At 34.9% G+C, this 40,733-nt stretch carries 31 protein-coding genes (1 of these 31 cut by a window edge); 11 read left to right on the top strand and 20 right to left on the bottom strand.

The genetic code is table 11. The features are described from left to right. From ABI657_RS00725 to ABI657_RS00700, 6 genes are all read left to right on the top strand, one after another. On the top strand, nucleotides 1–1,632 hold a 1,632-nt coding region (locus tag ABI657_RS00725), incomplete at its 5' end, for a beta-L-arabinofuranosidase domain-containing protein (RefSeq protein WP_348095314.1). A gap of 4 nt (nucleotides 1,633–1,636) precedes the next feature. Next, nucleotides 1,637–3,184, top strand: coding sequence for a carboxylesterase family protein (locus ABI657_RS00720; RefSeq protein WP_348095313.1), 1,548 nt, complete (start codon nucleotides 1,637–1,639; stop codon nucleotides 3,182–3,184). 30 nt (nucleotides 3,185–3,214) lie between these two features. After that, entirely contained in the window at nucleotides 3,215–4,567 is a 1,353-nt protein-coding gene (locus ABI657_RS00715) for a family 43 glycosylhydrolase (RefSeq protein WP_348095312.1), read from the top strand. A gap of 30 nt (nucleotides 4,568–4,597) precedes the next feature. Beyond that, nucleotides 4,598–7,174: a glycosyl hydrolase 115 family protein gene (locus ABI657_RS00710; protein WP_348095311.1), complete on the top strand. Its 2,577-nt coding sequence runs from the start codon at nucleotides 4,598–4,600 to the stop codon at nucleotides 7,172–7,174. 17 nt (nucleotides 7,175–7,191) lie between these two features. Then, the gene (locus ABI657_RS00705) at nucleotides 7,192–8,319 is read left to right on the top strand and encodes a family 43 glycosylhydrolase (RefSeq protein WP_348095310.1); all 1,128 of its coding nucleotides are present in this window, start codon (nucleotides 7,192–7,194) and stop codon (nucleotides 8,317–8,319) included. 84 nt (nucleotides 8,320–8,403) lie between these two features. Continuing rightward, nucleotides 8,404–10,797, top strand: a complete 2,394-nt coding sequence (locus ABI657_RS00700) for a TIM-barrel domain-containing protein (protein ID WP_348095309.1) — start codon at nucleotides 8,404–8,406, stop codon at nucleotides 10,795–10,797. Nucleotides 10,798–10,976: 179 nt separating this feature from the next. On the opposite strand, the gene ABI657_RS00695 is transcribed toward ABI657_RS00700, so the two are convergent. The 6 genes from ABI657_RS00695 to ABI657_RS00670 all read right to left on the bottom strand — a co-directional run bounded on the left by ABI657_RS00695 (nucleotide 10,977) and on the right by ABI657_RS00670 (nucleotide 16,595). Then, nucleotides 10,977–11,609: an NmrA family transcriptional regulator gene (locus ABI657_RS00695; protein WP_348095308.1), complete on the bottom strand. Its 633-nt coding sequence runs from the start codon at nucleotides 11,607–11,609 to the stop codon at nucleotides 10,977–10,979. After that, the gene (locus tag ABI657_RS00690; protein WP_348095307.1) at nucleotides 11,575–11,808 is read right to left on the bottom strand and encodes a hypothetical protein; all 234 of its coding nucleotides are present in this window, start codon (nucleotides 11,806–11,808) and stop codon (nucleotides 11,575–11,577) included. Before ABI657_RS00690 ends, ABI657_RS00695 begins: the two co-directional genes overlap by 35 nt. Nucleotides 11,809–11,819: 11 nt before the next feature. Further along, entirely contained in the window at nucleotides 11,820–12,047 is a 228-nt protein-coding gene (locus ABI657_RS00685; RefSeq protein ID WP_348095306.1) for a hypothetical protein, read from the bottom strand. An 84-nt stretch (nucleotides 12,048–12,131) separates the two neighbouring features. After that, nucleotides 12,132–15,530, bottom strand: a complete 3,399-nt coding sequence (locus ABI657_RS00680; protein ID WP_348095305.1) for a PAS domain S-box protein — start codon at nucleotides 15,528–15,530, stop codon at nucleotides 12,132–12,134. Then, nucleotides 15,467–16,135: a hypothetical protein gene (locus ABI657_RS00675; protein ID WP_348095304.1), complete on the bottom strand. Its 669-nt coding sequence runs from the start codon at nucleotides 16,133–16,135 to the stop codon at nucleotides 15,467–15,469. The genes ABI657_RS00680 and ABI657_RS00675 overlap by 64 nt, the downstream gene beginning before the upstream one ends. A gap of 10 nt (nucleotides 16,136–16,145) precedes the next feature. Then, nucleotides 16,146–16,595: a response regulator gene (locus ABI657_RS00670; RefSeq protein ID WP_348095303.1), complete on the bottom strand. Its 450-nt coding sequence runs from the start codon at nucleotides 16,593–16,595 to the stop codon at nucleotides 16,146–16,148. Between the two features lie 307 nt (nucleotides 16,596–16,902). Here ABI657_RS00670 and ABI657_RS00665 point away from each other — a divergent pair, with 307 nt between their 5' ends. The 3 genes from ABI657_RS00665 (at nucleotide 16,903) to ABI657_RS00655 (ending at nucleotide 22,062) form a co-directional block, all read left to right on the top strand. Further along, nucleotides 16,903–18,708: a hypothetical protein gene (locus tag ABI657_RS00665; RefSeq protein ID WP_348095302.1), complete on the top strand. Its 1,806-nt coding sequence runs from the start codon at nucleotides 16,903–16,905 to the stop codon at nucleotides 18,706–18,708. 24 nt (nucleotides 18,709–18,732) lie between these two features. Next, a complete protein-coding gene (gene hemN, locus ABI657_RS00660; protein WP_348095301.1) occupies nucleotides 18,733–20,097 on the top strand; it encodes an oxygen-independent coproporphyrinogen III oxidase in 1,365 nt (454 codons plus the stop codon). A 225-nt stretch (nucleotides 20,098–20,322) separates the two neighbouring features. Next, complete coding sequence (locus ABI657_RS00655; protein WP_348095300.1) at nucleotides 20,323–22,062, top strand: NACHT domain-containing protein; 1,740 nt, start codon at nucleotides 20,323–20,325, stop codon at nucleotides 22,060–22,062. A gap of 386 nt (nucleotides 22,063–22,448) precedes the next feature. Here the strand turns inward: ABI657_RS00655 and ABI657_RS00650 are convergent, their stop codons facing one another. The 8 genes from ABI657_RS00650 to ABI657_RS00615 form a co-directional block, all read right to left on the bottom strand. Beyond that, nucleotides 22,449–23,150, bottom strand: coding sequence for a sulfite exporter TauE/SafE family protein (locus tag ABI657_RS00650; protein WP_348095299.1), 702 nt, complete (start codon nucleotides 23,148–23,150; stop codon nucleotides 22,449–22,451). Nucleotides 23,151–23,309: 159 nt separating this feature from the next. Then, nucleotides 23,310–23,759 (bottom strand): FixH family protein, encoded by a 450-nt coding sequence (locus ABI657_RS00645; protein WP_348095298.1) that lies wholly within the window; start codon nucleotides 23,757–23,759, stop codon nucleotides 23,310–23,312. Between the two features lie 13 nt (nucleotides 23,760–23,772). After that, nucleotides 23,773–25,191 carry a cytochrome c oxidase accessory protein CcoG gene (gene ccoG, locus ABI657_RS00640; protein ID WP_348095297.1) on the bottom strand — a complete coding sequence of 473 codons (1,419 nt, stop codon included), beginning with the start codon at nucleotides 25,189–25,191 and terminating at the stop codon, nucleotides 23,773–23,775. A gap of 5 nt (nucleotides 25,192–25,196) precedes the next feature. Beyond that, nucleotides 25,197–26,141 carry a cbb3-type cytochrome c oxidase N-terminal domain-containing protein gene (locus ABI657_RS00635; protein ID WP_348095296.1) on the bottom strand — a complete coding sequence of 315 codons (945 nt, stop codon included), beginning with the start codon at nucleotides 26,139–26,141 and terminating at the stop codon, nucleotides 25,197–25,199. A gap of 18 nt (nucleotides 26,142–26,159) precedes the next feature. Then, nucleotides 26,160–26,339 (bottom strand): CcoQ/FixQ family Cbb3-type cytochrome c oxidase assembly chaperone, encoded by a 180-nt coding sequence (locus ABI657_RS00630; protein WP_348095295.1) that lies wholly within the window; start codon nucleotides 26,337–26,339, stop codon nucleotides 26,160–26,162. A 7-nt stretch (nucleotides 26,340–26,346) separates the two neighbouring features. Next, complete coding sequence (gene ccoN / locus ABI657_RS00625; protein ID WP_348095294.1) at nucleotides 26,347–28,533, bottom strand: cytochrome-c oxidase, cbb3-type subunit I; 2,187 nt, start codon at nucleotides 28,531–28,533, stop codon at nucleotides 26,347–26,349. A gap of 2 nt (nucleotides 28,534–28,535) precedes the next feature. Beyond that, the gene (ccoS, locus tag ABI657_RS00620; protein ID WP_348095293.1) at nucleotides 28,536–28,727 is read right to left on the bottom strand and encodes a cbb3-type cytochrome oxidase assembly protein CcoS; all 192 of its coding nucleotides are present in this window, start codon (nucleotides 28,725–28,727) and stop codon (nucleotides 28,536–28,538) included. An 80-nt stretch (nucleotides 28,728–28,807) separates the two neighbouring features. Next, nucleotides 28,808–31,222: a heavy metal translocating P-type ATPase metal-binding domain-containing protein gene (locus tag ABI657_RS00615; protein WP_348095292.1), complete on the bottom strand. Its 2,415-nt coding sequence runs from the start codon at nucleotides 31,220–31,222 to the stop codon at nucleotides 28,808–28,810. A gap of 207 nt (nucleotides 31,223–31,429) precedes the next feature. Between ABI657_RS00615 and ABI657_RS00610 the strand changes: the two genes are divergently transcribed. Beyond that, nucleotides 31,430–32,110 carry a Crp/Fnr family transcriptional regulator gene (locus ABI657_RS00610; protein ID WP_348095291.1) on the top strand — a complete coding sequence of 227 codons (681 nt, stop codon included), beginning with the start codon at nucleotides 31,430–31,432 and terminating at the stop codon, nucleotides 32,108–32,110. 271 nt (nucleotides 32,111–32,381) lie between these two features. Next, nucleotides 32,382–33,611, top strand: coding sequence for a PQQ-dependent sugar dehydrogenase (locus ABI657_RS00605; protein ID WP_348095290.1), 1,230 nt, complete (start codon nucleotides 32,382–32,384; stop codon nucleotides 33,609–33,611). 99 nt (nucleotides 33,612–33,710) lie between these two features. On the opposite strand, the gene ABI657_RS00600 is transcribed toward ABI657_RS00605, so the two are convergent. The 6 genes from ABI657_RS00600 to ABI657_RS00575 form a co-directional block, all read right to left on the bottom strand. Beyond that, nucleotides 33,711–34,205 carry a DNA-deoxyinosine glycosylase gene (locus tag ABI657_RS00600; protein ID WP_348095289.1) on the bottom strand — a complete coding sequence of 165 codons (495 nt, stop codon included), beginning with the start codon at nucleotides 34,203–34,205 and terminating at the stop codon, nucleotides 33,711–33,713. A gap of 113 nt (nucleotides 34,206–34,318) precedes the next feature. Further along, a complete protein-coding gene (locus ABI657_RS00595) occupies nucleotides 34,319–34,891 on the bottom strand; it encodes a ferritin-like domain-containing protein (protein WP_348095288.1) in 573 nt (190 codons plus the stop codon). An 18-nt stretch (nucleotides 34,892–34,909) separates the two neighbouring features. Continuing rightward, entirely contained in the window at nucleotides 34,910–37,051 is a 2,142-nt protein-coding gene (locus ABI657_RS00590) for a catalase (protein ID WP_348095287.1), read from the bottom strand. Nucleotides 37,052–37,285: 234 nt separating this feature from the next. Then, on the bottom strand, nucleotides 37,286–37,942 hold the full coding sequence (locus ABI657_RS00585) for a DUF6766 family protein (RefSeq protein ID WP_348095286.1): 657 nt from the start codon (nucleotides 37,940–37,942) through the stop codon (nucleotides 37,286–37,288). A 170-nt stretch (nucleotides 37,943–38,112) separates the two neighbouring features. Continuing rightward, nucleotides 38,113–39,336, bottom strand: a complete 1,224-nt coding sequence (locus ABI657_RS00580) for a response regulator (protein WP_348095285.1) — start codon at nucleotides 39,334–39,336, stop codon at nucleotides 38,113–38,115. Nucleotides 39,337–39,357: 21 nt separating this feature from the next. Continuing rightward, nucleotides 39,358–40,733: the final stretch of a HAMP domain-containing protein gene (locus ABI657_RS00575; RefSeq protein WP_348095284.1), read on the bottom strand. Its footprint extends 4,993 nt past the window's final position; 1,376 of the gene's 6,369 nt are visible here — the last part of the coding sequence; its start codon lies off the right edge, out of view; it ends in the stop codon at nucleotides 39,358–39,360.

The following is a 40,733-nucleotide window of genomic DNA, read 5'->3' as shown; positions in this document are numbered from 1 at the left end:
GAAACTTTTGCCGATTTGTATATCATTACAAAAGATAAAAAATACCTTGAAGCTGCAGAGAAACTATCACATCTTAGACTATTAAACCCTTTGCTTAAAAAAGAAGATAAACTTACGGGACTTCACGCCAATACACAAATACCCAAAGTAATTGGCTACGAGAAAATTGGACATTTAACACATAATGCCGATTGGGAAAATGCAGCAGAATATTTTTGGCATAATGTGACTGAAAAACGCAGCGTAGCCTTTGGTGGAAACAGCTATCGTGAACATTTTAATCCTACAGACGATTTTAAAAAAATGTTAGAATCCAATCAAGGTCCTGAAACGTGTAACAGTTATAATATGCTTCGTTTGTCAATGGCTTTGTTTTTAAATAATAATGATGTGAGTTACCTTGATTTTTACGAACGTGCCTTATACAATCATATTTTATCTACTCAACAGCCTGAAAAAGGAGGTTTCGTCTATTTTACACCAATTCGTCCCAATCATTACAGAGTATATTCACAACCTGAAACGAGTATGTGGTGTTGTGTGGGTTCTGGCTTAGAAAATCATTCAAAATATGGCGAATTGATTTATAGCCATTCTGAAAATGATGTTTATGTGAATCTTTTTATTCCTTCTGAATTAAATTGGAAAGAAAAAGGAATAGCATTAATACAAACAAATAATTTCCCTGATGAGAATGCCACTGAATTAAAATTGAAATTAAAAAAGAGCAAGACTTTTTCTGTAAATATCCGTTATCCAGAATGGGCAAAAAACATCAAAATTTTGGTTAATGGAAAAGCTGAAACATTCAAAGGGAATCCATCACAATATATAAATTTGAATAGAAAATGGAAAGATGGAGATAAAATTTCATTTCAATTTACTGTAGAAACTAAATTAGAATACCTTCCTGATGGTTCTAATTGGGCTGCTTTTGTTCGGGGACCAATTGTTTTAGCTGCAGAAACTTCGACAAAGGATCAAACTGGTCTGTATGCGGATAATAGCAGGATGGGACATGAAACAAGAGGGAAATTGTATCCAATTAATGAAGCTTATGCTTTGGTTGATGAATCGAAAGATTATATATCAAAGCTGCAAACTATTGATAATATGAATTTTAAATTGGATTCATTGACTCTACAACCTTTCTACCAAATTCATGATGCACGATATCAAATGTACTTCCAGACATTTACCCAAAAGGAATACGAAAATCAAAAAGAAATTCAAAAACAACAAGAAGCAAAAATGATTGCTCTTGAAGCAATAACGGTTGATAAAATCAATTGCGGCGAGCAACAACCCGAAGTCGATCATGAATACAAAGGAGAGCAAAGCAATTCTGGTTATGATGATGATAAATTTTGGAGAAGTACCCGTTCTTACATTTCGTATAAATTGCAAAATAAAAATAATGCAGGTAAGTATATTGAAATTAGTACAATTGATGCCATTGATACTAAAAAATTTGAAGTCCTAATTAATGATTTTGCAGTAGAAATAGACAGTGTTGTAAAAAATGCAATAAGAATTAAAACTCCAAAAAGTGAGAGTATAAACTTGAAAATTGTTGCAAAAGAAAAAACACCAACACCAAGATTCTATCAAATCAGAATTTTAAAACAATAGAAAAATGATAAAGCCATTCTTATTTATTATTGCATTACTTTCTTTTACAATTAGTTATTCCCAATTGCCGACTACTATAAAAGTAAGCGAAGGAAAATTACAGGGTACGGCAGAAAATGGTTTAACCGTTTTTAAAGGAGTTCCTTTTGCAGCTCCTCCAATAGGTGATTTACGTTGGCATGCACCAATGCCGCCAGCCAAATGGGAAGGTATTCGCCTGGCTAATTCATTTGCTCCTGCACCCATGCAAGGTGGAAATCCGCCATCTGGTAAAAGCGAGGATTGTTTGTATTTGAATATTTGGTCTCCGGCAAAATCAGCGAAGGAAAAAGTACCTGTTTTAGTATGGATTTATGGGGGTGGATTCAATTTTGGAGCAACTTCTGAAGCAACTTATAATGGAGAAAAGCTGGCCAAAAAAGGAGTGATTTTAGTAAGTATAGCCTATCGTGTTGGGCAGTTAGGTTTTATGGCCCATCCTGAATTGAGTAAGGAAAATCCCCAAAATGTTTCCGGGAACTATGGAATATTGGATATGATTGCGGGTTTAAAATGGGTTAAAGAAAATATTAAATCTTTTGGAGGGGACCCCGATAAAGTAACTATTTTTGGAGAATCCGCAGGCGGCATTGCTGTCAGTATGCTGTGTGCATCACCAAAAGCTAAAGGATTATTTCAGGGCGCAATCTCTCAAAGCGGAGGTTCTTTCGGTCCTTCACGTATTACAACATATCCGGGAGAAAATATGAAACGCCTTTCAGTAGCCGAAAAAGCAGGAGAGGAATATATGAAAAACTCAGGTTTTACCTCAATTGCAGAGATGAGAAAATTACCTGTTGATAAATTACCGGCCGTAAAAGGACTTGCCTGGCCAATTGTCGACGGAATTGTGATTCCTGATGACCAATATAAATTGTATGAAGCAGGAAAATTTAATGATACACCTATTCTGGTTGGTTATAATTCTGACGAAGGAGCTAGCTTTTCTCCGCCAAAAACACCTGAAGAATACATAAAAGGGGTAGAAAACAGATATGGAAAATTTTCGAAAGTACTTATCGAAGCTTATCCTGCAGGTGAAACTTATGTGCCTAAAACGGCCAGGGATTTAGCTCGTGATGCTGCATTTGGATGGCAAACCTGGAGTTGGGCGAGGCTACATTCCAAAATAGGAAAATCAAAAGTGTTTTATTATTATTTTGACCAGCATCCTGAAAATCCAGTGGGTTCTCCAAATGCCGGACATGGTTCGCATCATGGTCAGGAAGTGGCTTATGTATTTGAACAACTCAATTCTAAAAATCCACAGACGACACAAACGGATCTCGCAATTTCTGATGCAATGGGAACCTATTGGACAAATTTTGCAAAGTATGGCGATCCTAACGGAAATAATTTACCAAAATGGCCTGCTTTTAATAATGATGGAAAAGTCATGTATTTTGAACAAAAACCGTATGTGGGAACTGTACCAAGCTTGGATTCCATGAAAGTTTTGGATCAGTATTTTACCTGGAGAAGAACTCCTGAAGGAGAACTTTGGGCTCAATAAATCTGTTTAATAATACTAATTTTAAAAAAGATGAAAAAACAAACAAATTTTCTGATCATTCAACTTGTATTTGTATTTAGCAGTTTTTTAGCAATCGCTCAAAATCCCATCATAAGGAATCAATATTCTGCCGACCCGTCTGCAAGGGTATTTGGAGACAGGATATATGTTTATCCTTCTCATGATATATTAGCTACTGAAGGAAAAGGCAGGAAAGACTGGTTTTGTATGGAAGATTATCATGTGTTTTCATCTGAAAACCTTACTGATTGGACAGACCACGGTATGATTGTGCAACAAAATAAAGTGCCTTGGGTAAAGCCGGACAGTTATAGTATGTGGGCTCCGGATTGTATTGAACGAAATGGAAAATACTATTTTTATTTTCCATCTGTTCCTAAAGATACTACATCAATTGGCAGAGGATTTACAATTGGTGTAGCAGTTGCAGAAAAGCCTACCGGACCTTTTGTGCCGGAAGTTAACCCAATCAAAGGAGTAAAAGGTATTGACCCAAATGTTTTCATGGATAAGGACGGACAAGCTTATTTATATTGGTCAGCAGGAAATATTTTTGCAGCAAAGCTGAAAAGCAATATGCTGGAACTGGATTCTGAAGTTAAGACCTTAGGAGATTTACCAACTAAAGGACTTAAGGAAGGTCCTTATATGTTTGAAAGAAATGGAATTTATTATCTGACTTATCCACATGTTGAAAACAAAATTGAAAGGTTAGAATATGCAATGAGTGATAATCCGTTGGGACCATTCAAAGTTACCGGTGTAATTATGGACGAATCCCCAACTGGCTGCTGGACAAATCATCATTCGATTTTAGAATTCAAAAAGCAATGGTATTTATTCTACCACCACAATGATTATTCTCCTGCATTTGATAAGGCCAGATCGGTTAGGGCGGATGCTTTATCATTTAATCCGGATGGAACAATCATAAAAGTAATTCCAACTTTAAGAGGAATTGGTGTTAGCAATGCTGCAAAAGAAATTCAAATTGACAGATATAGCAATATAAGTGATAAAGGAACATCTATCGCTTTTTTAGATGAACTTGATCATTTTAAGGGGTGGAAAACAATATTGAATAACTCAGGTGCCTGGGTGCAATATAATGCTGTCGATTTTGGCAAGAAATCTTTAAAATGGGTTATAGTAAGAGCCATGTCTGCTAATGGAGGAACTTTGCAAATACGGACCAAAGGATTTGAAGGACCTCTAATTGCAGAAGTCAAAATTCCTGCAGGCACAAATTGGAGTGATATAAAAATTCCTGTAAAAAAGTTTGAAGGCGGAATTCAAAATCTTGTTGTTGTATTGAATGAAAATAATAAAAATGTTGAAGTTGACTGGATAAGCTTTAAATAAAGTTGGATATTAATTGATTTAGAATTATATATGAAAAAAAGTTGTAAGGCTTGTATAAGCTTAATGTGGATAGCAGTTTTTTTTAGTAATGCCAATGCACAGCAAACTACAGGTTTACTAGCAAATATTATTACAGAAAACGATAAAGAAATAAGTAGTTTTCCAATTGTAAATTCAGAAAAGAAAGCCACCCCGATTCGATATGATGTTTCCGATTTTAAAGGAGTAATTCGTGCAATTGTTGATTTACAAAATGACATCAATAGCGTAACAGGACTGAAACCTGCGATGCTTACCGATAATTCAGCAGAAGATTACGAAATTGTAGTTGGAACACTTGGTAATAGCAAGCTCGTCGATAATTTAGCTCAATCAGGTAAGTTAAATACAAAAGATCTGAAAGGAAAATGGGAAAGTTTTGTTATTACTACAATAGATGATTCCAAAAAACCAGGAAGAAAAATACTGGTTATAGCTGGCAGTGATAAACGTGGTACCATTTATGGGATTTATGAATTATCCAGACAATTAGGAGTTTCACCATGGTATTGGTGGGGTGATGTACCTGCTAAAAAGCGTACAGTGGCTTATGTATTGCCGGGTCGTTATGCGTCGGGTGAACCTAAAGTCAAATATAGAGGAATCTTTATAAATGATGAAGCACCTTGTTTTTCAGGCTGGGCAAAAGAAAAATTTGGAGGCCCAAACAGCAAATTATATTCACATATGTTTGAATTATTGCTCCGATTAAGAGGTAACTATCTATGGCCTGCCATGTGGGGTAATGCATTCAATGAAGATGATCCGGAAAGTCCTCGTATTGCTGATGAATATGGAATTGTAATGGGAACTTCCCACCATGAGCCAATGATGCGGGCTCAAAAAGAATGGGGAAATCATCGTAAAGAATATGGCAATGGCGAATGGAATTACAAATCAAATAAAGCAGGTTTGCAGAAATTCTGGGAAGATGGTCTGGAAAGAAATAAGAAGTATGAAAACATTGTAACAATGGGAATGCGTGGTGACGGAGACTTGCCAATGCAGGATTTAGGCAGCGCCGAAGCCAATTTTAAGGAGCTGGAAAGAATTATGGAAGACCAGCGGGAAATTATTAAAAAACTTACCCAAAAACCAATCAATCAAACGCCACAAGTATGGGCTTTATACAGCGAAGTTCTGGAATATTTTGATCAGGGTATGAAGGTACCTGATGATATGACTATATTGCTTTGTGATGATAACTGGGGTAATGTAAGAAGGCTTCCTGAACTTGGAGCTAAAAAACATAAGGGCGGATATGGTATCTATTACCATGTTGATTTGCATGGTGCACCCAGAGCATACCAATGGCTGAATATGACTCAGATTCCTCATATGTGGGAGCAATTGCAATTAACTTACAGCTACGGAGTTGATAAGATTTGGATACTGAATGTTGGAGATTTAAAGCCAAATGAATATCCCATGGATTTCTTTTTAACAATGGCATGGAATCCCACTTCTTTCAATGAAAATAATTTGCAGGAATACGCCAGAAAATTTTGTGAAGAGCAATTTGGTGCAAATCAAGCCACTGAGGCAGCAGAGATCATAAGTACTTATTGTAAATTCAATAGCCGCATTACGGCAGAAATGATGAATCATAAAACGTATAATCTTGAAAGTGGTGAATTTTTGCAAGTAAAAGATGCTTATTTGGCATTAGAAACAAAAGCACTAAGACAATTTACTTCACTCCCTGAAAATTATAAGGATGCTTACAAGCAATTTATATTGCATCCGGTTCGGGCAATGGCTAATCTTTATGATATGTATTATGCTGTAGCTATGAATGAAAAACTGGCGGCTGAAAAAGATATAAAAGCTAATTATTGGGCTGATTATGTTGATGCTTGTTTTAAAAGAGATGCTGATTATTCCTATGATTATAACCACAATATTTCAGGAGGAAAATGGAATCATATTATGGATCAAACACATATTGGTTATAAATCCTGGGATGAACCAAAAGGAGGAAATATAAAGCCAAAAGTGACAAGAATAACTCGGGAGGAAGAAAAAAAAGGTGGATATATTTTTGATGAGAAAAATCGTGTAGTTGTCATGGAAGGGGAACATTATTTTGAGAATAAAAGCGCTCCAAAAACAAATTGGACAGTGATTCCTGATCTCGGACGAACATTGTCAGGAATAGCCTTAATGCCTTACACTGTAAACACTACAGGATCTCAAATTCAGTATAAAATGAATTTGGAATCAAAAAAAGACAGTATAAAACTAAGAGTATTTTTTGACTGCACACTGCCATTTAAAAAAGGAGGTCACAAGGTAGCCGCTTCATTTAATGGAGCAACCGAAACTAAATGGAATATCAATGATGAGTTAACATGGGCAAATAATTATACCAAGATGTATCCGGCCGGTGCAGCCCGAATGATTGAAACAACTATAACATTGCCTTTGTCAAAAAGTACGGATGGTTTGTATACTTTAACCATAAAACCATTAGATCCCGGTATTGTGATTTACAAAGTTATTGTTGATTGTGATGGTTACGAACCTACACATTTAAAAATGGATGAAAGTCCATACAAAAGAAAATAATTCTACAAAATAAATAAATGAAAAATAATATAAAATTTAGCTGGATTTTACTGTTGATTGCTTCATTATGCATTGCCCAAAAGCCTAAAGATCTTAAAGGAAATGTAGGTAAAGCAGAAAAAAAAGTTTTTACCTATACTAATCCTATCACCAGGGATTTCAATATTTCCATGCGTGATCATTTCATTATAAAAGTAGAGAATAAATGGTATTGTGTAGGGACTTCGAATCCAGTTTGGACAGGTCCTAATCCAGGAGTTCGTATGTTAGTGTCCGATGACCTTATCAACTGGAAACAACATTCCTTTATAATAGATGCGAGTAAATTGCCGGCAGATTGTCCTTATAATGGCCGTTTTTGGGCACGTGAAATCCATTTCATTCAAAATAAATATTATTTAACGGTCAACAGTGGTAAAGTAACTGCAGAAGATCCAAAAGGCATGAGCACTCATAGTGTCTGGTTATTTTCATCAGATAAGGTTACAGGCCCTTATGCTTTGGTTAATGGGCCATTAACACCTCAGTACAATAATGATAGTACTTTGTTTGAAGATGAAGATGGTCAAACCTATATGTACTGTAGTGGTAATGGTCTTTTTCAGGCTAAAATTGATTTAAAATCCGGTAAATTAACAACGCCAATCGAGAAATTTTTAGATAAAAAACAATCAGGTTACCCGGAATGGATGGTGGGTGGTATTGAAGGTCCATTTGTTATTAAAAGAGAAGGAACCTATTTTATGTTTTTTTCGACATGGACTCGTGGATATGAAGTAGGACTTTTAAAATCAAAATCACCATTAGGACCTTGGGAGTTAGTATCTGATCAGCCTATTTTTGGTACCCGAAAAAAACATTACCGACCAGAATTAGCGAAAGAAGGAGGATATGATCATTTAAAATACCAGGATACACCAGATCCTTATCAGGAAACAGGACATAATGCTCTTTTTATTGGCCCTGACAATCAGCTTTGGAGTTCATGTCATTATTTCATGGATGAAAAAAGACCTTATCCATACAGCCAGACCTTTGAGGAATGGGAAAAAGGACCACAAATGGGAATTGAACCTGTATATTATAAAGATGGAAGATTCTTCATAAAAGAAGCAACGTGGACAAAACAAACAATCGAATATTAATTTTGAATTTTACATATAAATCTAAGGGTGCAATTTTTTTGTCTTAAACTTAGTGTAACCTGAATAAAATATAAAACTGATATCATGAAAAATATTTATTGGATAGCTATTATATCTTTAGCTTTTATTGACAGTTTCGGCCAAAATAAGGTCAATACTGATACGGGAATAAAAACAGAAATACTGTCAAACAGTATAGAAATTCAATTTCTGTCACCTACAATTGTAAGGGTTTTAAAATATCCTAAAAGTATTGTATTAGATAAAAAGAGTCTGGCAGTTATTAAAAAACCAGAAAAATTAAACTTAAAAACTGTCGAAAGTGAAAGCTTTTACATTGTAAGCAGTAATAAGTTAAAAGTAAAAGTCAACAAAAAAAATGCGGATGTAAGTTTCTTTGATCCGAATGAAAAACCATTTTTTGCAGAAAAAAGTGAGAGTTCTGAGTTTTTGCCTGCTAATGACGCTGGTGAGAATACATTTAAAGTAAGTCAGTCTTTTCAATTGGAATCTGATGAAGCAATCTACGGTCTCGGAATTATTCAAAACAGAAAAATGTCCCAACGTAATCAAAAACTTAAAATGATTCAGGGCAATACAGACGACTATGTGCCTTTTTTCCAATCGGTAAAAGGTTATGGTCTTTATTGGGATAATTATTCTCCCACTAATTTTATAGATGATAGTAATGAAACTACTTTTCGTTCTGATGTTGGTAATTGTATCGATTATTATTTTATGCTTGGCGGCAGCGCGGACGGTGTTGTTGCCCAGATGAGAGATCTTACAGGACAAGCGCCTATGTTTCCATTATGGACCTATGGTTTTTGGCAGAGTAAAGAACGTTACAAAAGCCAGGAAGAAGTAGTGAATGTTGTTAAAAAATATCGTGAATTAGGAGTTCCGCTTGATGGGATAATTCAGGATTGGCAATATTGGGGAGATAATTATCATTGGAATGCAATGGAATTTTTAAACCCCGAATTTCCTAATCCCCAAAAATTTGTAGAGGATGTGCACCAACTAAATGCACATTTAATAATCTCTATTTGGTCTTCATTCGGACCTCAAACGAAACCATTTCAGGAACTTAAGTCCAAAGGAATGCTAATGGATTTTGCGACCTGGCCTTTATCAGGAAAAGATGTTTGGCCGCCAGATATGAATTTCCCTTCGGGAGTTGTGGTATATGATGCTTATAATCCTGAAGCAAGAGATATTTACTGGAAATACCTCAAAAATGGTCTTTATTCTCTTGGAATTGACGGGTGGTGGATGGATTCTACTGAACCAGATCACTTAAATCACCAAGATAAAGATTTTGATAATAAAACGTTTTTGGGTTCTTTTAGAAAAGTGCGTAATGCATATCCATTAATGACAGTTGGAGGTGTTTACGATCATCAGCGCAGTACGTCTTCAGACAAAAGAGTATTTATTCTAACCCGTTCTGCTTTTGCAGGACAACAAAGTAAAGGGGCAAATACATGGTCAGGTGATGTTACAGCTTCCTGGGATGCCCTTAAAAATCAGATTCCCGCAGGACTTAATTTTTCAATGACCGGTATTCCATATTGGAATAGTGACATAGGAGGTTTCTTTTTGAATAAATTCCCTAAGAAATTACAAGATCCTAACTATACTGAGCTTTACACCAGATGGTTACAATTTGGAACATTTTGCCCAATGATGCGTTCTCACGGAGCCGATGCACCTCGTGAAATTTATCAATTTGGTAAAAAAGGAGAAGTTGTGTATGACGCCATTGAGAAATTTATTAACCTGAGATATAGTTTGTTGCCATACATTTATTCGAACTCTTATGAAGTGACTGCAAATCAGTCAAGTATGATGAGAGCTTTGGTGATGGACTTTCCTTTGGACAAACGCACACATGATATCAATAATCAATACATGTTCGGAAAATCATTATTGGTAATTCCGGTTACAGATCCAATGTACACCAAAGATGTTGTTGAAAACGGTACTGCTTCGAAATTACAGGATTTTAGCAGCATAAAATCTACTCAGGTATATTTACCGGCCAACACAGCATGGTATGATTTCTGGACCAGCAAAAAGATTGAAGGAGGTCAGACAATAAGTAAGGAAACACCACTTGACATTATACCACTATATGTAAAAGCAGGTGCTATAATTCCGATTGGCCCTAAAGTTCAATTTGCTGAAGAAAAAAAATGGGATGATTTAGAAATCCGTGTATATACAGGAAAAGATGGGGCTTTTGAGTTTTATGAAGATGAAAATGATAATTATAACTATGAAAAAGGAGCGTATTCTTTAATCAAATTCAAATGGAATGAGGCTACTAAAAAGCTAACCATAGACAAAAGAAAAGGAACATTTAAAGGAATGCTAAAAAGCCGAAACTTTAAAATTGTTTTTATTGATTCAGAAAATAACCCAAAAATTAAAACAATTAATTACAAGGGAGAAGCTATAAAGTTAGGGTTATAGAAGTGAATAATTTATTAATTAACAGGATATTTAAATGTATCTCAGTACTTAATAATATTAAATAAAAAAACAGAAAGTAACGCTACGTTACTTTCTGTTTTTTTATTTCGAGTCCTTAACAATTCATCATTATAAGCAAACATCTCATTTAGGAGGTGTTGTTAATTGCATTTCATGTTCTATGGGTTTAAATTCCAGACCCCTGATTTTGCAGTTTGCTGTGCGTAAGTGGTAAAGTCTTTTGGTTTTCTCCCCAAAACTTTTTCTATGTCAGAAGTTATGTTCGCATTTCTTCCATCCAGCACTTCTTCAAAAAGATAGTTGATTAACCAGATATGATCTTCCGGAATCTGATAGTCTTTCAGCATTTGTATATATTCTTTTAAAGTTAATCCCTGAAAAGTAATATTTCTGTTTGATGCCTTTGCGATCACAGTTATAGCTTTCTCAAAAGTCAGCAATTCCGGACCAGTTAATTCATACGTTTTACCATTATGATGATCATTTAAAAGCGATTCTGCAACGACATCGGCAATATCGTCTGCATCAGTAAAAGGCTCCAGGGCTTCAGTTCTTGGTAAGGCAACAATCCCTGCAAGTAAGGGTTCTAAAAAAAAGCTTTCACTGAAGTTTTGGCTTAACCAGCTGGCTCTTATAATTGTCCAGTTTTTAGTATTTCTTTTTACAATTTCCTCACAAACCTGAGCTTCTTTTTCTCCTCTTCCTGAGAGAAGAACCATTTTTTGAATACCTTGATTATTAGCAGGAGTTGTGAATTTAGTAATTGTTTCTGCAGCTGAAGGAATTGCCAATCAGGCTGAAAAGTAATATAAACGGTATCGATACCCTTAAGTAATGGTTCCCAGGTTTCAGGATTTTCCCAATCAAAGGTACTTTTTCATTTCGTGAACCTTTACGGATTTGAATACCTGATATTTTTTCTAATCGCTCGATTACTCTGCTTCCGGTTTTGCCATTGGCACCCAGAACTAAAATTGTCTTTTTTTCCATGTGAATATTTCTTAAAATGAATACTGATACAAAGATGACTCGTTTAGCAGGCAATCATTTGTCGCAAAAGAATAAAGGGATTGTTGTTTTACTTCATTAGGTCTGGTGCCAAATTTTTTATAAAAAGCATTAGAAAAAGAACTTAAACTTTCATACCGTAAAAAGGCAAATCCCACAGCATCTCCTTCTATTTCATATTTCTGAACTACGGTTTTCGATGTGTCAGATTGTTCAATCAAAACAATAAAATATTTAATTCTATTATATCTGTAGTCATGCTGAATATCAATGGTTATAAAAAGATGAAAAGTTACTCTTTATTTTTAATCAATTATTGGAATATAAATATCAAAGGTTGCCCCTTTATTTAATTCCCCACTTGCAGTAATTATACCATTATGGTTTTCAACAATTTTCTTTACAATGGCAAGTCCGATTCCGGTTCCCTGATATTCATTTTTTCCATGCAAACGCTGAAAAACTTCAAATATTTTGTTATTATACTCAGGACTAAAACCAATACCATTATCTAAAATTTGAATATGGCAGTAATTCATATTTTTAGATAATAATTTGTTATTAAGTGTTTTATCATTTCCTATGACACTTTTTATTTCTATATGTGGAGAGATTTCTGGAATAGAAAATTTCAACGAGTTGCTTAACAGATTATAAAGTAACTGCCGAAACTGAAAAGGAATAATATTAACCTCGCAGGTCTCATTGTTTTCAATAATTGCATGTTTTTGTAACAGTTCTTCTTTCAAATCTTCCTTTACTTCATTGATAATGTTGGCAAGATCAGTTTTTTCAAAGACTCTTTCCTGAACGTTTGTTCTTGAATAGGTCAGTAAATCATTAATAAGCGCCTGCATTCGCTGCGCTGCATTTTGGATTCTTTGAAATTTATCTTTTCCAAGATCAGATAAGTTATCTGATTCTCTCTCAATAATCTGCGAAGCAAAAGTTTGTATTTTTCTTAAAGGCTCTTGTAAATCATGGCTTGAAATATAAGTAAAGGACTGTAACTCCTTGTTCATATTTTCAAGCTCTACATTTTTTTGTTCAAGCTCAACGGCATTTAATTTTATTTTATCATCCGCTTTCTTTTTTTCTGTCAGGTCATGTGTTACTTTTGAAAAACCGATAACTTCATTTTTTTTGTTGTGAATGGCAGTAATTACAACATTTGCCCAAAAAAGACTTCCGTTTTTTCGTACGCGCCATCCTTCATGTACTGCTTTTCCTTTTTCTTTTGCAATGGATAATAAATTTTGCGGAAGATTATTTTTCTGATCAGTTTCAGTATAAAAAACAGAGAAACTCTTCCCTATGATTTCTTCTGCTTTATATCCTTTTATATTTTCAGCACCAATATTCCAATTCTCGACTATTCCTATATTGTTTAAATATAGGATAGCATAGTCCTGTACTTCTTCGATCATTAAATGATAACGTTCTTCACTTTTTCTTAAGGACTCATTTATCTGACTCAGTTGTTTCGTTCGGCTGACTACCTGATTTTCCAATTCCTGAGTAAAGGCTTTCTCCGTCTGGATATCAGTAAAAGCACCAACCCATTTTATAATTTTATTGTTTTTATCAAATATGGGTTCTCCAATAGCCGTATGCCATCTGTATTCTCCATCTTTTCTCTTAACCCTTACATCACATCGGTACACTTCTCCGCTAGCTAAACAGTGAGTCCACGAAGCTGCGTTCTGTTCATAATCATCCGGATGAATAACCGTTTTCCATTCTTCTTCTCCGGTAGGTTGGATCCCGGTATATTCCAGCCATTTTCCTGAAGAGAACAGAGCATCACCTTTTTCATCTGTTTCCCAGATTAACTGCGGAATACTTTCTGTTAAGGAACGGAACCTTTTTTCGCTTTCTTCAATTTTTTTTCTGGCTTCAACTTTTTCGGTTACATCAATTATAGTAATTCTTACTCCTGAAATGTTGTTGTAAGAGTCAGTAACAGGGGCATATTCAAAATCGACATATAATTTATAATCGATGTCACCATCTTTTAAGTATAAAGAAGATTCAGATTCAGAATGTACTTTTCCGGTGTTGTAAACTTCATGTAATAGTGCTGCATATTTTTGTTCCTGAAGTTCCGGGAAAACTTCAAAAATCTTTTTGCCGTGCACATCAGTTTCTTTTTTTCTCCAGATCTTTTTAAGAAGCGTATCATTGGCCAATTCAATTACCATATCCCTACCCTTAAGAATAGCTATAGGTATTGGGGACTGCATGACAAGATTCCGGAACCTTTTTTCACTTTCTTCTAATTCCTGCTGGTAATTTTTAATGGCTGTAATATCCCTGGCGGTACCAATTAATTTTTCTGGCTTATTCTCAGAATCATAGAAGACTTTTCCTTTTGCTTCTACCCAATGAATAGATTGGTCATCCCATATTAATCTTGCCTCATAGTATAAATTTCCTGAAATTAAAGCATGTTTCAATGCTTTTTCCCTGAGGTATAAATCTTCTGGATGTATATATTTTACTAATTCGTGATGCCTTAAATCCTCATATTCTTTAAACCCTCCAATAATTTCAAGGTATCTTTTTGAATAGTGCAGTTGTTCTGTTTTTAGGTTCCATTCCCAAGTACCCAGTTCACTTGATTCTACAATAATACTAAGTCGCTGTTCATTTTCTTCGGTTTTTTTTCGTGCTTCCACTTTCTCTGTAACTTCTGTAGCTGTAACAATTATACCTGAAATTTCCCCATCTCCTTCTCTTAAAGGATGATATAGAAAATCAAAGTAGAAAATATTAAGTTCTCCGTTTCGGTTTAGCGGAATAGGTACTTCATTTCCGTGAAAAGGAATTCCGGTAAGCAATACATTATCTAACAGGGAACTTACCGCTTCTTTTACTTCAGGCAATGAATCAAATAAAGGTTTGCCAACAAACGAAGTTTCTTCTCTGCCGACCAATTTAAGATACGATTCATTGGCCATTTCAACAACATGTTCAGGCCCACGTAAAATTGTGATACCAACAGGAGCATGCTTAACTGTATTTCTAAAGCGTTTATCACTTTCTTCTGTTTTTTTCTTGGCTAAATTTAATTCTGTCAGGTCAACACCTGTATTCATTACGCCATATATTTCACCTTTTATATCATACAACGGGGTAAAACTGTAGTTAAAATAATAGGTACCTAATTTTCCATCAACTATTAAATCTAAAGGGGTATTCTCTGTATGAAAAGATTCTCCGGTTTTATAAACACTTTTAATCTGCTCAAAAACCAGCTGATTATTCAATTCCGGAACTACATCCTTAAATGATTTCCCGATTACATCATTTCCCTTCCCCCATATATTGATGATCGATTCATTTGCGAGTTCGACAATCATTTCTTCTCCGGTATATACTGCAATAGCAAAAGGGGCATTTTGTATAACCGCCCTTACTTTATGCTCACTTTCCTCTATTTTCGTACGGGAATTTACCTGTGCTGTTACTTCTATTGCTATAGCCCTAATGCCGGATATCGTACCATCTGATTCTTTTAGAGCCTCATAAACAAAATTGATATAAGTAGTTTCAATTTTTCCGTTACGGGGGAGCTCAATAGGTCTTTCATTGGCTGTAAATTTCTGCCCTGTTGTATATACTTCGTTAAGTAGTATTTCTAATCCCTGATTTTTAGCCTCCGGCAGTCCCTCAAAAATGGGTTTGTTAAGTACATCGTCCATAATTCAAGCATGTGTTGATTAGCAATTTCTACTGTAAAATTCCCACCTCTGAAAATACACATGGCCACCGGGGCCTGCATGATATTATTGACAAAACTTGCATTGCTTTCTTTTAAAGCTTCTGAAGTCCTTTTCTTTTCTGTTGTTTCAATAACAGTAACCAGCACACCGCCAACTTCTCCATTTTCTATTCTTATTGGACTGTAGGAAAAATCAAAATAGCAGTCTTCTGTAAAACCATTTCTGTTTAAAGGAAGCAATAAATCTGAAAACCGCACTGATTTACCTTTCATGGTTTCATCCATCATTGGACCAATGGTATCCCAAATTTCAGAAAATGTTTCTTTAGAGCTGATTCCCAGAGCTTCAGGATGTTTGTTTGCACCCAGGATAGGACGGTATCCATCATTGTATATTTGTGTATAATCACTTCCCCATGCAATGTACATACTAAAAGGATTTTCCAGCATTACCGCCACCATAGTACGAAGACTTTGTGGCCAGGTGTCTGGATTTCCCAACGAAGTTTTGCTCCAGTCTTTAGAGCGTATTAATTCACCCATTTCACCACCGCCAGCGAGAAAATAATGTTCGTTATTCGTCATCAAATATTTTTTAGGGTTGAAGAATAAATTGTTCTCTTTCAGGCTGTTTCATTTTTTTTCCGGAAATTAAGGCAAGTGCATTTCCTATGACTTTTTTCAATTTACTATAATCACCGGGTTTTCGAATGTAATAAATTGCGCCATTTTCGTACATGGTATCAACAATATTCACATCAAGGGAAGTTGAAAAAATAATTACAGAAAGAGGTTGTAATTTTTTATTCTGCTTTATTTCGGTAAGGCATTCAAAGCCATTTTTACGGGGCATGTTCAGGTCAAGAAAAAGAATATCAGGAAGACTGTTTTCTGATTTATCAGACAGAAAACTCATAAGTTCAACACCATCATTTACTGTAATAAGAGAATAAGTAATAGGAAGTTCATTGAGTGCTTCCCTGAAAAAATCACAATCATCTTCATCATCATCCGCCAGTAAAAGATTATATTCTTTTGTATTCATTTGTACTATTATAAATTTAACATCGACCCGATTTTTAGCTCTCACGACCTCTCCCGATAACCTGAGAAGCCAATATTTTAGTTTTAAAAAATTGTCAGGAATAAATATAGAATAATTATTATAAAAATTAATGGTTCAGACGTACAAAAATATTCATAAAATACTTCTTCATTATTTTGTAAGAATGTATTTACTATGGTTGGATTATGGATTATTGTATAATTTCAGTTTTATGTGAGTCATGATATTTATCATATTATTAAAGCCCATTGTTTTTAATATTTGCTACATAAATTTTTTATTACAAATGAAACATCAGCTTCAAAATTTTTATATTCCTGTAATGGGATTAGCCTATACGATTGATAGTCCCATTCGGGTGGCACATTTAGGCGTAAACTCTGTAATTTCTATCATTGATGATGAACTTATGGAAAAAATGAATTCTTTCTACAGTAAAAAGTTTCATTTTCCCTATACGGAGATTACAACTAAAATACAGGACTATCGTGCAGAGCGAACTAAATCCTATCTGAACCTTGTCAGTAAAATTGTCGAACAGAAGTACCATGATTTTTGCGCTGAAATTGCCGAAAACAAAGAGCATCTCCTAATTTTTTTAGAAACATTGCCTCAGGCTTCCACTATAAAAAATGGCATTAAAGAAATTATTTCGAAAAACTCGGATTCATTTGATCAGGTAAAAAATTACATCAGCCAGTATTTCAATCCTGGAAGCATCGATGTAAATATTATGACTAAAGTTGATAAGACGAATTATAAAAAAGGGGAGGCTTTAGCTCCTGTTTTTAATGATGCCCATGCTGCCTTGCGTGGTTTTGCAGAAAGTGAATTGAACTCGTCGCTGGTACTTTCAGCGGGAATGAATCCGTCTCTTTATAATTACATTTCAGAATTCAAAGATTTTTTTCCGGATAAAAATGGCCTGCTAAAAAAGAAAATAATCCTCAAAGTAAGTGATTTTCGTTCGGCTCTTATTCAGGGAAATTATCTCGCCAAAAAAGGAATCTGGGTTTCTGAATACCGAATAGAATCCGGATTGAATTGCGGCGGTCATGCTTTTGCGACTGATGGGCTTTTATTAGGACCTATTATGGAAGAGTTCAAAATCAGAAAAGAAGAACTTATAACATCCATGCATCAATTAATGATTACTGCTTTTTCTCAAAAGGGAATTCCGGTTCCCAATCAGCCATTGGATTTGAAAATTACGGTTCAGGGTGGTGTTGGAACTGCTGAAGAACATCAATTTCTATTGCAAAACTATACTGTTGATGCAGTAGGTTGGGGTTCTCCTTTTTTATTGGTTCCTGAAGCAACTTCTACAGATGAAACTACCCGAAAATTACTGATGAAAGCCTCCGAAAAAGATTTTTACAGAAGTGCGATTTCACCATTGGGGGTTCCGTTTAATACTGTAAAAGGAACAACAAACGAAGAAATTAAAAAGCATCGCATCGCAAAAAATAAAGCCGGAAGTTCCTGCCCGAAAAAGCTTTTAGCCTTGAATACTGATTACGCAAAAGAAGGGATTTGCACCGCTTCCAGAAAACACCAACAGCTCAAATTACAGGAATTAGAAAACCAAAAAGGAACTATTTCTTTAGCAAAATGGAAAGAAAAAGAAGCAGAAATTACCGTAAAATCCTGTTTGTGCGTAGGGCTGGCCAACACCGCTTATCTTGAAAATGATATTGAGATAAAAGGCGAAAAACAAGGTGTGGTAATCTGCCCCGGACCCAATTTGGCTTATTTTGACAAAGAAGTTTCATTAAGGGAAATGACCAGGCATATCAACGGGTATGAATCTGTTTTGGCTAAAGTTTATCGTCCCAATATGTTTATCAACGAACTTCAGCTGTATGTCGATTATCTGAAAGAAGAAATCGAAAAAACAATGGAAGTCACCAAAAAGAATATTAAAAAATGGCAGTCTTTCAAAGCCAATATGTTAGATGGTATCGCTTATTATAATTCCACTTTTGATCAAACTGCTTTTTTTAAATCGGAAAAGAATATTTTAAACAGGGAACTTTTTTATTATCAGGAACAGATTGAACGCATTGAAATACCTGTTGAATCAAATAATTAGTTTCTAAATTCTAAAATTACGATTATGTCACAGTCTTTGATTCAAAAATACAATGTTCCGGGACCCAGATACACCAGTTATCCAACGGTGCCTTATTGGAAAGATACTGATTTTACAGAACAAAAATGGATAGCATCTTTTCAGCAATCATTCGAAGAAAGCAATTCAAAAAACGGAATCAGTCTGTACATTCATTTGCCTTTTTGCGAAAGTATGTGCACATTTTGCGGATGTAACAAACGGATAACCAAAAACCATTCGGTTGAAGAAACTTACATTCAGGCACTTTTAAAAGAATGGAGTTTGTATTGTAATTTGTTTTCTGAAAGACCCAATATCAAAGAAATTCATTTAGGCGGAGGAACACCTACATTTTTTTCAAAAAACAATCTGGAGCAACTTATCAACGGCATTTTTTCGTATGCCAATAAAGCCAAAAACTACGAATTTAGTTTTGAAGGGCATCCCAATAATACTACGTACGAACAGCTTCAAAAACTATATGATTTAGGCTTTCGCCGGGTCAGTTTTGGTGTTCAGGATTATGCCGAAAAAGTGCAGAAAGCCATTCACAGGATTCAGCCTTTTCATAATGTGGCTAAAGTGACTTTTTGGGCAAAAGAAATTGGATACACTTCTATTGGACACGATATTATTTTTGGATTGCCTTTTCAAACTATTGAAGATGTTGTGGATACTATCGAAAAAACAAATTCCTTAAAACCTGACCGACTGGCGTTTTACAGCTATGCCCATACGCCCTGGATAAAAGGAAACGGACAGCGTGGATTTAATGACGAAGATCTTCCAAAAGATGCTGAAAAAAGAAAACTCTATGAAGTTGGAAAACAATTGCTTTCTAAAAACGGCTATCACGAAATTGGTATGGATCATTTTGCTTTAGAATCTGACAGTTTGTATACCGCAAGACAAAATCAGGAATTGCACAGAAATTTTATGGGTTATAGTGCTTCAAAAACACAATTGATGATTGGATTGGGCGTTTCATCGATCAGTGATAGTTGGTACGGTTTTGCCCAGAACACAAAAAATCTGGAAGATTATTATCAGCTATTGGAATGGGATAAATTGCCTGTTGTAAAAGGACATATTCTGGATGAGGAAGATTTAATCATCCGAAAACATATCTTGAATTTAACCTGTAATTTTGAAACTTCCTGGAACGACAAAGCTTTTTATTTTGACGAAATTGAAAGTATTTTATCTGAATTAAAAGAAATGGAAAACGATAACCTGATTGTGATCGAAGAAAATAAAATCACAATCACAGAAGCAGGAAGACCATTTGTACGTAATATTTGTATGGCTTTTGATCTGCATCTGAAAAGAAAATCTCCGGAAACCAATCTGTTTTCGATGACGGTTTAAGACTGTCAAAAATCTCCTGAAATTTCCTTTTGTGTCAATTCAACGTGCATAATGTCTTTTGATAATTTTGTAAATAAATCTTTATATATTAGCTGAATTATAAAATCTAAAGTTGTCAGATTTATATACACGAATCAGCGTAGATAAATCTGATTTTTTCAGGCTTATTACAAGATATATGCAATGCTACGGAAAATTCAAACACTAAGAAAACATAAAATAACTATGGACATAAGCATTACTGACTTCAAAAAGCTGGCAGAAGGCCCAATTTCTACAATTATTAAAAAGGTTGGCATCGAATTACAGCAAATCACTCAGAATAGGCTGCTCGAATATCAGACAATTGAATACAGAAAAAATTATTTTACCAAAACATTACTTCATAGAACTGAGCCTGTGAGGCTTATGGATTTTTACCAACCTTTGTTCATCACTCCTCAAACTTCAATAAATTCGTTGAAAAAGTCTAAAAAACTTAGTACTGCGAATGTTTCTAATCTATTCGAAAAAACAAAATATATTACATTAATTGGAAGTGCAGGTAGTGGTAAAAGCACAATTGTAAAATATCTATTTATTAATAGTGTTGAGATATCGTTTAAGATTCCAATAAAGATTGAGTTAAGATATTTAAACGAATATAAAGGAGGAATCGTAAATTATATTTTTAATGAAATATTCTTATTTCAAAAGCTAGGCTTAACTCAAGAGATTATCGAACGCCTTCTTAATAGTGACAGTTTTATTTTCTTTTTTGACGGTTATGACGAAATTAACTCGACCATAAAAGAGTCCGTTACCCGCGATATTGATGGATTTATTAGCCGTTTTCCAGAAAATAATTATTTGATTACTTCTAGACCATATACGAATATTGATACTTTACCACTTTTTTCCAATTATGAAGTCTGTGATTTAGATGATAATGAAATCAGAACATTTGTAAAAAAACAAGTTTCCGTAGAATTAGAATTAGCCGATAAAATTAATAAGGCAATTTCAAATATGGGTAATGGTTCGTATAAGCAGTTTCTAAGTAACCCGCTACTTCTATCAATGTTTATATTAACTTTCCAATCCTATTCTGAAGTTCCTCAAAAGAAAAGTGATTTTTATGGTCAAGTATTCGATACACTTTATTCATTACATGACAGTGTTTCTAAATTATCTTATGTAAGAGAAAAATTATCTGGTTTGTCTAAGGAGAATTATGAAGATGTTCTAAGTTTGTTTTCTTGCATATCGTACTTCGATGGAAAATTTATTTTTAATCTTGAATATTTAGAAAACACTTTAAATACAATTAAATCAACGAAAAACATTCATTTCGCAAATGACAAGTTGATTGAAGATTTGCAGGTTGCAATTGGTATTTTAAATAAGGAAGGACTAGACTATACTTTTCCGCATCGATCATTACAAGAGTATTTCGCAGCAAAATATATTACTAGTTTAAGTGAAAAAAATAAAAATGTGATGTACTCGCAAATTAAGTCCTCAATAATAGGCGATTGGTTTTACGCTTTAAATAACTACAACTTTTTGACCCTACTCGCAGAATTAGATCACAATACAATGATTTTAAATTTATCGTTACCGCTAATTGAAGCTGAAATAAAATTTATTGTTGAACATCCAAAAGCTAGATTACAAGAAAAATATAATTCTTTAGCTAAATTGTATTTATGCAAAAACAATCTGCTTAATATGTCAATCCGTGAAGAGCTCATTCATTTAGAATTTTGCAAAGGTGCGGATATACCAATATATTATGATGCAATCGTCAACAATTTTCAAAGCAAAGTAAAGGATCTTATTAGTGATAAAAAGCAGTTAGATTATCAGTATAGTAATGTATTGAAAAACGGTATGAAATGGATTGAATCTATTAAGAAAAATGTAGAAGATCAAGAACTTAGTGATACTGCAATTATTAAACTTATTTCGAAATCTAAAGAATAAAAGAAAGCACTGCATATAAAAGCTATTACAACGGATTTGGGCAATGGTCTTAATGGAAAGTTGGTTTTGTACTTGGAAAATTTATGTATAATGGAAAAAACTCGCATCTTTAATCCAAAACCTCGTTTTGAGTCAGATTGTTACTAGAGCAACTTGCGTAAAATCAAAGAAAGCTAATTTGACACCAATTTTTGGTACATTGAATAAAAAATCATGACACGAAATAATCAATTTATTAGGGAATTTTTTTTAAATTTCATTAACGAACAAATTGCTAAAGGAAGATACAGTTCTAAACTGAAGTTGTAGGATTTAATGAAAGAATGGATATTGAAAATAGAGTAAGCTAATAAATAAAAAAGCTACTGCAAAAGCAGAACTCTAATTTAATGGCAATTAGAAGTACCCTGAACAAATAAACTCATAGTAGAAGGAGAAACGTAAGGAATTCCAAGACCTAAACCTCTTAGAATAAATAAAATCCCAATAATTACCGCTACATATGGAATTGCCTTTTGAATTTTATTTCTCAAAGGCAGTTGTAGCATCGAATTAACATAAACAACTGCAGTCATTAAAGGCACAGTTCCCAATCCGAATAAAATCATATACAAAATACCTAAGCTTGCACTTTGCATAGCGATGGCGCCAAACAAAGCGACATACACCATACCGCAAGGCAAAAAACCATTGAGCAGACCAATGGTAAAAAGTGATTTGTAGTTTTTGTTCCTGAACTGTTTTCCTAAACTCGATTTGAGGTGTGAAATGATTTTGTAAACGGGTTGGGAGAAATTGTATTTCGAAAATGTTTTTTCAGGAATCAGCACAATTACAATCATCAGGATTCCAATAAATATGGACATTTTCTGTTGCATTCCTGCGAGAAAAAATCCTTTTCCCAGCAACCCAAAAACCAAACCGATGGAAGCATAAGCTGTCAATCGGCCTAAATGATAGGTTATGATTTGTGTCGCTTTTTTGGTTTCGTTCTGACGATCAACGGGCAACATCATAGCGATTGGCCCGCACATTCCGATGCAGTGAAAACTACTGATTAAACCCAATATAAAAGCAGTGTACAGCATTTTATTTTAATTTTTTAACAACAGATTTATTGACTAAAAGGATTTAAAAATCTGCTGAATCTGCTAAATCTGCGTGAAAATTTAGGCTCGCAGATTTTGCTGATTATGCAGATTCAAAAACTAAAAATAACTTTGAAATCAGTTTAACTGCATCTATTTTTAATTTACATAAATAACCTCTTTGGTCAAGTATTTTTTTCCTTCGTATTGCCATTCAATATCGACTTTCCATTGTCCTTTGATTAATTTGTTTTTTGGAATTAACAAACCCCAATTATTCAAAGCAATTGGCGTGTTAAAATCAAACTTTTTATTGGATGCCCTATACAACAATACATTTCCTTTTATTTTATCAGCATCGAAAGTAGCAGGAAAAACAATTTTTACCCCTTGCTCAATAAATTGAACAGTTGGTTTTTGTTGTAAATCGTGTGCATCCTGAATGCGTTTCATCTCCTCCTGGAAATGCGAATCGTGTTTGTAATATTCTTCTACAACCAAATCGTTATCATATTTGCTGTTGGATTGTACTTCAAAAACAAAATATAAAATAAAGGTCATAAACAACCCAAAAGCAATGACTATTCCTGTTCCCCAGTTGATTTTCATATTTGTGAATTTTTTAATTGAAACTTCTTGGTCCTAAAAAGTTGGTGGTAGTAGTTTCGAGCAGTTCTTTTCCATTATAGACCCCAATTTTGACTTTGGTTTTATCACTTTCCAACAGCACTTCATCAATTTCTATAAACAAAGTTCCCTGTGATATTCCTTCTTTGATTATTTTAAAATGTCTGTTGCCAACATTGCTGATTTTGCCTTTCTGATCCATCAGTTCAAAATGAATATTACTGTACTCTTTCATTGTTTTATTGACGATTTTATAGGTATAAACATTACTGATTTTATCCCCTTTGTGTTGAAAAAGTTGTCCGGGCAAGCGTAAAATAGTAGCTTCAACATCGGTTCTTAAAAATAACATCCCAATAAAAACACTCATCAAAATCAATAGAACAGTAGTGTAACCTTTCATTCTTGCCGTGAATTTAAAAGGCGCTTTTTTCTCTATTTCATCCTCAGTGGCATATCGGATAAGACCTTTTGGCAAACCAACGGATTCCATTATGGTATCACATTCATCGATACAGGCCGTACAATTGGTACATTCCAGTTGTGTTCCGTTTCTGATGTCGATTCCCATTGGGCAAACATGTACGCATTGATGGCAATCGATACAATCTCCTTTTCCCGTTATCGTTCTGTCTTCCTTTTTATTGAATTTAGCACGGCCCATTTCTTTTTCGCCACGAACAAAATCGTACGCAACATTGATCGACTTATTGTCCAGAAGCACGCCTTGTAATCTTCCGTAAGGACAGGCGATAATACAAACCTGTTCCCGAAAAGATACAAAAACAAAATAAAAAACGGCTGTAAAAATGAGAAGTGCAATAAAATTACTGGCCTGCAATATTGGACCTTGTTCCATCATTAAAATCAGGGTATCGCTTCCTACCAAATAGGCCAGAAAAACATTCGCAATTCCAAAAGAAATCAGAAAAAAGACAAACCATTTCGTTACTCTTTTTCTGATTTTTTCCGCATTCCATTCCTGTTTCGCTAATCGTGTTTGTGCTCCGCGATCGCCGTCAATCCAATATTCTATTCTGCGGAAAACCATTTCCAGAAAAATCGTCTGCGGACAAATCCATCCACAAAAAATTCTTCCGAAAATGACAGTAAATAAAATAATGAATACAACTCCAACCAGCATGGATATCACAAACAGATACAAATCCTGTGGCCAGAATGGGAAACCGAAAATATTAAATCGACGCTCCAGAATATTGAACATCATAAACTGGTTTCCGTTAACTTTGATAAACGGGTTCGCAATTAAAATAGCCAGTAGAAAATAGCTGACCCATTTTCGGTATTCATAAAATTTACCAGACGGTTTTTTGGGAAAAATAAATTTTCGTTTACCACGTTCATCAATGGTTCCAATCGTATCTCTAAAAGCTTCGTCTGTTAAATTTAACATGATAATTATTTTTTAATCTCGGTGCTGGCTGTTGTTTCAGTTTTGAGGATTTCTTTCTTCGTTGCAGTTTCATCTTTCCAGATTTCACCATCTGGTGCTTTAGGATCTTTAGGATTGCTTCCTTGTAATGACAAAATATAACTGGCTACTTTTTGAATTTCTTTAGGTTTTAAAGTTCCTTTCCAGGAAATCATTCCTTTACCATCGCGCCCTCCGTTCGTTATGGTGTGAAATAAATTTTTGATTCCGCCTCCTAAAATCCAATGGTTGTCGGTTAGGTTAGGACCAATCTGACCTCCTGCGTCTGCTCTGTGACAGGCTGCACAATTGGTCGTGAAAATTTCTTTTCCGGCATCCAGGTCCGGAGCTTCAGTCAGTAGAACAACTGTTTTTTCATCCATTAAATCGGGAGCAGTTTTCAGGTATTCTTCGACCTCGTTTTTTGCCTGTGCCATTTCTATTTTAAGCTCCATCTCCTGATTATCCGCTCCAAATACCTCATATCTTAAAAAATAAATTACACCGAAAATGATAGAGATGTAAAATAAATACAGCCACCATGGGGGTAAATTATTATCTAATTCCTTAATGCCATCATAATCATGATCCATCAGCAAATCGCCTTCTTTTTCAATAGGCTGTGTTCTGGTCAGCTTTTGCATCAGGTTTTTATACCAATCCTTTTCTTTTAAAGCCAGACTGTCATCATATTCTTTTTTGGCTTTTTCTTCAGGAGTCATTAATTGGTACATTACCTGATTAACGGCTTTGAGCGTAATTTCGATTGCAATCAAAACAAACAGAAATACTACTAAAAATAAGAATACCATTGGAAACTTGATAAACGCAGGTCGATCGCCTGAATCGATACAATATTCTACCAAACCAAAAACAGTAAGGAAAACCAGCGGTACTCTTAGATATACAAATACTGGAAGTAATTTTTTCATTCTATTTATCTTTTGAAATTATAAAATTGAATTATCGTTTAATGGAATCTCGCTCATTTCCTGAATTTTATCTTTCTTGTAAGAGAAAACCCAAAAACCTAATCCTACGAAAAAGAAAAAGAAAATCAAGAGTGAAAGAATCGGGTAAATTTCTACACCTGCAATCGTCTCCATATTGTGTTTTATTTGTTCGAACATACTACTGTTATTTAGAAGTTTCTTTTACTTTAATATCTGTTCCAAGCCTTTGTATGTAAGCAATAAGAGCGACAATTTCCCTTTCGTTCATTGGAACAAATTTTTCTCCTTTGGCTAACGCTCTTTTTTTGCTTTCCTCATAACTTTTTACAAAATCAGGATCATTTTTCAGATTGTTTTCTATCGAAATCGCTTGTTTTCTCAAGTCCTTCAACCCATTGGAAACTTCAGCATCCGAATAGGGAACTCCTAATGAAACCATAGCTTCCATCTTCTTTTGCGTCAATGAAATATTCATTGGTTCATTATCAAAAAGCCATTTATAACCTGGCATAATAGATCCTGCAGAAGTACTTTGTGGATTCCAGAAATGGTTGAAATGCCAGTTGTCGTTGTATTTTCCACCAACCCTTTGCAAATCAGGTCCTGTACGTTTTGATCCCCAAAGAAATGGGTGATCGTACACAAATTCCCCAGCTTTTGCCTGTGGTCCGTAACGCTCGACTTCACTTCTAAATGGTCGTACAGATTGTGAATGGCATCCCACACAACCTTCACGAATGTATAAATCACGACCTTCCAATTCTAAAGGCGTATATGGTTTCACGCTGGAAATGGTAGGAATATTTGATTTCACCATAATAGTTGGTACAATCTGTATAATTCCACCAATCAAAATCGCCACTGTGGCCAAAATGGTCAGCTGAATTGGTTTTCTTTCCAACCAGCTATGAAATTTTTCTCCATTAATTCTACTGCTTTTAATCGTTTGCAAAGCGGGAGCCTGAGCCAGTTCGTCTTCGATTTTATTCCCTGATCGAATGGTCATAATGATGTTGTAAACTAAAACCAGCATTCCGATCAGGTACATTGTTCCGCCAATCGCTCTCATCCAGTACATTGGCATAATCTGCGTAACGGTTTCCAGAAAATTACCATAAGTTAAAGTTCCGTCCGGATTGAATTGTTTCCACATTGAAGCCTGAAGAAAACCTGCGACATACATCGGTACGGTATATAAAATAATTCCTAAAGTCCCGATCCAGAAATGGAAATTGGCTAATTTATTCGAGAATAATTTGCTTTTTGTCATTCGTGGAATCAGCCAGTAAATGATACCAAAAGACATAAATCCGTTCCAGGCCAAAGCACCTACGTGTACGTGAGCAACGATCCAGTCCGTATAATGCGCTATGGCGTTTACGTTTTTCAACGAAAGCATCGGACCTTCAAAAGTCGCCATTCCGTAACCTGTAATCGCTACTACAAAAAACTTCAAAACCGGTTCTTCACGAACTTTATCCCAGGCACCTCTTAAAGTTAACAGTCCGTTTATCATTCCACCCCAGGAAGGAGCAAGCAGCATTATTGAGAATGCGACACCTAAGTTCTGAGCCCAGTTGGGCAAAGCCGAATACAATAAATGGTGAGGTCCTGCCCAGATGTAAATAAATATCAAAGACCAAAAATGAATAATTGACAAACGATAAGAATACACGGGACGATTTGCTACTTTGGGAACAAAATAATACATCAGTCCTAGAAATGGAGTCGTCAGGAAAAATGCTACTGCATTATGGCCGTACCACCATTGTACCAAAGCATCCTGAACCCCTGCGTAAACCGAGTAACTTTTCCAAAATGAAACCGGAATTTCGATATTGTTGAAAATATGCAGAACGGCAACGGTAACAAATGTGGCAAGGTAAAACCAAATGGCGACGTACAAATGGCGCTCTCTTCGACGCAGTATGGTACCAATCATATTGATTCCCATTACGACCCAAATCAATGCAATTGCAATATCAATAGGCCATTCTAATTCTGCATATTCTTTTGAAGAGGTATATCCCAAAGGAAGCGTAATGGCAGCTGCCAAGATAATAAGCTGCCAGCCCCAAAAGTGTACATTGCTTAAAAAATCACTGAACATTCTGGCTTTCAGCAAGCGTTGTAAGGAATAATACATTCCGGCAAAAAAGGCATTCCCGACAAAGGCAAAAATTACCGCATTGGTATGTAAAGGTCTTAGTCGCCCGTAACTTAGCCATGATATTCCGTCAGTGATGTTGGGAAAAAGGTACATAACCGCTAAGGTTAGCCCTACTAACATTCCGACTACCCCAAAAAGAATGGTAGCGTAAATGAATTTCTTTACAATTTTGTTATCATAATAAAACTGTTCCATTTCCATAATTATACTTGTTTTTCTTTGGTTGTTGATTGATTATTTTGGGAAGTTATTTTGGTTTCGTCATCAAAAAGCATTCTGACGGATGGCGTGTAATCATCATCGTATTGTCCCGACTTTACTGCAATTATGAAAGCAATGAAGAAACAGATGGCAACGAAAATACTGACTGAAATCAACAGGTAAATGACACTCATATCCTTTAATTATTTTGACAAAATTAGTGTGGTCTATTTTCTTAAAATATGATAAATATCATACTATGATGTGATCCTTATTATTTTTGATTTGCATAAAAATTACTCATAAGAGTAACAAAACTTACAATTGTAATAGTGCTTAAGGGCATAATGATTGCGGCAACCAACGGCAATAAATTTCCAGTAATGGCAAAGCCCAAACCGATAATATTATACAGCAATGAAAGCACAAAGCTCATCTTGATGATGTTGATGGATTTTTGAGATAATTTCAAAAAATAATCCAAATGTGAAAATTCACTGGCATCTAAAATAGCATCACAGGCAGGAGAAAACACATTGACATTTTCTGAAATTGAAATCCCTACATTACTTTGTGCCAAGGCTCCGGCATCATTTAATCCATCGCCAACCATCATTACATTGAATCCTTTTTCCTGTAATTGTTTGATGTAATGGAGTTTTTGCTCGGGTTTTTGATTGAAAATTAATTCGGTGTTTGTAGGCAAAATGGTTGCAAGAGCGGCTCTTTCACCATCATTATCTCCCGAAAGAATTTTTATCTGATAGTTTTTACTTAAATCAAAAAACAGTTTTTCAAGCCCGTTTCTGTATTGGTTTTCAAAAATGAATTTGCCGTAATATGTTCCGTCAATTTTAATGTGAATAGCTGTTTTTTCCCTTTCTGTAATTTCTAAAATTGGTACGTTAACAAATTTTGCAGAACCCAGCTGAACCATTTGATTGTTGATGAGACACTGAATTCCTTTACCGGTTATTTCCTGAAAATCATCAATCTTACTCTTTTTGGTTTCAGGTAAAAAATCATACAACATTCGGCTTAACGGATGATTGGAAGCTCGTAATGCATTTTTTATAAGAATATTGTTTTCATCAGAAAGTGCTGATTCTGGCTTCTCTCCTTTGGAGAGGTTTGGAGAGGATTCATAGAGAATATTCGATTTTTTATTGGTGGTAATAGTTCCCGTTTTATCAAAAACAATAGTATCAACTTTTGCCAATTGCTCAATGACCAAGGCATTTTTAAGATACAATTTCTGTTTGCCCAAGATTCTTAAAATATTTCCGAAAGTAAACGGAGCGGTCAATGCCAATGCGCAAGGACAAGCCACAATCAATACCGCAGTAAAAACATTAAAAGCAATATTGGCATCTATAAAAATCCAATATCCAAAACCGGCAAATGCAATCAGCAGTAAAATTGGGGTAAAATACCGACTTATTGCATCTGTTATGGTTTTGTGTTTTTGATTGACTTTTTTCTGAAAAATTTCATTGCTCCAGAGTTGTGTGAGATAACTTTGGGAAACTGAATGAAGGACTTCCATTTCAATGATTTTACCTATATGTTTGCCTCCTGCGAAGATTTTATTACCTGAATTTTTGGTAACAGGAATGGCTTCTCCCGTTACAAAACTATAATCGATTTCGGCTTTTTCGCTTATTAAAATACCATCAACGGGAATCAATTCCTGATTGCGGATCAACAGTCGGTTTCCTTTAATAATATCATAAACCGGAACGCTTTCTTCGGATGAATCGGTATTGATTCGGGTGACTGCAATAGGAAAATAGGATTTGAAATCTCTTTCGAAACTTAGAAAACTATAGGTTTTGGTCTGAAACATTTTTCCTAGTAACATAAAGAAAATCAGGCCGGTGAGGCTGTCAAAAAATCCGGGGCCATAATCCATCAGAATGTCAAAGGTACTTCTTACAAACATGACGATAATCCCTAATGCAATCGGAATATCAATGTTTAACATTCTGGTTTTAATGCTATGATAAGCAGAAATGTAATAACCTCTTGCCGAATAAAGAAAACTGGGCAATGCCAGAACAAAAATCAAAAACCTGAAAAACGGTTTGTAATTGTCCAGCCAGAATTCCCTGATTTCAAAATATTCCGGAAACGAAAGCAGCATAATATTTCCAAAACAGAAAAAAGCAACACCGAGTCTATAAGTAAGCGTTCTGTCGATATTTTTTTTACCCGTTTCGTAATTTTCCAGACTGATGTAAGGTTCATAACCGATAGAACTCAATAAACAGGCAACTTCCTTAAGTGAAATAGTATCAGAATTAAATGTGATTCGGACTCTCTTCTCAGGAAAATTAACTTGTGAAGTACTGATTCCGCTTTGTATTTTATTCAGGTTTTCTAAAATCCAGATGCAGGAACTACAATGAATATGTGGAATATTTAACGAAACAATAGCAGTGTTTTCTTCCTGAAACTCCAGCAACTTTGAAAGAATGGATTCATTATCCAGAAAATCATATTTTCCCTGAATATCCTGTGGACTGGCTCCGGGAGATTTTTCAAAATCGTAATAAGAAGTTAAATCGTGAAGGCTGAAAATTTCATAAACCGTTTTACAGCCGTTACAGCAGAACTCTTTTTGATCAAAATAAATGATTTCGTTTTCAGGAATGGTCAATCCGCAATGAAAACAACTTTGCCCGCTCATAACTTTGCTTTTTTACCCTACAAAGGTTGTAATAGCAAAAGGTTATAAATATGATATTTATCATAAGGAACTTAAAAGTTTGAAACTTGTAAATCAAAAGAGTTTAATGAGTTTTACTATTCAGAAAGATTATTTTCTATGAATTTTCAGTTGGTAGTAGAGTTATCAACTCGAATTATCCTTAATTTTGGAGCAAAGAATTTTACTATGAACAAATGTGACCAATGTATTGTAAGGCAGCTTAGTTCGCTAAAAGCGCTTAATAAAGAGGAAGTTGTGCAATTGGCGAATAGTAAAACGACACACACTATAAAAAAAGGTGAAGCCATTTTTGAAGAAGGCGAAGTAACCAATGGCGTTTTTTGTGTAAAAGACGGGATTGGAAAACTTTCTAAATTAAGTTCCAACGGTAAAGACCAGATCATAAAATTGGTTAAATCAGGAGAGCTTTTAGGTCAGCGCTCAATGATCAGTAACGAGCCTGCAAATTTATCAGCAAAAGCTGTTGCAGATATGGAAGTTTGTTTTATTCCTAAAAGTGAAATCATACATTTTTTTAACACTAACAATCAGTTTTCGATGAATTTGATGCAATCGGTTTGTGAAGATCTGAAAAAATCTGATGATCACATGGTTGATATGGCTCAAAAAACAGTAAAAGAAAGACTGGCAGAAACATTGTTGTATTTAAAAGATACTTTCGGTATCAGTGATGAAGGAGCTTTAAATGCGCAGCTTTCAAGAGAAGAATTAGCCGGAATAATTGGAACCGCTACCGAAAGCTGTATACGTCTTTTATCTGATTTTAATAAATCAGGACTCATTGAATTAAAAGGGAAAAAGATTTTTCTGAAAGATATCAAAAAACTCAGGCTGGAGGCAAATTAATTTATCAAAATTAACTTATGATATCCATATGTAATTGATATTTAAATAATTGTGTTGCTGTTTAACGTTTAATTGTATAAATTTAAGTTAAAATTATGTAAATTTTTTCTACCGTTTTTTTATGAAATTTGCTATTAAAATAAGACAACACTGTTTTTATAAAGTATTGTTATTGGATCAGAACCAAATTATAATACAATAAAAAAACATTGATGGTGTTTTAAATAAGGCGATAGTAATTTTATAAAATTATAATTTAATTCCCAAAACGATGAAAAACATAACCTACATTTCAATTTTCTGCAGTATACTGTTTATTTTGTCCAGTTGCTCTAATGATAAAGATCCAATCGGAAATCCAGATCCGGGAACAGTTACTGATCCAGTAGAAACAAACACACCTAATACAAGTTATCCGCCAGCATTTGAGGGGCAAACACGTATAAGTGGCCTACAAACTAACACCAGTTACGAAGGAAAAGTTATTACTACCGGTTTAAGCAAACCCTGGGGAGTAAAAACACTTCCTGATGGGAGACTTTTAGTAACTGAAAAAGCAGGACAATTACGTATTGTAACACCTTCAGGCGAAATCAGTGCTGCTATTACAGGCGTTCTTCCCGTTAATGCTTCGGGTCAGGGAGGATTATTAGGTTTATGCCTTGATCCGGACTTTGCCACTAACAGAATGATTTACTGGGTTTTTTCGCAAGCAGTAGCAGGTGGAAACATTACGGCGGTTGCCAAGGGGAAATTATCTACGGATGAGAAAAAGTTGGAAACAGTTACAGTAATTTTTAGCAGTACTCCGGCAAATTCCAGCGATCTTCATTATGGAGGACGTATCCTTTTTGATAAAAATAATAATCTGATGATCAGTACCGGGGAACGTTCTGTATTAGAGACAAGACCATTGGCTCAATCTCTTACTGCAAGCCTTGGTAAAGTTGTCAGAATTACTAAAGATGGACAGCCTGCAAGCGGTAATCCTGTTTTTAGCCAAACAGCTTTACCTGAATTATATACGTATGGACATAGAAATCCACAAGGTTTAGCTTTGCATCCGGTAACCGGAGAAGTTTGGCAGAGCGAGCATGGGCCAAGAGGAGGTGATGAGTTAAATCGTTTAAAAGCAGGTAGTAATTATGGATGGCCAACTATCACTTACGGAATCGAATATAGCGGAGAAGTTATAGGCGCAGGAATTCAAAAACAGGAAGGTATGGAACAGCCTGTTTATTATTGGGATCCGGTAATATCGCCAAGCGGAATGACATTTTATTCTGGTAACCGAGTTCCTGAATGGGAAAACAACCTTTTTATTGGAGCTTTAAGCGGTAAGCATATTGCCCGTCTTGCGATTGAAAATAATGTTGTTATAGGAGAAGAAAGACTCCTTGCTTCAGAAAATCAAAGGTTTAGAGATGTTACGCAAGGAAGTGACGGAGCATTATACGCTGTTACTGATGAAGGAAGACTTTATAAAATCGATAAAAAATAAATAATTGTCAATACTATTGACAGTAATTTTTGATAAAATTTAAAAATGATGGCGCTGTGTGGCGCCATCATTTCTTTTTAATAGCATGCCTTTAATGTTTTATAATTTTTTGGCTGTTTCTGCCAATTCTCTCCACATTTCTATTTTCTGTACAAGACTCAATCCGGCATTTAAACCGCTTGTCGAAGGCAGGATATGATAGTTTATTGTAATATAAGGTTTTGTGTATTTATAGAAAAACTTTGCAGCACTTTTACTTTCAAAAAAAACATGTCTGATATTGGGATATTTAATATGTAGGTTCTCAAAATCATTTACAATTTCGTTTTTAATTTTAGAATCACTACTGCCCTCACGCATACAGGAAGCCAGTACATTCCATAATGCAATGCCATTTGCTTTTAGTAATTCCTTACGGTCATCATAAGATTCACTATACTTTTTATCAAAAATCATAAATATTATTTTCCAGAAATGGTTTCCCTTATTTCCATAATATTGTTGCCTGGCAATTGACTGTTCTCCCGGCATTGTTCCCAGAACCAATATTTTGCTGGAGGTATGTATTAATGGGGGTAAAGCAAATTTGTGCATAGTAAATTTGATAAAATAGAAAAACATCTGCACAAAGTACAGATGTTTTCAAGTCAAAAAAAATTGAAATAAGATTTATTCTGGATGCTATTGGCGTCCAAATCATAAAATATTTATTCAGCAGCTACAGTATTGACACTATTTAAAGCGACATCATTTAATATACAGTCGGCTTCTTTTTCTTCTGCCAGTGTTTGTGTTAATAGTTTTGCAGCATCATTTTCACCAAGTGATTTGGCAAAAGCACATAAGGTACCGTAAGTTGCAATTTCATAGTGTTCAATTTTTTGCGATGCTGCTATAATACCAGCATCCCTAACTGCCCCGGGACTAGTTTCTTCCAGTATACTATCACCTTCTTTCAGCAGTCCTGCCATGGCTTCACATTTTTTTCCTTCGGCTTTCTCTCCAAGCAAATCAAAAACTTTTTCAAGTCTTGCAACCTGATTTTTTGTAATTGCAAGATGTTCTAATATAGCTCCTGACAGACCTGGATCTGTAGCGTTTTCAGCCATTTTAGGCAAAGCACCAACCAATGCATTTTCTGCCCAGTAAATGTCTTTAAGGCTGTCAATAAAAAAAGCTCTTAAATCTGTAGCGGCATCAGAAGCTGGTGCTACAAAATTATCTTTATTACTTTTAGCTCCTGCAATTTTATTTTCAGTAGGTTTCTCTGAATTTTTCATATTTTTTAATTTTAAGTGTTAAAGGTATAAGTTGGTTTCGCGTTCCCAAAAACGGTGTTCGCCCATAGCTCCGATAAAATCTTTTGCAAAAGAATCAGTTGCCGGTTCGCCGGATAAAATAATTCCTGCATCATCATTACTTATTTTAGAAGCAAATGCTGTCCCGCTTAGAATTCCTGTAGCTTCACCATCAGCTCCGATGACTTTACAGTGTTTATATGCATCGTTCAGGAATTCCAATACATCATCATTTTCTGCTAAAGTATTGACATCCAATCCATGTGGAAGATATACAGCATCAAATAAAACAGATGATGCAGTCAATAAACTGAAGTCGGCAGCAATCGCTCCGTCAGTATCAGTAAGAACTGAACCTAAATGAGGTGCAATTACCAGACCTTTTGCATCTTGTTTTAAAAGAGCACTTTTGATATTCATAACTGCGGCTTCAGAAACACCATCTGAACATATTATAGCTACTTTTCTTGAAGCAATTATAGGGGAATTGGTTGGACTTTTTAGCATTGAAAGGGCATCAGAATTGGCAACTGAAGATTCAACAGTCTGAGATTCCTGATTTCCCATTTCATTCTCAGGTGATACACCATGATTTACAGGAGTTTCAAGAACCGATGGAACTTTTGCACCCAGTCCAACTGCAACTTTTTCAGCCAGTTGGGTATCTACTTGCGAAAGAAGTCCCAACATCCTGATTCGGATTGCAGTTGTTTCTACTTTTCCAAGTTCAAAGCGTAATGCTTTTACGATATGGCTTTTTTCTACATCAGTCTGGCTGTTGAAAAATAATTTTGCCTGACCAAAATGGTCCGCAAAACTTTCGCTTCTTTCCCTTACTTTATGAGCATCAACGCGTTCATTAAAACTTGAAAAACCACCTTCAGCAATTTTTGCCTGATACGGGCAGCCTCCTCCAAGCGAATTAGGATGATAGCTTACACGGCCAACATTAATTTCCTGACGCATGTGTCCGTCACGCTGGTTGTTATGAACTGGTGCTACACTTCTGTTAATTGGAATTTCATGAAAATTAGGTCCTCCTAATCTTGAAAGTTGTGTATCTGTATAGGAAAATAATCTTCCCTGAAGCAACGGATCGTTTGAAAAATCAATTCCGGGAACAACATGTCCGGGATGAAAAGCGATTTGTTCTGTTTCAGCAAAGAAGTTATCCGGATTTTTGTTCAATACCATTCTTCCGATAATAGTTACCGGAACTAATTCTTCCGGAACCAATTTAGTTGGATCAAGTAAATCAAATTCATATTTATGTTCATCTTCTGCAGGAATTATCTGGATTCCTAATTCCCATTCCGGAAAATTACCAGTTTCAATAGCTTCCCATAAATCTTCTCTGTGAAAGTCTGAATTTTTACCTGAAATTTTTTGTGCTTCATCCCAGACTACGGCGTGCGTTCCTAATTTGGGTTTCCAATGGAATTTGACAAAAGTGGATTCATTTGCTTCATTGATCAATCGGAAAGTATGAACCCCAAAACCTTCCATCATGCGATAACTTCTTGGAATCGCACGGTCAGACATTGTCCACATAATCATGTGCATAGATTCCGGCATTAGCGAAATAAAATCCCAAAAAGTATCATGAGCTGATCCAGCCTGTGGCATTTCATGGTGTGGTTCTGGTTTTACAGCATGCACAAGATCAGGAAATTTTGAAGCATCCTGAATGAAGAATATCGGAATGTTGTTTCCAACTAAATCATAAATGCCTTCCTGAGTATAAAATTTAACAGCAAAACCTCTTACATCTCTGGCAAGGTCGGTAGAACCCTTTGATCCTGCAACTGTCGAAAATCTTGTAAAAACAGGAGTTTTTAATCCCACTTGCTGTAAAAAACCTGCTTTTGTCAATTCTGGTATAGCTTTGGTTACTTCAAAGAAACCGTGGGCTCCTGATCCTCGGGCATGTACGATTCTTTCCGGAATACGTTCGTGATCAAAATGAGTGATTTTTTCCCTTAAGATAAAATCCTCGAGCAGGGAAGGTCCGCGTTCACCTGCTTTAAGCGAATTATTATCATCATTGATACGCACCCCCTGATCAGTAGTGAGAAACTTATTTGTTCCATCTGATTTGTTGATTGACAAATCACGCTGTTTTTCGTCTTGAAAATTTTCCATATAAATGTTTTTGATTAGATTGTAGTTTTTTATTTCTGCTTGATATTTTATTTAGATTATCCGTCACATTATTAAGTGTTTATGACCGGAATTATTCAGAGTATCAAATTTAACTTTTGTATAAAAGTCAATTTTATAAGATTCACTTACAGTTTTGTACAATTACCATTTAATACAAATAAGTATTGAAATTTTAACTATGTACGTTTTTTTGCTATATGATTCGCTGATTCTTTATTCTCCTGTTTCCCTATCAGGTGCATCAACAGGTTTTGATTGTGAAGAACCAAATTGACGTAAATAAACTGAAAGAATCACAATGGCAAAAACGGAGAGGAATTCACTTTGCCAGTTCTGAAAAGATTCAAACCAAAATCGCGAATCTCCCAAATAGTCAGCTGCAGATTCGAACGGCAATCCTTTTAATGATAATTGCTCATTTTCATCTTTAAGACTTCCAAAAAAATGTGCAATAAATGATAATAAGAAGAGTACAAATAATACTATAGATAATGAATGTTTGTAAAGCAAAAGTATGAAACCTCCTTTTTTAACGGGCCAGGGCACATCTTTACGGGTAGGAGAGGGTTCTCTGTCTACTTGTTCCTCTTTGTCAAGATCTTTTGATTCTGAGGAACCTTTCTGCATTAAAAAAATGGTAGAGACAACAAATAATGCCATTTGTAAAAATTCGCTTTCCCAATTTTCAAAAGTAGCCTGAATAAAATGTCCCGAAAGCAGGTAAGAAGATAGATTTATGGCAGTGCTTCCATCTTGTATGATTTCTTTATTATGTTCCTGAAAGCCGAAATAGGTTTGCCCAATCATTGCTCCTGCGAATAATAGTAAAAAGCAGATTGATAAGCCGTTATTGCGTATAAATGTTTTCATTGTACGAAATTTTCAATCAAATTTGGTAAACAAAAATCATTTTGATTTATATAATTTAACCTATACTTTATATTTTTTTAGCTGAAATATCTCTTATAAAAAAAAACCTTTTCACTTGTGTAAAAAGGATTTTCAAACTTATTATATTTTTAATAATTTAATGAAACAAATTAACATGGAATGTAAATATTAAATGTTGCACCTTCCATTGGTTTACCGGTAGCAGAAATGATTCCATTGTGATTTTCTACAATTTTCTTTACAATGGCAAGTCCTATGCCGGTTCCATCATAGATTTCCCTGCCATGCAATCTTTGGAAAACACCAAATATTTTTTCGCTGTGCTCCGGATCAAATCCTATTCCGTTATCCTGAAAACTGATGTGGCAATAATTTTCTGTTGACAGTAATTTTTCATTTTGCAGTTCCGCCCCGCTAACAAGACGGCTTTTTATTGTAATACACAGCTGAACTTCTTTTCTGCAGAATTTAAGTGCATTATTTATCAGGTTCTCCATTAACTGAATAAAAAGAAAAGGGATTATTTTGACATCTCCATGTAATTCAGTTGTAATGAGTGCATTTTTTTCCAGTATATTCTCTCTAAGCGCATCTTTTACACTTTCAATAATAGTGTTAAGATCGGTATTCTCATATTTTCTATCAGTGATATTGGTGCGTGAAAAAGCGAGCAAATCGTTTATGAGTTCCCGCATTCTGTTGGTCGAATACAATATTCTTTCAAATCTGGCTTTACCATCAGTACTCAGATTTTGATATTCATTAGTGAGCAGCATGTTTGTAAACGTTTGGATTTTTCGTAATGGCTCCTGTAAATCATGGCTTGCAATGTAAGTAAACGCATCGAGCTCACTATTTTTCTTTTTGAGTTCAAGGGCGTGTTTTTCAATAGAAAGATATTGTTTGGCGAGTTCTTCATTAGCCTTTGTTATTTTTGCATTTAATAAGTTAGCTTCTTCTTCCCTAATTTGTAATTCCCTGTTCTTTTTATAAAGTTCTGAAAAGACCATCACTTTTGCCTGTAGTATTTCAGAAGATAATGGTTTAATCATATAATCTACAGCTCCTGACTGATATCCCTTAAAGATATAGTCTGTGGTGTTCATATTAGCTGTTAAAAAAATAATAGGAACATGTTTGAGTTTTTCGCTTTGGCGAATCATTTCGGCGGTTTCGAAACCATCCATAAGCGGCATCTGCACATCCATCAGGATGATGGCAAAGTCCTGATTTTTTAAAAGAATTCTTAGTGCATCTTTCCCTGAGGCGGCTTCCACAAATTCGTATCCGCGATCTGCAAGAATAACCTGTAAGGAAAGAAGATTTTCTTTCTTGTCATCAACCATTAATATTTTTACCGGATATTCTTCCATGATGTTTTAATTAGGAAATTATTATTTAAGCCATACACGCATTAAAGATGACAATTGCTCGACATTGACAGGCTTTGTAATATAATCTGAAGCACCGGATTCTATACAGCGCTGTCTGTCGCCTTTCATAGCTTTTGCCGTAACGGCAATAATAGTAAGATCCTTATGTCTAGCCTCTTTTCTGATAATTTTCATGGTTTCATAGCCATCCAGTTCAGGCATCATTATATCCATTAATACAATATCAATTTTAGGGTTTCCATTAAGGATTTCTATAGCTTCATGCCCGCTTTCTGCACTAATAACATCAAGGCCAAATCGCTCAAGAGCAGTGGTTAAAGCAAATAAATTTCGAACATCATCATCAACAAGCAGTACTTTTTTGTTGAATAAAACATCTTCTTTCAAATAATAGGTTTCTATTCTTTCTCGCATTTCATCCGGTAATTCTTTATGGACGCGATGCATAAATAAAGCCGTTTGATCTACAAGTTCATCAAGAGAAGTACTGCTTTTTGTGATAATGCTATGCGCAAATCTATTAAGTCTTGAACGTTGTTTTTTATCGACATCACCTGCAGAATGAATAATGATAGCTGTTTCCTGTCCTGCGATATTATTTTCTAAATCATTAATAATATCCAGTCCTTCTGCATCGGGAAGTTTTAAATCCAAAATAATGCAGTCAAAAGATTTTTCGTTTATCAGTGCAACTGCTTCTTTTGCTGTTTTCGCACTGTGTATAATAATGTCTTCACTATTTATTGCTTCCAGTATTCGGTTTAAATCAGCTTCATTATCATCTACTACCAGTAGGTTTTTTATTTTTTTAAAATCATGAATATCATTAAAAAGCGATGTTAAGGATTCATTTTTAACCGGTTTAAGCAGGAAGTTTCTGGCTCCACGCTTCAATCCCTTATTTCTTTCATCTTCACCGGAAATAATATAAACCGGAATATGCCTCAAAGTGAAATCGGTTTTTAATCTGTCCAATATTTTCCATCCGCTTGTGTCCGGCATATTTAAATCCATTGTAATGGCATGGGGCTGGAATTGATTAATAAAATCAACAACATCATTTCCTTTTGTGGTTACAATCGCTTTTATACCATGTAAATGTGCCTGCTCCAGCATTATTTTAGCAAAAATTAAATTGTCTTCAGCAATCAGCAATATTTTGTCATTAGGTTTAATATCGGTACGATCATCACCAATTTCATCTACAAAAAATAAATCAATATCAGATCTGTTGAAATTAGCCGATGGAAGTGATTTTAAACGATTTTTTCCTGCATCATTCATATTGGAATCTTCATTGACATCCATATTTTCAATTTCAGGGATATGTACATATTTTAATGGAAGATATAGCGTAAACTTACTGCCTATGTCCG

Source organism: Flavobacterium sp. (genome assembly GCF_039930565.1).
Classification (GTDB): Bacteria; Bacteroidota; Bacteroidia; order Flavobacteriales; family Flavobacteriaceae; genus Flavobacterium.
The sequence above is the reverse complement of the archived record's forward strand: the minus strand, read 5'-3'. Positions and strand labels throughout refer to the sequence as shown.

What these genes read in the sequence shown, in the direction of transcription:
- ABI657_RS00720 (WP_348095313.1), top strand. Translation starts at nt 1,637, where the DNA reads ATGATAAAGCCATTCTTATTTATTATTGCATTACTTTCTTTTACAATT.
- ABI657_RS00715 (WP_348095312.1), top strand. Translation starts at nt 3,215, where the DNA reads ATGAAAAAACAAACAAATTTTCTGATCATTCAACTTGTATTTGTATTT.
- ABI657_RS00710 (WP_348095311.1), top strand. Translation starts at nt 4,598, where the DNA reads ATGAAAAAAAGTTGTAAGGCTTGTATAAGCTTAATGTGGATAGCAGTT.
- ABI657_RS00705 (WP_348095310.1), top strand. Translation starts at nt 7,192, where the DNA reads ATGAAAAATAATATAAAATTTAGCTGGATTTTACTGTTGATTGCTTCA.
- ABI657_RS00700 (WP_348095309.1), top strand. Translation starts at nt 8,404, where the DNA reads ATGAAAAATATTTATTGGATAGCTATTATATCTTTAGCTTTTATTGAC.
- ABI657_RS00690 (WP_348095307.1), bottom strand. Translation starts at nt 11,808, where the DNA reads ATGGAAAAAAAGACAATTTTAGTTCTGGGTGCCAATGGCAAAACCGGA.
- ABI657_RS00680 (WP_348095305.1), bottom strand. Translation starts at nt 15,530, where the DNA reads ATGGACGATGTACTTAACAAACCCATTTTTGAGGGACTGCCGGAGGCT.
- ABI657_RS00675 (WP_348095304.1), bottom strand. Translation starts at nt 16,135, where the DNA reads ATGACGAATAACGAACATTATTTTCTCGCTGGCGGTGGTGAAATGGGT.
- ABI657_RS00670 (WP_348095303.1), bottom strand. Translation starts at nt 16,595, where the DNA reads ATGAATACAAAAGAATATAATCTTTTACTGGCGGATGATGATGAAGAT.
- ABI657_RS00665 (WP_348095302.1), top strand. Translation starts at nt 16,903, where the DNA reads ATGAAACATCAGCTTCAAAATTTTTATATTCCTGTAATGGGATTAGCC.
- hemN (WP_348095301.1), top strand. Translation starts at nt 18,733, where the DNA reads ATGTCACAGTCTTTGATTCAAAAATACAATGTTCCGGGACCCAGATAC.
- ABI657_RS00655 (WP_348095300.1), top strand. Translation starts at nt 20,323, where the DNA reads ATGGACATAAGCATTACTGACTTCAAAAAGCTGGCAGAAGGCCCAATT.
- ABI657_RS00650 (WP_348095299.1), bottom strand. Translation starts at nt 23,150, where the DNA reads ATGCTGTACACTGCTTTTATATTGGGTTTAATCAGTAGTTTTCACTGC.
- ABI657_RS00645 (WP_348095298.1), bottom strand. Translation starts at nt 23,759, where the DNA reads ATGAAAATCAACTGGGGAACAGGAATAGTCATTGCTTTTGGGTTGTTT.
- ccoG (WP_348095297.1), bottom strand. Translation starts at nt 25,191, where the DNA reads ATGTTAAATTTAACAGACGAAGCTTTTAGAGATACGATTGGAACCATT.
- ABI657_RS00635 (WP_348095296.1), bottom strand. Translation starts at nt 26,141, where the DNA reads ATGAAAAAATTACTTCCAGTATTTGTATATCTAAGAGTACCGCTGGTT.
- ABI657_RS00630 (WP_348095295.1), bottom strand. Translation starts at nt 26,339, where the DNA reads ATGTTCGAACAAATAAAACACAATATGGAGACGATTGCAGGTGTAGAA.
- ccoN (WP_348095294.1), bottom strand. Translation starts at nt 28,533, where the DNA reads ATGGAAATGGAACAGTTTTATTATGATAACAAAATTGTAAAGAAATTC.
- ccoS (WP_348095293.1), bottom strand. Translation starts at nt 28,727, where the DNA reads ATGAGTGTCATTTACCTGTTGATTTCAGTCAGTATTTTCGTTGCCATC.
- ABI657_RS00615 (WP_348095292.1), bottom strand. Translation starts at nt 31,222, where the DNA reads ATGAGCGGGCAAAGTTGTTTTCATTGCGGATTGACCATTCCTGAAAAC.
- ABI657_RS00610 (WP_348095291.1), top strand. Translation starts at nt 31,430, where the DNA reads ATGAACAAATGTGACCAATGTATTGTAAGGCAGCTTAGTTCGCTAAAA.
- ABI657_RS00605 (WP_348095290.1), top strand. Translation starts at nt 32,382, where the DNA reads ATGAAAAACATAACCTACATTTCAATTTTCTGCAGTATACTGTTTATT.
- ABI657_RS00600 (WP_348095289.1), bottom strand. Translation starts at nt 34,205, where the DNA reads ATGCACAAATTTGCTTTACCCCCATTAATACATACCTCCAGCAAAATA.
- ABI657_RS00595 (WP_348095288.1), bottom strand. Translation starts at nt 34,891, where the DNA reads ATGAAAAATTCAGAGAAACCTACTGAAAATAAAATTGCAGGAGCTAAA.
- ABI657_RS00590 (WP_348095287.1), bottom strand. Translation starts at nt 37,051, where the DNA reads ATGGAAAATTTTCAAGACGAAAAACAGCGTGATTTGTCAATCAACAAA.
- ABI657_RS00585 (WP_348095286.1), bottom strand. Translation starts at nt 37,942, where the DNA reads ATGAAAACATTTATACGCAATAACGGCTTATCAATCTGCTTTTTACTA.
- ABI657_RS00580 (WP_348095285.1), bottom strand. Translation starts at nt 39,336, where the DNA reads ATGGAAGAATATCCGGTAAAAATATTAATGGTTGATGACAAGAAAGAA.